47 protein-coding genes and 1 other annotated feature (2 of these 48 running past the window's edge) are annotated in these 49604 nt (G+C 37.5%); of the genes, 16 read left to right on the plus strand and 31 right to left on the minus strand.

Translation table 11 applies throughout. The features are described from left to right. From EHQ47_RS13350 to EHQ47_RS13385, 8 genes are all read right to left on the minus strand, one after another. On the minus strand, positions 1-74 hold the start of the coding sequence (locus EHQ47_RS13350; protein ID WP_135777340.1) for a hypothetical protein. 1123 nt of this gene lie to the left of the window's left edge; 74 of the gene's 1197 nt are visible here — the first part of the coding sequence; its start codon is at positions 72-74; its stop codon lies off the left edge, out of view. Positions 75-300: 226 nt separating this feature from the next. After that, positions 301-1476, minus strand: coding sequence for a thiolase family protein (locus EHQ47_RS13355; RefSeq protein ID WP_135777341.1), 1176 nt, complete (start codon positions 1474-1476; stop codon positions 301-303). A 65-nt stretch (positions 1477-1541) separates the two neighbouring features. Next, complete coding sequence (locus EHQ47_RS13360) at positions 1542-2012, minus strand: MarR family winged helix-turn-helix transcriptional regulator (RefSeq protein WP_135748437.1); 471 nt, start codon at positions 2010-2012, stop codon at positions 1542-1544. Between the two features lie 118 nt (positions 2013-2130). Beyond that, on the minus strand, positions 2131-2760 hold the full coding sequence (locus EHQ47_RS13365; RefSeq protein ID WP_135748438.1) for a DUF2306 domain-containing protein: 630 nt from the start codon (positions 2758-2760) through the stop codon (positions 2131-2133). Positions 2761-2895: 135 nt separating this feature from the next. Continuing rightward, positions 2896-3090 (minus strand): hypothetical protein, encoded by a 195-nt coding sequence (locus EHQ47_RS13370; RefSeq protein WP_135748439.1) that lies wholly within the window; start codon positions 3088-3090, stop codon positions 2896-2898. Between the two features lie 12 nt (positions 3091-3102). Continuing rightward, positions 3103-4560 (minus strand): NAD(P)/FAD-dependent oxidoreductase, encoded by a 1458-nt coding sequence (locus EHQ47_RS13375; protein WP_135748440.1) that lies wholly within the window; start codon positions 4558-4560, stop codon positions 3103-3105. Between the two features lie 164 nt (positions 4561-4724). Continuing rightward, entirely contained in the window at positions 4725-5036 is a 312-nt protein-coding gene (locus tag EHQ47_RS13380; protein ID WP_135748441.1) for a hypothetical protein, read from the minus strand. 8 nt (positions 5037-5044) lie between these two features. After that, positions 5045-5284, minus strand: a complete 240-nt coding sequence (locus EHQ47_RS13385; RefSeq protein ID WP_135748442.1) for a hypothetical protein — start codon at positions 5282-5284, stop codon at positions 5045-5047. Between the two features lie 271 nt (positions 5285-5555). Here EHQ47_RS13385 and EHQ47_RS13390 point away from each other — a divergent pair, with 271 nt between their 5' ends. From EHQ47_RS13390 to EHQ47_RS13410, 5 genes are all read left to right on the plus strand, one after another. Further along, positions 5556-5948 carry an STAS/SEC14 domain-containing protein gene (locus EHQ47_RS13390; RefSeq protein WP_135748443.1) on the plus strand — a complete coding sequence of 131 codons (393 nt, stop codon included), beginning with the start codon at positions 5556-5558 and terminating at the stop codon, positions 5946-5948. Between the two features lie 9 nt (positions 5949-5957). Next, on the plus strand, positions 5958-7223 hold the full coding sequence (locus tag EHQ47_RS13395) for a methyl-accepting chemotaxis protein (protein WP_135748444.1): 1266 nt from the start codon (positions 5958-5960) through the stop codon (positions 7221-7223). 257 nt (positions 7224-7480) lie between these two features. Then, positions 7481-9991, plus strand: a complete 2511-nt coding sequence (locus EHQ47_RS13400; protein ID WP_135777342.1) for an ATP-binding protein — start codon at positions 7481-7483, stop codon at positions 9989-9991. A 28-nt stretch (positions 9992-10019) separates the two neighbouring features. After that, complete coding sequence (locus EHQ47_RS13405) at positions 10020-11222, plus strand: EAL domain-containing response regulator (RefSeq protein WP_135777343.1); 1203 nt, start codon at positions 10020-10022, stop codon at positions 11220-11222. 115 nt (positions 11223-11337) lie between these two features. Continuing rightward, on the plus strand, positions 11338-12399 hold the full coding sequence (locus EHQ47_RS13410; protein ID WP_135777344.1) for a methyltransferase domain-containing protein: 1062 nt from the start codon (positions 11338-11340) through the stop codon (positions 12397-12399). Positions 12400-12468: 69 nt separating this feature from the next. Here the strand turns inward: EHQ47_RS13410 and EHQ47_RS13415 are convergent, their stop codons facing one another. Both EHQ47_RS13415 and EHQ47_RS13420 read right to left on the minus strand, forming a co-directional pair. Further along, the gene (locus EHQ47_RS13415) at positions 12469-12801 is read right to left on the minus strand and encodes a hypothetical protein (RefSeq protein WP_135777345.1); all 333 of its coding nucleotides are present in this window, start codon (positions 12799-12801) and stop codon (positions 12469-12471) included. A 22-nt stretch (positions 12802-12823) separates the two neighbouring features. Beyond that, positions 12824-13093 (minus strand): hypothetical protein, encoded by a 270-nt coding sequence (locus EHQ47_RS13420; RefSeq protein ID WP_135748448.1) that lies wholly within the window; start codon positions 13091-13093, stop codon positions 12824-12826. 366 nt (positions 13094-13459) lie between these two features. On the opposite strand from EHQ47_RS13420, the gene EHQ47_RS13425 reads away from it, so the two are divergent. Beyond that, positions 13460-14416 (plus strand): hypothetical protein, encoded by a 957-nt coding sequence (locus EHQ47_RS13425; protein WP_135777346.1) that lies wholly within the window; start codon positions 13460-13462, stop codon positions 14414-14416. A 59-nt stretch (positions 14417-14475) separates the two neighbouring features. On the opposite strand, the gene EHQ47_RS13430 is transcribed toward EHQ47_RS13425, so the two are convergent. The 3 genes from EHQ47_RS13430 to EHQ47_RS13440 all read right to left on the minus strand — a co-directional run bounded on the left by EHQ47_RS13430 (position 14476) and on the right by EHQ47_RS13440 (position 17281). Further along, entirely contained in the window at positions 14476-15042 is a 567-nt protein-coding gene (locus EHQ47_RS13430) for a hypothetical protein (protein WP_167483291.1), read from the minus strand. Further along, entirely contained in the window at positions 15032-16423 is a 1392-nt protein-coding gene (locus EHQ47_RS13435; RefSeq protein ID WP_135777348.1) for a hypothetical protein, read from the minus strand. The genes EHQ47_RS13430 and EHQ47_RS13435 overlap by 11 nt, the downstream gene beginning before the upstream one ends. 189 nt (positions 16424-16612) lie before the next feature. Beyond that, positions 16613-17281: a DUF2461 domain-containing protein gene (locus tag EHQ47_RS13440; RefSeq protein WP_135748452.1), complete on the minus strand. Its 669-nt coding sequence runs from the start codon at positions 17279-17281 to the stop codon at positions 16613-16615. Positions 17282-17536: 255 nt separating this feature from the next. On the opposite strand from EHQ47_RS13440, the gene EHQ47_RS13445 reads away from it, so the two are divergent. Then, the gene (locus tag EHQ47_RS13445) at positions 17537-17923 is read left to right on the plus strand and encodes a hypothetical protein (protein WP_135777349.1); all 387 of its coding nucleotides are present in this window, start codon (positions 17537-17539) and stop codon (positions 17921-17923) included. Between the two features lie 455 nt (positions 17924-18378). Then, positions 18379-18954: a hypothetical protein gene (locus EHQ47_RS13450; protein ID WP_167483292.1), complete on the plus strand. Its 576-nt coding sequence runs from the start codon at positions 18379-18381 to the stop codon at positions 18952-18954. A 141-nt stretch (positions 18955-19095) separates the two neighbouring features. On the opposite strand, the gene EHQ47_RS13455 is transcribed toward EHQ47_RS13450, so the two are convergent. Next, positions 19096-20394, minus strand: a complete 1299-nt coding sequence (locus tag EHQ47_RS13455) for a glycoside hydrolase family 1 protein (protein ID WP_135777351.1) — start codon at positions 20392-20394, stop codon at positions 19096-19098. A gap of 44 nt (positions 20395-20438) precedes the next feature. Continuing rightward, a complete protein-coding gene (locus tag EHQ47_RS13460; RefSeq protein WP_135777352.1) occupies positions 20439-21251 on the minus strand; it encodes a hypothetical protein in 813 nt (270 codons plus the stop codon). A 154-nt stretch (positions 21252-21405) separates the two neighbouring features. Here EHQ47_RS13460 and EHQ47_RS13465 point away from each other — a divergent pair, with 154 nt between their 5' ends. The 5 genes from EHQ47_RS13465 (at position 21406) to EHQ47_RS13485 (ending at position 27253) form a co-directional block, all read left to right on the plus strand. Beyond that, complete coding sequence (locus EHQ47_RS13465) at positions 21406-22080, plus strand: TMEM175 family protein (protein WP_135747717.1); 675 nt, start codon at positions 21406-21408, stop codon at positions 22078-22080. Positions 22081-22355: 275 nt separating this feature from the next. Next, positions 22356-22619: an RNA recognition motif domain-containing protein gene (locus EHQ47_RS13470; protein ID WP_135747718.1), complete on the plus strand. Its 264-nt coding sequence runs from the start codon at positions 22356-22358 to the stop codon at positions 22617-22619. Positions 22620-22944: 325 nt separating this feature from the next. Further along, a complete protein-coding gene (locus EHQ47_RS13475; RefSeq protein ID WP_135777353.1) occupies positions 22945-23670 on the plus strand; it encodes a siderophore-interacting protein in 726 nt (241 codons plus the stop codon). Between the two features lie 141 nt (positions 23671-23811). After that, the gene (locus EHQ47_RS13480) at positions 23812-24516 is read left to right on the plus strand and encodes a hypothetical protein (RefSeq protein WP_135777354.1); all 705 of its coding nucleotides are present in this window, start codon (positions 23812-23814) and stop codon (positions 24514-24516) included. 187 nt (positions 24517-24703) lie between these two features. Beyond that, positions 24704-27253: an ATP-binding protein gene (locus EHQ47_RS13485; protein WP_135777355.1), complete on the plus strand. Its 2550-nt coding sequence runs from the start codon at positions 24704-24706 to the stop codon at positions 27251-27253. Positions 27254-27384: 131 nt separating this feature from the next. Here EHQ47_RS13485 and EHQ47_RS13490 read toward each other — a convergent pair whose 3' ends face one another. The 5 genes from EHQ47_RS13490 to EHQ47_RS13510 all read right to left on the minus strand — a co-directional run bounded on the left by EHQ47_RS13490 (position 27385) and on the right by EHQ47_RS13510 (position 32632). Beyond that, positions 27385-28029, minus strand: a complete 645-nt coding sequence (locus tag EHQ47_RS13490; protein WP_244290350.1) for an ATPase — start codon at positions 28027-28029, stop codon at positions 27385-27387. 108 nt (positions 28030-28137) lie between these two features. Next, positions 28138-28437 carry a hypothetical protein gene (locus EHQ47_RS13495; protein WP_135747723.1) on the minus strand — a complete coding sequence of 100 codons (300 nt, stop codon included), beginning with the start codon at positions 28435-28437 and terminating at the stop codon, positions 28138-28140. 80 nt (positions 28438-28517) lie between these two features. Continuing rightward, complete coding sequence (locus EHQ47_RS13500; RefSeq protein WP_135777357.1) at positions 28518-31892, minus strand: hypothetical protein; 3375 nt, start codon at positions 31890-31892, stop codon at positions 28518-28520. A gap of 6 nt (positions 31893-31898) precedes the next feature. Next, a complete protein-coding gene (locus EHQ47_RS13505) occupies positions 31899-32315 on the minus strand; it encodes a hypothetical protein (RefSeq protein ID WP_135747725.1) in 417 nt (138 codons plus the stop codon). A 20-nt stretch (positions 32316-32335) separates the two neighbouring features. Next, positions 32336-32632, minus strand: coding sequence for an HNH endonuclease signature motif containing protein (locus EHQ47_RS13510; RefSeq protein ID WP_208727444.1), 297 nt, complete (start codon positions 32630-32632; stop codon positions 32336-32338). 154 nt (positions 32633-32786) lie between these two features. On the opposite strand from EHQ47_RS13510, the gene EHQ47_RS13515 reads away from it, so the two are divergent. Both EHQ47_RS13515 and EHQ47_RS13520 read left to right on the plus strand, forming a co-directional pair. After that, positions 32787-33140, plus strand: a complete 354-nt coding sequence (locus tag EHQ47_RS13515; protein ID WP_167483293.1) for a helix-turn-helix domain-containing protein — start codon at positions 32787-32789, stop codon at positions 33138-33140. Further along, positions 33118-33666 (plus strand): ImmA/IrrE family metallo-endopeptidase, encoded by a 549-nt coding sequence (locus EHQ47_RS13520; RefSeq protein WP_135749715.1) that lies wholly within the window; start codon positions 33118-33120, stop codon positions 33664-33666. The genes EHQ47_RS13515 and EHQ47_RS13520 overlap by 23 nt, the downstream gene beginning before the upstream one ends. Positions 33667-33668: 2 nt before the next feature. Here the strand turns inward: EHQ47_RS13520 and EHQ47_RS13525 are convergent, their stop codons facing one another. From EHQ47_RS13525 to EHQ47_RS13555, 7 genes are all read right to left on the minus strand, one after another. Further along, the gene (locus tag EHQ47_RS13525) at positions 33669-35372 is read right to left on the minus strand and encodes a restriction endonuclease subunit S (RefSeq protein WP_135777359.1); all 1704 of its coding nucleotides are present in this window, start codon (positions 35370-35372) and stop codon (positions 33669-33671) included. Positions 35373-35563: 191 nt separating this feature from the next. After that, a complete protein-coding gene (locus tag EHQ47_RS13530) occupies positions 35564-36907 on the minus strand; it encodes an RNA-binding domain-containing protein (protein ID WP_135777360.1) in 1344 nt (447 codons plus the stop codon). Positions 36908-36913: 6 nt separating this feature from the next. Further along, on the minus strand, positions 36914-38359 hold the full coding sequence (locus tag EHQ47_RS13535) for a type I restriction-modification system subunit M (protein WP_135777361.1): 1446 nt from the start codon (positions 38357-38359) through the stop codon (positions 36914-36916). Positions 38360-38380: 21 nt separating this feature from the next. Then, positions 38381-40789 carry an EcoAI/FtnUII family type I restriction enzme subunit R gene (gene hsdR / locus EHQ47_RS13540; protein ID WP_135777362.1) on the minus strand — a complete coding sequence of 803 codons (2409 nt, stop codon included), beginning with the start codon at positions 40787-40789 and terminating at the stop codon, positions 38381-38383. Between the two features lie 420 nt (positions 40790-41209). Continuing rightward, positions 41210-41454 (minus strand) — a sequence feature (23S ribosomal RNA rRNA prediction is too short). Between the two features lie 192 nt (positions 41455-41646). Then, positions 41647-41997 carry a type II toxin-antitoxin system PemK/MazF family toxin gene (locus EHQ47_RS13545; RefSeq protein ID WP_135777363.1) on the minus strand — a complete coding sequence of 117 codons (351 nt, stop codon included), beginning with the start codon at positions 41995-41997 and terminating at the stop codon, positions 41647-41649. Next, positions 41981-42199: a hypothetical protein gene (locus EHQ47_RS13550; RefSeq protein ID WP_135777364.1), complete on the minus strand. Its 219-nt coding sequence runs from the start codon at positions 42197-42199 to the stop codon at positions 41981-41983. The genes EHQ47_RS13545 and EHQ47_RS13550 overlap by 17 nt, the downstream gene beginning before the upstream one ends. Then, complete coding sequence (locus EHQ47_RS13555) at positions 42196-42582, minus strand: hypothetical protein (protein WP_167483294.1); 387 nt, start codon at positions 42580-42582, stop codon at positions 42196-42198. The genes EHQ47_RS13550 and EHQ47_RS13555 overlap by 4 nt, the downstream gene beginning before the upstream one ends. A 400-nt stretch (positions 42583-42982) precedes the next feature. Here EHQ47_RS13555 and EHQ47_RS13560 point away from each other — a divergent pair, with 400 nt between their 5' ends. Further along, entirely contained in the window at positions 42983-43282 is a 300-nt protein-coding gene (locus tag EHQ47_RS13560; RefSeq protein ID WP_135777366.1) for a DUF3892 domain-containing protein, read from the plus strand. A gap of 93 nt (positions 43283-43375) precedes the next feature. Here the strand turns inward: EHQ47_RS13560 and EHQ47_RS13565 are convergent, their stop codons facing one another. The 4 genes in view from EHQ47_RS13565 to EHQ47_RS13580 are tightly spaced (at most 2 nt apart) and all read right to left on the minus strand, a layout consistent with a single transcriptional unit that may run on beyond the window. After that, positions 43376-45754: an AAA family ATPase gene (locus tag EHQ47_RS13565; protein ID WP_135777367.1), complete on the minus strand. Its 2379-nt coding sequence runs from the start codon at positions 45752-45754 to the stop codon at positions 43376-43378. Continuing rightward, the gene (locus EHQ47_RS13570) at positions 45751-46923 is read right to left on the minus strand and encodes a restriction endonuclease subunit S (RefSeq protein WP_167483295.1); all 1173 of its coding nucleotides are present in this window, start codon (positions 46921-46923) and stop codon (positions 45751-45753) included. Before EHQ47_RS13570 ends, EHQ47_RS13565 begins: the two co-directional genes overlap by 4 nt. Positions 46924-46925: 2 nt before the next feature. Beyond that, a complete protein-coding gene (locus EHQ47_RS13575; protein ID WP_135777369.1) occupies positions 46926-48503 on the minus strand; it encodes a type I restriction-modification system subunit M in 1578 nt (525 codons plus the stop codon). Then, positions 48503-49604, minus strand: partial view of a type I restriction endonuclease subunit R gene (locus tag EHQ47_RS13580; protein ID WP_135777370.1) — the final stretch only. The gene runs 1712 nt beyond the window's last position; only the last 1102 of its 2814 coding nucleotides appear in the window; the start codon falls outside the window, past its right edge — the gene reads right to left on this strand; it ends in the stop codon at positions 48503-48505. The genes EHQ47_RS13575 and EHQ47_RS13580 overlap by 1 nt, the downstream gene beginning before the upstream one ends.

Here is a 49604-nt window from a genome sequence, read left to right on the forward strand (position 1 = left end):
GTGAGATCATTTTTTTTGGAAGGACCACAAAACAATGTACTCAGCAGTAAAAAGAATATCAAAAAAACTTTCATAAGGATTTCCCCAATTTTTAGCATAGTGTTGATTTAACAGTTGCAATGTGTCCTTTCAAAAGCTAAAAACAATGATTTTCTGAACCGGCCATTCAATTTATTTCAAAAATACCGTTAAAAACGTTTTAAAATTGCTCCAAAAACAGAATGAACGTTCTAAGAAAAAATGGCCAAGAATTTCCCTGTAAACAAAGGCAAAAATTGGCCCTGGAGGATACAACCGATTTCAAATATCAGAATTCTCTAATACGATTGCAATCCCTTGCCCTCCACCGATACAAAGAGAAGCCACACCAAAACGCAAATTTTTTCTTCGCAACTCATAGGCAAGAGTGAGTATGACACGTGTTCCGCTAGCACCGAGCGGATGTCCAATGGCAATGGCTCCTCCATTCAAATTCGTTTTTTCTGGGTTTAATTTTAACGCCCGCATCACAGCCAAAGTTTGGGCGGCATATGCTTCATTGATTTCAAACAAATCTACTTCATCCATTTGAACTCCAGCATTTGCCAATGCTTTTGGAATAGCAAAAACAGGACCAAGGCCCATCATTTTAGGGTCACAACCTACATTCGCATATCCTAATATTTTTGCTAATGGTTTTAGACTTTTCTTTTGAGTCCATTTCTCCGAAGCAATGAGAAGAGATGCTGCACCATCATTGATCCCTGACGAATTCCCTGCAGTGACACTCCCTTCTTTTAAAAAAGCACTAGGTAGTTTCTTGAGTTGTTCAACACAGGACACTCCTCGGATCTGTTCATCCTTTTGGATGACAATTGCATTTTTCCCTTTACTAATCACGGGTATTATTTCTTCAGATAATATTCCTGACTCTGTTGCCTTTTCTGCGCGGACTTGAGATATACCCGCCCAATCATCCTGATCCAATCTAGAAATTTGAAACTGTTTTGCAATGTTCTCAGCAGTCTCTCCCATTGTTAAATCAACAAAACAATCAGTTAAACTTTGCGCTAAACGATCTTCGAGTATTGTATCTCCATACTTATTTCCCCACCTAACATTTTTTACAACAAAAGGAGCATTACTCATGGACTCGGTTCCACCAACAAGTAATAGATCGTTTTCGCGAGAAAGAATTTTACGAGCACCAATGATAATAGTTTCCATTCCAGATCCGCAAAGACGATTAACAGTAAGTGCACTCGAGTTTTCTTTTAACCCTGACCTAAGTCCAATATGCCTTGCCAAATAGGCAGAATCCCTATCATCTTGGATTACGTTCCCATAAATAGATTCTTCAATTTCTTCAGGATCCAATCCTGTTTTACGAATTGTTTCTTTTGCCGAAATGACCCCGAGCTCTGAAGAACTATAATCTTTTAATCCACCACCAAATTTTCCAAACGGAGTTCTGACTCCATCTAATATCACTACCATTGTTTTCTCCTAACATAGTGCATATACACTATTTATTAATCAGTTTTTGCTAAACACAAACCCTTCTATTTATCCGTTTCAAAACCAACCTGCAGAACAGGAAGATCTCTTAGTTCGGTTAGACTATTTAAGGTTTGTTTGAACGCAGATTTCCCCAACTCATCAATCATTGTTTTTTGCGCCAACCTCCAAAGTTCAATCGCTTGTGTCAATTTGGTCTCCCCCTTTTTTGTTAGAGTGAGACTCCTTACATTACCAATTTCTTTTTTTTCTACATTGATTAGACCGTCTCGATTCAAAATTTCTAAACTTCTCTGCAGCGTAGTTCGATCGATGTCAGTAAGACGAGAAAGATCGGTAATGCTGAGATCTTTTCCATATTCAATCCCGGCAAGTACGGTGAATTGTGTGATCCGAAGTCCAGATGGTTTTAACATTGAATCATAATAACTCGTAACGAGCCGAGTTGTCCTTCGGAGGCTTAAATTCAAACAAGACAATCCAATTTGTTTTAAATCTTCATGAGAGTATTTCATTTCAAACCACCTAAGTAGCAAGTATAGTGTATATACACTATTTTGTCAACAAAATGGCAAAACTCTTTTTTTTAAACTCACTCCTGCAAAATAGAGTCAAAAGTTTCCTTTCCGGGCTTTAGAGTTTCTTTTTTCGTATCACCCATTCAGCAAAAATAAAATTAATGAACCAACCGGCACCCATCATTAAATCTCGAGGAATTCCGGAAGGTTCTCCACTCACAAAGACAAACCATGGTAAGTGAGTGAACACTTGGGTTCCGGCTCCCATACCAATCGCATAACCACGAATCATCCAATGACTATGTTTCAAAATATTTCTTTTTAAAATAAAAAGGAATCCAACGGATATACAAGCGGTCATCCAAATGCCTACTACCAGACGAATTCCATACAACCAGTCACCATCCGTCGGAACACGAGGGTATGTTAGTGTTAACCATAAACCGGACAATGCAGAAATAAGTCCCACGAAAACCAAAAATCTTCCCGACATTCGATGCCATTGGATATTTTGTTTCCGAAACCCAGGTGAAAACTGGAAGGCACCAAGAACACCAAAAAAAATAACGCCAACTATATGAACAAAAACAGGGATTGGGTCATTGAAGAATCTTTGGTTATCGGCCGTTATATTTCCACCAGTGGTTAATTGTAGTAACCGAAAGATTCCAGCGAGTGTAGGAACCAAACTCAAGATCAAAAGAGAACCGATGATGAAATAATCTTTCTTAGAATATGATGCCATAATGTCCGTAAACTTATTTCCTAGACAAAACAAGAGCAGGCAACCAAAAAAGAATTAATAAATTTCCTTTTTGTTTGGAACAACTACATATGATTTTACGAAAAAAGACTCCGGCAAATAGACACAAACGTCCCGCTAATGATGAGATTTAACAATCATCACCATCATACGCAGATTAATCCAAAAAAAACGAAACATCTGCCAAGGTAAAAACGTTCGAAAGAATTTTGTTTTTCCATTGGGAACGGCAGTGAAATCACCTTGTTCATATGATGAGTGTAATTCTTGTTTTTCTAATAAAACCAATTCTACCATTTCATTTGTTTTCATAAATACCTCCAATCATTCAGGGATCAACCACCAACCCGGTTTACATTTTGCCTTGTACATAAACATATAATGCAAAATCATTTTGATCCAATGACCCGCAAGACCAATCTCACCTGTTGTGTATGTGAGCGACCTACCCCACTTAGGATATTCTTTATAATCAGGTACGATAGGATACACTGTCATTGAAACTGCTGTCCCTGAAAAAATACCATTCCCGGCAGAAGCAATACAAGCAGCTCCCATCTGAGCCATGGAAGCTCGGTGTTTCAATTCTTTTGTTTTGGTTTTGATTTGATGGCTGATGTTTTGTGCCACCACTTTACCCATAATGGCCGAAGGCATTCCCGTTCTTGGAGGAGTTGGCGAAATTTGAATTCCTTCTTCATTTTTCATTACTTTTGAAATAGGATGTGGCGGTGCAAAAGCAATTCCCACTCCAAAAAGATTCGAATACAAAGGAGACTGGTAGGTACTTGGCCAATCTTTTGCATCCCATTTCTCATATGGTTTTGGATCGTAGTTTGCATCTACCTTCATCATTCCATTAGCAGCAAACAATTTTGAAGTTATATCTTCTCCCGAATTTCCAAAAGCCTTTAATCCAACCCCACTAAAAGGTGGAATCAACATCGAAAAATCAAAATGTACAAAAGCATTTTCTCCGTCTAAAGTAGTATAATATATTTTATTAGATTCAATTTTTGTAACATGAGCTCTTGTTTTCCATTGGATTCCTCTTTCGGTAAACAATGATTCTGCGAATATTTTACTACTTGTCACGTATCCACCTTGTTCTAAGTGCATACCACCCATTCCAAAATCACCTAACTCATATTCATTGGAAATCCACAAGATCTTCGCATTTTCCCGTACACCCTCCTTCCTAAGTTCATGGTCTACATTAAATAGATATTCAAATGCGGCACCTTGGCAGGTACACATTCCATGCCCTGTCCCAAACACAAAATTAAACTTTTCTCCTTTCTTCATTCTTTGGATGAGAGTTTGAAGTTTCTGATTTGCTTCTTCTGCATGTGAATAAGTACAAACTGAAACAGTATTTCCTTCCTCTGGACCAAGACCTGGTGTTGCAGAAAAATTAAGTTTCGGACCGGTGGCATTGATACAATAATCATAAGAAATACGACCTATTTGCCCCTTTGTTTCCGGTGCCGTTGATTCGTATTCAATAAACGCTTCTTTAGAATCAGAAGAACCTTCTGGAAAAAGATGAAGTGCTTTGGCTTGGACGAACTGAATCTTCATCTTATCATAAATTGGTTTTAATCCAAATGTTACTTCCTTGGGAACCATGGCGCCCACACCTACCCAAATATTGGAAGGAATCCAGTTCCAATTGGCGTTAGGCGAAATCACCACAACCTCATGTTTTTTGCCCAAACTCTTCTTGAGTAAAGTTGCCGCTGTATGACCAGAAATCCCGGCGCCTAAAATCACTATTCTCATATTTATATACCAATACCCCTATATGTATATTAGGAATTTAAAAAAGCAACCTTATCTTTGTTTTTTAGTTCGTTTCGATTTTTTTTTGCTGAACACAGTTTAGAAAATTGGATTAGAAGATCAAAGGCAGGATGGAATAGAAGGTCCAAAAAAATAGAATGATTCTATTTCACAAAAGAAATCAAAACAAACAGAGCATAGGTGCAACCAGCCAGGTGGTACATTAGTTTTGCATACCCCGGCACAGCGAGTTTGCCTGTCCGAACTAAATTGATCCAAACCATTGACGTTGCGATAGAAATTAAAAACCAAACAAATGAATGACCATACCTAACGAGAAAAAAAAGAAAACCTAACCTTTTATTTCCCAAACCTTCTGGCCAAACATAGAACCAAAGAACGGCGAAGAAAATACTAAATGAAAGACAGATAAAAAAGAAAAAATGGATCCAATGTTTTTTTAAATGCAATGTCATCACAAGATTTATTTTTTTCCCAACCTCAACTTTACTTCATACAAAATTTCTTGATACGCAGTTGTTCCCAATTGGTATTCAATCTCTGATTTACCTTTTCCGGTGATGAACTCTTCAAAACTCCAGTCATAACGATTTGGATCTTTTCCTGAATCAAACCAATCCTTAAAGATGACTCCATCATTCTCTAGTATAACTTCTACTAGGTGGTAAGGTTCGGTGTTTTGCCAATAACGTTTTTCAGTCATGAATTTTGATTTCCTAAAATTTGAATGAGATAAATGACAAATGATTTATACTTGATTCTCTAGTAAGATAGAACAATCAAAACAAATTCAATCTAATGTAGTTCAATATAGATTGCACTGCAAAAAGAAAAAAAAATCTGAGTGATGAATGATCTATTTGATCTCATAATTCAGCTACAAAATCAAAAAAAAGCAACCATATAGAATAGAATTACCTTGCAATTTTCGTCTCTAAAAATATCAATCACCACAACAAGAAGGACAAAACCGGATGATTATATTTCAATGCCCCACTGCAGTCACAGAATACCTCGAAGATAAAAAGATCGTTGTTCTTACACAAACTGGGAAAAACACTGGGGCCAATTTAAAAGAAAGTTTAGACAAAGGTGTTGAGGCTCTCATCCAAAATAAAGCTGTCAAATGGCTATCAGACAATCGCAACATGGGAACACATACGGCAGAAGACGTAGAATGGTTAAACAACGATTGGACTCCGCGTGCTATCAAAGCTGGTTGGAAAAAATGGGCGCTTGTACAACCGCAGTCAGCTTTATCTGCAATGTCAGAAAAAAACCTAGTCGATTTTTTTGCTTCTAATGGAATTGAAGTTAAGATCTTTGAAACTCCAGAAGAAGGATTCAAATGGTTGGAGTCAGTTTAGATTCCAAGAATGAAATTTAATAAAACCACTCAATACACTGTTTTATCAATTGTTTTGGTAACCATCCAGCTTTTGTCCGTTTTGTATGCCCTATTTGGCCAGAAGGATTTTAGCTGGACTTTGGTGATCCTGCAATCGGTTGGATTTGTTTTTTCAGTCATTATGTTATCTTTTGTACTGAGGCAATTAAACCAGTATAAACAACAATTTTCCGCTATCAAACGCATTTTGATCAATGCGATTAAGGGCAGTTTATACATTGATCCTACTGTTAAGTCAAAATTAAAAAAGACAAACGAAGTTGATTCAATTTTACTTTCTTTATTTGAATTATTACATATTTTCCAGGATATCATCACCCTCCTAAAAGATGCAACCGGAGGACTCTCTGCATCGGTAGACAATGCGAAGTTAGCAGATGATTCATTTCATTCTAGTTTGATTCGGCAAAAAGATTATTCGCAAAACTTAGATTTAACAGTCCGTAAAATGACAGACAATATGACAAACATTGAAAATGCTTCCACAAACAACTATGCAACTCTAATCAGAGTTTCAGAAAGTATCCGTGTACTTTCTGAACATATCAATGAGTCAGAAAAAAACAGTAACCTGTCAAAAAATTTAACCTTTGGCATTTCGGAAAAAATCAAACAAGGAAACAAAGCAATGGAAGAAATGGCGAAGGTCATTGAGAACATTGCCGTCAGTTCTGGAAAAATTGAGGGGATGGTCATCGTCATCAAGGAAATTTCCGAACGAGTGAATCTTTTGGCATTAAATGCATCGATTGAAGCTGCAAGAGCTGGTGAATACGGCAGTGGTTTCGCAGTTGTCGCTCAGGAAGTTTCAAAACTAGCAACACAAACTTCCAATAGTATCAAAGAAATTGACAATAACGTCAAACGAAACAAAGAAGAAGTGACACTCAATCGTCAAAAAATTAACGAAACAAATCAGCTATACAAAGAGATCATTGGTGAGGTTAAACAGATTTTTGAAAAGATTGATTTCATCTCCGAATCAGCAAACAATCAAATGCAGATCAAAGAAAAATTGATTTTTGAATCCGAACAACTTTCAAGGATGTTAGCAGAGATAAAAGAAAACATTGCTGACCAAAACAACTCACAGAAACTCATTTCCGATGTTGCCCAAGCAATGGATTCAAGTGTGAAAGCTACATTTTCCGAAGGCGAGAATCTATCCAAACTTTTAGAAAAAATCAGATCTACAACCAATGATATTGGTGGTGTGATTCTTTTATTTAAGTAAAAGCAGTTCATCACCGAACTTCGTTCTCAAAACTTCATTTGGATTTATTGCATTACTTTCTAAAATATTCTATATTTTAAAAAATAATTTATCCTCTTTCGAAAACTTCTGGTACCGAAAGCTCTATTGTAATAAAAATTATCATAAATTTTATTACAATTACCACTTCACTGAAGTTATATTTTCTGATTGCTTATATTCTAATTTTGTGTTGCTCTTCTCTTTTGCATTTTTTGTCGCCATAACAGGAAAGAGAGATGGATTCAGAAGAACAAAAGCCCAATACTCCTTCTCACAATATCGCAAACCATGGATTTGATTTTCACTGCATTTTCCAATCTCTACCTGATCTTTATATGCTCCTCGACTTAGATTTTCATATCATCGATATCAGTGATGCCTATGCGAAAGCAACTCTCATCAAACGAGAAAATGTAATCGGACATAATATTTTTGAAGTTTTCCCGGATAATCCAAATGATGAATTTGCAGATGGGGTTAAACAACTCAAGTTTTCCTTGATGCAGGTACTAAACTATAAAGTCGCAAGTACTATGACATTACAAAAGTATGATATTCGAAAACCTGATGAACATGGTTTTGAAGTCAGGTATTGGAGTCCGAGAAATTTGCCTGTTTTAGATAAAGAAGGAAATTTAATTTGTATTGTTCATAGAGTAGAAGATGTGACCGAATTTGTTCATCTAAAAGAACAAAAACTAGAAAAGTCAGATATTACAGAAGAAATGCAAGAAAAGATTGTTAAAATGGAAGCGGAGGTTTATACACGGGCCAAAGAAGTTATCGAAAAAAATGAAGCTCTCTTGAATAGCGAACAAAACTTATCAATCACCTTAAGTTCGATAGGTGATGCAGTGATTACAACAGATGAACATGGGATTGTAAATCGTTTGAATCCAGTTGCAGAAGAACTAACAGGTTGGAAGGAAAAAGAAGCTATAGGTCATCCTGTGTCTGAAATTCTAAAATTGATCCATGCACAATCTAATTTAGAAAAAGTAATCCCTGTCTTAGAAGTTCTAACAACAGGAAAACCGAAAAGAGACAACCAGGATTCCGTCTTAATACATCGTGACGGGCGAAAAATTAATATTTCGAACAACTGTACACCAATACGTAACAGAACCGGCAAAGTAATTGGATCCATTTTAGTTTTTCGCGATATTTCAGAGGAGTTTGCTGCAAAAGCAGTTTTAGAAAAAGCAAAAGAAAATGCTGAGTTAGCAAACAAAGCAAAAGACTCTTTCCTTGCTACCATGAGTCATGAAATCAGAACCCCTCTCAGTGCACTCATTGGAATGTTAGAACTCCTTTCTGAAACCTCTTTGAATCAGGACCAAAAACATATGGTAAAAAATACACTCGACTCAGGGAGCAGTTTGCTTCGCATTTTGAGTGATATCCTAGATTGGTCAAAAATTGAAGATGGAAAATTAGAATTATCGCTCCAACCAACATCGATTAAGCGACTTCTTTCAGAAGTTATAAGAACTTATTCTCATATTGCCAGCTCAAAAGGATTAAAATTGTCTTTTACAATTGATGAGAATATCTCCAATGCTCACTTAGTAGATCCTTTACGATTGTCACAAATCCTAAATAATTTTGTAAGCAATGGAATAAAATTCACTCCCAAAGGAAACATCTTAGTTTCAGCAGTATTATTGAAAAACCTATCCCATGCACAACAAATCAGGTTCTCTGTCACAGATACAGGAATTGGTCTCAGCAAAAAAGACCAATCTAGATTATTCCAAACATACACACAAGCAACAGCAGATACAGCTAGATTATATGGAGGCACAGGACTCGGTCTTGCGATTTGCCGAAGATTAGCAGATTTATTAGATGGAGAAATCACAATTGAAAGTACGCCAAATGTCGGATCTACATTTAGCTTCATCTTATCTCTTCCTTCGCTCAAAATAGATTTGGATGACCTAGAATCGTTTAATGCAGAAGAAAATAGTTCATTGCCAATTTTAGGAAGTGAATCCCATATTCCAAGAATTCTTGCAGTCGATGATCACTCTGTAAATTTAGAACTTCTGATTCGCCAGTTAGAATCATTCGGACTCCAAGCTGATGGAGCAGAAGACGGAGAAAAAGCGATCAAACTATGGTTAAAAAATAAATATGATTTGATTATTACCGATTGTCACATGCCGGTAAAAGACGGTTATACCTTAACGAAAGAAATCAGAAATTTTGAAAGTTCGAACTATCAAAAGAAAATTCCGATCATCGCTTACACTGCCAATGTACTAAGTGAAGAAAACGAACATTGTCTTTCTGTTGGTATGGATGATGTGTTGATCAAACCAGCTCGATTAAACAACCTAAAACAAACTCTTCTAAAATGGATACCGTCAATTACAAACCCGATCAAAATGAACTCATCGGATACACTCATTGGCGCTGAGACTCCTATCGACCTCACCGAACTCTCTAACATTGTTTCAGACAAACATGCACAAATTGCTGTTCTTAAAAAATTCAAAAATCATCACCGAAAGGATTTTAAAAAATTGATTGATCAATTACAAAATACAAACTTTGAAGAAGCAATTCAGTTGGCCCACCGCCTAAAAGGTTCAAGTCAAGTTGCAGGTGCGAAGGATCTGGTAAAAAGTTATTTAAGAATTGAGTCTTTAATTAAAGAAAACGAAATAGATAAAGCATTAAAAGAGATAGAAATAATGAAAGAAGATGTTTTAAGCATCGAATCTTTCATCGACATGCTATGAATTCATATAACTTTACCAAGGTGATATTATGGCTACAAATGATTTAAATTTCTTAGTAATTGAAGATGATGATTTCCAAAGGGAAGTTATAGTCGACATCTTAGCACGTTTGGGAGCAATGCACGTTACAGAAGCACGAACAGGGAACGAAGCACTTAAAATTTTAAACGAAACAGTCCCTAGTCCAATCGATATCATCCTTTGTGATTTAAATATGCCGGAAATGGATGGAATGGAATTTCTTCGCCACATTGGAACCTCTCATTCTTCCGTTGCAACAATCATCATGAGTGCACTCGACGGAGCTTTGATTGAATCAGTTCGAAAAATGGCAAGTGCGTATGGTATAAATTTACTAGGAGCGATTGAAAAACCGATCACTCCGGCTCATTTGGAACCCCTATTTTCTTTATACAATGCTCGCGACTTCAAACAAGGTAAGACACCAAATCAAGGATCACGTTTTACGTTAGGGGAAATTTTAGAAGGTTTGACAAATGGAGATTTTGAACCTTTTTTCCAACCAAAGATACAACTAGCAACAGGTAAGCTAATTGGTGCGGAAGCACTAGCAAGATGGGTACATCCCCTACATGGTGTCATTGCACCTTATGCTTTCATTGATTTATTAGAAAAAACGGGTAATATAGATATACTTACATTCGTTATGTTAGAAAAATCAGCCAAAGCTTGTCAGTTCCTTCATTCTCAAGGATTTAAGATTTCTATTTCCATCAATTTATCACTCACCTCTTTGACTGATACGAAACTTGCCGATAAAATCACTCGTATTGTCTTAGAAGCAGGAATAGATCCTAAATATATAATTCTTGAAATCACAGAAACAGCGGCAATGACAGAGATGGCTCCGGCCCTTGAAAATTTAGCACGCCTTCGAATGAAAGGATTTGGATTGTCTATCGATGATTATGGCACAGGTTATTCCAGTATGCAACAAATCGCAAGAATTGCATTTACGGAACTAAAGATTGACCAGTCGTTTGTCCGTGAAATGACAACAAGTAATGTCTCCAAAGTGCTCATCAACTCAAGTATTGACATGGCAACAAAATTACAAATGAAATCAACAGCAGAAGGTATTGAAACGAAAACAGATTGGGAACAACTGCAAAGTATGAATTGTGATTTAGGACAAGGTTATTACATTGCGAAACCAATGAATTTCAATGATTTTCTAAATTTCTGTAATCAAAGTATTGGAGTGAGATAAGATTTTGTTATTTTGTATCATCTATTCATTCGTTTGAAGATGAATCTATTTACAACGTTTTGACATAAAAAAAGATAAGTTTATATACAGTTATCTTTTGGATTGGAGTCAAATCATGCCTACAAACATTGAATTAGAAACGTTGGAAGCCGTAAAAAACTATTATGGAAAAATTCTCCAAACAAATAAAGATTTAAAAACTTCGGCTTGCTGTAGTATTGAATCCATTCCATCCAACTACTTGCCTCTCATTGGAAAAATACATCCGATAGTGAAAGAAAAATTCTATGGATGTGGATCTCCTTTTCCACAAGCACTAACAGGTAGAAAGATATTGGATTTAGGATGCGGAACAGGCAGGGATGTTTATTTATTATCACAACTAGTAGGTGAGACCGGTTCTGTCGTTGGAATTGATATGACAAAAGAACAACTGGATGTTGCCAGTTCCTACTTGGAATACCATAGAGAACAATTTGGTTACAATAAATCAAATGTCTCTTTTGTTTCAGGTTATATCGAAAACCTAAAAGCATGTGGTATCGAAGACAACTCGATCGATTTAATCGTTTCAAACTGCGTAACCAATTTATCGCCTAACAAAAAAATGGTTTTTTCTGAAATATTCCGAGTTTTAAAGCCGGGAGGGGAATTGTATTTTTCCGATGTATTTTCTGACCAGAGGATCCCGGAGAATCTAAAACAAGATCCAATATTACTTGGTGAATGTTTGGCGGGAGCACTTTATACCGAAGATTTTAGAAGACTACTTTCCACACTGGGAATTCATGATTTCCGTATCGTCTCACAATCCAAAATTAATTTAATCAATCCTGATATTGAGAAAAAAATAGGGAATATCAACTTCTATTCAATCACATTTAGGGCATTCAAAATTCCTCTGGAAGATCGTTGTGAAGATTATGGACAAGTGGCATATTACCAAGGTACGATCGATGGAAATCCACATAATTTTTTGTTAGATGATCATCATAATTTTATTACGGGAAAACCAATGTTAGTTTGTGGAAATACGGCTGATATGATTTCGACAACCCATTATAAGGATCACTTTCGTATCATTGGAGATAAATCAAAACATTATGGTCTATTTGATTGTGGCCCTAGTGCAGTCATTACTTCTCAAGGCGAAAGTGGGATAGGAGCCTGTTGTTAACTGATAGGGAGAGATTACTTCTTGTATGATAAACTGCATAGGGTGCAAACCCTATGCAAAAAAGTGAATTTACTTTTTCTTTCCAGCTGCTTTTTCAATAACAGGAGTTCCTTCCACGTAAACACAGTTTAGAACTATCCAAACACCGTGTTTTCCTTTGATGGTTACGTCTTTTAATCCCGTAGCACCAGGAGCTTTGCTCAAAGCATCACGAGTAGCAGCTGCGATACTTTGGTCATACCAAGTATTTAAAATAGTGAAACCACACTCGCTTCCTTCAACGGTTCCAGTACCAACAACTTCTAAATTAGTAGGAGCTTCTAAAGAAACTTCTTTAAAATTGCCAACTTTATAGGAGCAACTTACAGCAAATGCAATTGCGAAAAATGCCAACCATTTCATATTCATATCTTTTCCTAACCTATTATTTCAGCTTTCTCATTTGAGCACAAGAGGAACCAAACTTTGTATCCCATTTTAAACCAACATTTTGGTTTTTGACATTCCCTCTCGCTTTTGCATCCGCCAATACATCATCATAAATCCCTACGATGATCGTAGCACATTTTTCACCTAAAACAGTTTCCGATAATTCTGCTGAATCATTTTCTGCCGGAACTAAGTATCCTACTTTTCCCGCAGTGACACAATTTGACAGAAAAACGATAATTCCAAAAAGGAATATTTTTTTCATTTTTGTTCTCCTTAATTCGGTTATATGGGGTAAAGATCAGGATTGTGTAAAGAAAATAAAAAAGCGATTTTGCTTTTAATGTTCGAAAACTTCGATCGCAAAACAATAGGATGGGCGAGAAAAAGTAAATAAATGTTAAGCTGTTGGTATTCAATTCGAATACTCACAAATTGTTTTTTTTTCTTAACCTCACCAAAGATCGACTATTGACTGTGAGACGATGTTTCATTTCCCTAAAAAGACAGGCGATGCTTATAAAAATTACATTTTGCTCATTTTATGTTTTTTATAATACATTTATAATATTAAGAAATCGCAATTTTCCTATTTACTTTTTTTTAAATACAATATAACCTCGCATATACTATGAAACCAGTATTTTTAATAACGATCTTCCTTTGCCTATCCACATGCAAAAAGAAAGACTCTTCAAATACAGATGAGATTCTCCTCGGGTTATTCCTACTTCAACCCACAGATCTTATTTTAGAACTTGGTTATCCTGGATCACAGAACCAAATTAAAAACTCGGACCTCGTAGGAAAAACATCTGGAATCACAGTAAAGGTGGGAGGTGTGACGGCTACCAATGTTTCGGCAGCATCTTCTGATACAATTCAGTTCACTATGCCCACCATTCCAGGAGTATCTGAAAATGCAGCAGTGGATTTTATTGTTGAAAAAGATGGTGCTACCGTTTATACCACCAAGGTTCGCTACAGACCTCTACTTAGTTGGACTATCAACGAGCCACATGCAATCTATCGACCCATTGATGGAAGAGACAACAAAAGTTTTTTCCAAATCACTGCAACAACGGCAACTCATGTATTTAATACGTTCGGCCACAACCTATCTGATTTGGATATTTATTATTTCACAAGCTTAAACGGAACACCAATTCCATTCGCAAATAAAAGAAGGGATGGAGCTGAGTTTAATAGAGTGGCACTAAATGCTGGAACAGTCTATGTCATGGTTCAACATATTAGTGGCTTCGGTGGATCATATAATTTACAAATTGCAAATAGTGGAGTGGCTGCAACTTCTTCAGCAAAATTAACTTATAGCGGGTGGACGTTTAATCTTTGTTATGATACAATGGGAACAGGCCCAATCACAGCGAACAACTGTGATACACAGATGTCAGTATATAACCCAACCAGAACTGGACGTTGTACTTATCCTGGAGACCAAGGTTTAACAACCAGAAACTATTATGCTGAGGGTGGATTTGCGAACCAAACAACAAACCAAACCGGATGTCTCAATCCCGGTGGCGGATCCTCAAACGAAGCAGAAGCTATTTTTATTGCAGATTAGATCTGATGGCCTTCTGGGAACCAAAGAAAATAGGTTCCCAGTTTTGATTCTATTTTGACTTACTTAGGTATTTTTCGCAAATTTCTTTGTTCTTCGGAGATTTGCTCTTTTTTGACTCCGTCCTTAAATTTTCCATCGGGGGAAATTTTTCCTTTTGAAGACTCCATTGTTTTTTCTGCAAAGTCAAGAAACTCTCGTTCTTTTACCAGGGTTCTCACTTTAGCTGAAGTCGCATTTGGATCGACTCCGTAGTATTTATTAACATAAGACTTGATTACTGACTGTCTTACCAATCGATGTTGAGTCGAACTAGACAATTGGTTCTCTAAACTCACCTTTGCTTCTGATGACTCAAATTCGGCAAGAGCATTCACTGCATTTACTTTCACATAAACTCGAACAGGACTATTTTCAATGATCTCTTTTAAATAAGGAACCGGGTTTGGGTCAACGGCAGTAGCCAATTTTTTTAAATCCACATCACCAGGGTGTCGACTCAAAGACAAACTAACAATAAGTTGATCCAGTTTTTCTTGGTCTAAAGGCTCAGAAAATACTGGTAAAACAAAAATAGAAACTGAAACAAAAACTAATAAAAATACTCGATTCATAAATTTAATACGCAAGTGGGTTTCTTCTAATAATCCAACCCTGCTCTCCTGTAAGTTGATTTTGATTTGTCACTCCATCGCTGGCCCAAAACATCATGTTATACCCGCTGGCATCTATGATTCCAGTTCCTAAACACTCCTGTGGGGCAATGATACCATCGTTGACTAGGAAACTTGCTCGGGCAGTGCCACAATACGGAGTTTCAATCAGCGGATCCCGAGTATAGTTTAACCCAGATGTGCTCGTAGAACCAGCACTTTCAGAAGTGTGAAAAAGTCCAAGAAAGTGACCCGCTTCATGCGCCATTGTATTCCCAACAAATGTTAGATCCGAATTTGAAAGCGAACTCCCTGCACTTCCAGATGTCCGGTGTGGTTCGATAAAAACTGTCATGGCCGATGCCTTGGTACCAGTAAAACCGGGAAGCCCAGGAATTCCTCCAGCTATTCCAAGAAGACCACCTTGCCCTGTTGCTTCACTAGCAATATAAATATTCAAGGCCTTGGGATCCTGTAAAGAAGCAGTAGTTGTATACAGGCGAAGAAGCCCACCAGTTAAAGATGTGTCCTCTGAAGAAACATCTGAAATCTCATTAAATTCTGGATCCGATGAGGTCTTTAACGAAAAAACAAGTGTAACATTGACAGTGTTTTGCGCATAGAGCATTTTGAAACGGTCAAGTGCTGGCTTAATTGCTTCTAAAGTTTTCGTTTGATACGAATTATTCAGAAAGATAACATTTACATTTATTTTTTTTGTCGTGGACCAAGTTTTAGAAAGTCCATTGGTAGAGCTGGAGAGATTCTCTGTTGAAAAAAATCTTTCATCATCTGTAGCTGGTTTACAACCGATTGTTTGTTTAAACTGAAAACTTGTGCCAACTGGACCATTCAAATCTAAAAACCAATTACTTGCTGTTGCAATACTAACATAAGGTGCACCACCAGCAAGGTAGTGAAATGAATTTGATCCATAGCCAATCATTGATGTCGCATGTTGACCTGCTAAAATTCCCTCTCTATTACTGAAATTAGTCCCCGAAAAATTATAAAAGTAATAATGCACAGGTCGAAAATCTGCACCAGTAAAACTATGACTTTGTTCTATATAGAAGATGGCACTAGGATTAGAGGGGCCGGCAGAAAATGACTGTGGACTCGAATAATAGAGTGATTTTCCCGCTCCATAATAATCTGCAACGGGACCATTGTTAGCTGCGATTGTTTTTTGCGTAGTGAGCATACAAGGCCCGGAAGCTGAATCTGCTGATCCGGCTGCTATACCAGCAGCACCAAGAAGCATCAATAGTGCTGACGAATCGCCACCACCACCACCTCCGCAAGAGATTAGAAAACTTAAAAACATAGAAACAAAAGAAAGTTTCAAGTTCGACATTGGAATTCCCATAAATTTACTTCTTAACACGATTCTGGTATAGTCACCATAGGTTATGGTGGATAATTAAAAAGACTGTATTATTGGCTTTTCATTCAATCGATATTCTGTCTTGTGAATCAAAAAAGACAGAAATACCGTTAAAAACGTTGTAAAACATGCAAAAAAACGTTTTGAACGTTTTCAGGACTATTTTCGGTCCATCGCCTTTTCTAAAAATTGGTTTAATGGATAAATGTTACGATAGGATTTTAAAGTTTCGCTTAAAAATTGATCGGAAGTTAATTCAGAATTTTTTATTTTTTTAGCAACAGCAAAGCCTTTGTATTTTAAGAGCTCAATCAGAGGATGATCTTTTGCAAATCCTTTGGGAGCTGTCTTTAATTTTTCTGCATAAAACTCCGTTCCAAAATCTTTAACAAATTTGCGATCATCTAAAATAGATTTTAACGTTTTTGTATCACTGATCATTCGTTCTCTTATTTTATGTAACGATTTTGGATCAGGTCCATAACAGCCACCACCAACTAACGAATGATCAGGTTCTATGTGCAGGTAATAACCGGTGCCATCAATTTTCTGATTCCCACCTCTCAAAAATATCCCAATATGAGTTTTATAAGGACTTTTGTCTTTTGAAAAACGAACATCTTTGTAGATACGAAAGATACATGATTTTGGATCCACTCCTTGGACACTTTTGTCAAACTTTTCGATTCCAGCCAAAAGATATCCCGCCATTAATACCAATTCATTCTGAATGGCAACATAACGATCTTTGTTTTCAAGAAACCAATTTCTGTTGTTATTCAATTTTAACTCAGACAAAAAACTTAAAATACTTTTACTAATCTTCACGCCAGATCAATTCCCTTATGATTGTTATAACATTGATTCTAGTCATTGCTCTAAAATTTCAAATAAAAGAACAATCAGATAAAAACAATAGTTTATCCCATTGAATTCAGAGGCCCCCGCTTCAACGAAAAAAGAATGGATGGCAGGTACATTCGCATTTGTAAAATGAAAAATGACAACCTATTTCGATAAATTCAAATAAAACTCTGGATTTTCTATCAAACTCTGTTCCTTTATATTTCCGAGGTTATCAAAATGAATTTTATTTTTTCCAATATCAAATGGATTATGATTGGTTCTGGTATCATTACCTGTTCCATGATTCTTTCCGCATTACACCCGACACTCGGGCTCACGTTGACATTTGGTGACACATTGAATGGAGATTTAGCAAATATCATTGTTCGTAACTGGGGAGCCCTCATTGCACTGACCGGTGGTATGTTGGTTTATGGTGCCTACAATGAACCAAACCGAAATTTAATTCTTGTGGTTTCCTCCATTAGCAAAAGTACATTTGTTTTGCTCAATTTGATTTATGGACAATCTTACTTTGCGAAGTCTGGTATTGCCCTTGTGTTTGATTCGGTCCTAGTGATTATTTTTGTTTCTTATCTTTGGGTTCAAAATTCGAAAAAGTAAAATAGAAACCTATTGATTTCCCTATCAGACTAAAAAAAACTTCGAATAGACGAATATTCTTACTAAAGAAATATCCGTTAGTCGTTCGTTAAAAACGAATAACGGTTTTCTAATATTTATTATTTTCAATAAATTAATGTTTTCATTCCTTCGACTAACATTCAAATAAGGACCAAATTTAAATATTATCCGCTATATGATAAAACAGTATGTAATTTGGCTCTGCATAATATTAAAAAATAAGGCTAAAGGAAATTTGGTAAATAATTGAGCAACTGGATTCGCTACCCTCTAAAATTGTCGTAGCAAATCAAATTACAAACGTTAGTTTTTTCAGAAAAAATTAATTTATTTCCAAAAAAATGCCATCTCTGAATGGGACGATTGTTATAAAAAGCACCATAAGGAAAATTAATTAAATCTGGGAGAAGCAACGCTTCCAGAAGGAGAACCAATTGTTAAAACGATCAACCAACAAAATTAAGGTCAGTAAACTGTGTATATACACCATAATCCCAATGATGTTACTCGCATTGTTCCATTGCGGTGCAAATGACAAAAAAGAGAACTCGTCCGAGGATTTTAATGCAATTCTATTGGGCTTTGCTATGGCAACAGATGAAAATTTACCAGAGCCAGCAATCAATACAGTAAATATTATCGTAGGAGAAACAAAGTATACAAAGTCGCTTGGTGTTTGCCGTGGAAATTTGAACGTTAATGGGCAAGATGACATATCAATTGCTCCGAGTGATTTGTCCTTACCAAGTTTCTATTTACATAAAGTAGATTTTACAACAAAGACAAATGTGACCCTAACGGCAATTGGATCTTCCTTTAATTTGAATATTGATATGCCAAGCGGTGGCGGTTATGATCCAGCCACTACCTGCGAAGCAAAAATAATTGAAAACAGCGCGACAACCTATGACATTCAGGCTAAAAAATGTTCTGTAGATAAAATCGCTGTGGCAGTAGACCCTCCAACGAATACTATTTCTTTTCGAGCTCGCTGTACAAAAGGACTCTAGGAAGATAAACATACCAAACATCACGATACACTTGTGGTGTTTGGTCTTTAAAATAAAACCAAATGTATTTCTGACTTAAGTCAGTAGCCTAGATCATTAAACAAAGCCAACTTAAGTCAGAAATATTTAGATCAAAAATTTTTATGGATTCATAGATACTTTTTTAGTTTTACAGATCTCCGCATAACGAAGACTACTTTTACGGATTTTCCGATTCATATTGTTATAATCCACTTCGACAAGGCCAAACTTTGGTCCATACCCATCGTTCCATTCAAGATTGTCCAAAAATGACCAGTAATAATACCGTTCGACAGACACACCTTCATCTAACAACCGACGAATCTCTGCTAAATGGTCATAAATATACTTTTCTCTTTTTTCATCTTTCTCGTCGGGAATCCCATTCTCCGTAATATAGATGGGGAGTTTGTACTCATCCCAAATCCGATGGCAAACTTTAGAAAGTCCTTCTGGATAAATCTCCCAACCCAAATCATTTTTACGAGAATCAGGACACTGAGGATCCACCAATGGTACTGCAAATAAATTTCCTGGGTTGTAACTCGCTTTAAAAAGATGGCGTGAATAATAATTGATCCCAATAAAATCGCAAAATATACCTTTACCTTCTGGATGACCAAATCCAATGGGGAAAGATAACTTTCCTTCCACAAAACCCTTTGTTTGGATTTCGTGAAAAAGATAATCGCTTAGGAAACAACCAAGACGTGCCAAAGGATGAGAAGTTAAAGGTGAAAAAACAGCCAGGTGATGCGCAAAACCAACCTTAGTTGGATTAGCAAAACCAGATTCCTTTCGAATTTTATGAATGAGTTGGTAAGACTTCAGGTGAGCAAGGATAAGCCGACGGGTTACTTTTAAATATGCGGGGATATCTCCGTAACTTCCTGGAGGATATTTTCCATCCACATAACTATCATTAGCAAAAACATTTGGTTCGTTGATTGTACACCACTCCGAAACAAGATCACCAAACTGCTTAACAGAAAATTCAACAAAGTTTAGGAATTCCTTCACCGCATCTTTTCCCAACCATCCTCCCTTTTTCTGAAACCATTCCGGGCAAGAAAAATGATGAAGAGTGACAAGAGGTTTGATACCCGCTTCCAAAAGGAGTCGAAACTCATCACGATAATGGGCCACTGCCTCCATCGACCATTCCCCTTCGGAGGATTCGATCCGACTCCATTCAATACTCATTCGATAACATTCTTGATTGAGATTTGATAAAAGTTTTACATCTTCCACATAACGGGCGTAATGATCTGCACCAGTAAAACTTGACTCTCCTTTCCCTACTTTGCCAGCCAATGACCAATGATACCAATTGTTATGAATATCCCCACCTTCAATCTGTGTCGCTGCCGTTGCAGAACCCAATAAAAAATTTTCTGGAAGTTCAAAACTTTTAGACATTCCCTTCTCCTTCCCAACGTTTAGTTTCAAATCCATCATTCATTCTATATGTTTTTTACCATAGTCTCTTCCATTTTTGCCTGGAACAAAAGGAAACCTAAAGTAGCAATGACTCCTCCAAAAAATATAAATAACTCTGGCCCAAATCCTTTTGTTTCCCAATTGGTTCCGGCAATGAACAAATAGATGACAGGAGCAATGTATTGGTTGATAAACAAACCTGCAAAGGTCAATTGGTTGGCAAGCCCACCCTTTAAAAATTTCCAAAGAAACAAGTTTGGATTCGATAAAACCGTAGATACAGTTAGAGTTGCCATAAATACCATTTCGAGTGGCGAAATCCCTACTCGTGGATCCATCGACATACTTAGGTAAGTTGGATTTTGAAAGATATGACCGATCAAACTAATGCCACCAGGAACAAGTGCTAGGTGAATCAAAATATCATCCAAAATCCAAATACTTTTTGGAGTTTTACGCAAATACAAAAGAATTTCATAAAAACTAAAGAACACAAGACCAATGGAAGTAAAAATAGAAGTCATCACCAAACTTGACTTAGGATTGATATGGACCGCCGGGGCCGATACCAACATCAAAATAGAAGAAATATTCCCACCACCAACAATCATTAAAAAAGCAAGATTGGCTGTGAAAGGCCAAAGATGAAAATGTCTCGTGGAAAGCCGCAATCCGACAATCACAAGTAGCGAAATGGCTGTAAAAATTGACAATACAGGTCCATCGGTTCGGTAAAACAAAGGAAAACTTAAAATCCAAGCACCTAACACAACCAATGTCCCTATTAAAATCGTTATATCAAGAATCTCGGCCCAGGCTGCAAAACGTTTTTCCATACAGTTCTCCTACTCTTCTAAACTGCATAGATTGGTCTTGGTTTTTCTAGTTTTGCAATTCAAATTTTTATTAAAGAATCTTTTGCACAAAAGAAGGGAAAGATTTGTATTTCTTTCCTAACAATTCCATCGTTGAAAAACGTTTAGGTGGTCTATGACAGCAAAGAAAAAGGTTCCGAAAACTCCTTCAAAAAAAACAATCCCTGCTCCCGTTCTCACTGAATCCGGAAGGATGGTAGCTTATAGCGATGCTATTTTTTCTATCGCTCTCACTCTCATGGCTTTAGAAATCAAAATCCCCCATCCTGAAGAAATTGGTGGGAGCAGTTTACTCTTTGCTCTTTTGGAAAGATGGCCAAGTTTTTTAAGTTTTTTTATTAGCTTTATGATCATCACTGTGGTCTGGACAAACCATCATACTATCTTTCGTCATGTAAAATATGTTGATCATAACTTAATGATCTTAAATAACCTGCTTTTGTTAAACGTAATTTTTATCCCGTTTTGTTCTGAAATGCTCGGCGAATACATGTTACAAGATGATACAAACGCAAAATTTGCTGTCTTTCTTTATGGAGCCTGGATTGCCATCGGAGGGATCCCGTTCAACCTCGTTTGGAGGTATGGAGTCAAAAAGAAAGAACTACTAAGTCCCGAATCCGATCCAATCGAAATCCAAAAAATCACTTCGCATTTTATCAAGGGCCCTTATATATACGCCTTCGTCACCATATTATCTTTTTTGAATATATGGCTTAGTATCATTGGATTCGGAATTCTCATTTTATTTTTTCTAGTTCCTACGGCTTGGTTACTTCGAAAGAAATAGAAAGGTTTGTAAGTGGGCGTTCCCCATGGATTGGTGTTCGATATTCTTTAAGTTTCTCTTGCCAAGAAAGGCGATATAGTAAATACTGGTAATTGATTCATAACATTATCGCTGATTTAACCACTAGAGTAGTCCCCCACTTTCTTGCATTCTGATCTCTTTCTTAAGTTTTCCCCTGCATTTTCGTTGAGTTTTTACCCGATCTCCCACAAGGGTTAGTTGTATTTAAATTTTCAATTTTGATGAATCAAAAATAAAATTTTTGAGGACATCACATGTCAGTAAACATATACGTAGGTAACCTTTCTTATGAAATGACGGAAGGAAAGTTAAATGAACTTTTTTCCGCACACGGCGCAGTCACTTCTGCTAAAATCATTATGGACCAGTATTCTGGAAATTCTAAAGGTTTCGGTTTTATCGAAATGAAAGAACGTAACGATGCTGATAAAGCAATTAGCGATTTGAATGGAAAAAACATTCTAAACCGTGAGATGAAAGTAAACATCGCAAAACCTAAAACAAACAACTGGAACTAAGTTCCAAATAACTTTTTGATTTCAGTTTTTATGAAACAATTTCATAATGCTGAAATCAAATCATAAACTTCCAATATCACAAACCTTTCGTATCACCGAATTTTCATCGGCTTTCCCATAAACACCAAAGTTTGTATCGCAAGCCAGAATCTTCAAATTTAAATGAAGGTAAATTTTCAAAAAACCATTTGATTAGGTCAAAACGAAAAGAAGAACCACTCTCATTCTTAAAATTGCTATTGTGCTAGTAAATACCAGTAAAACACTCTGATTATATCGGATCATTTTGCAACAATGCATAGCCAGCTCCGAACGGAGAATCACCATGTCGGAATCAAATTCATTTTTCAAACGTAGTATCAAGTCAGTCTTTAGTATTTTTCTCACACAGACCAAAGTTTCCAAAATGGAACGGTTCTCAGAAGATTTCGTTCTCATCGAAATGACGGGAACAAAGTTAAAAGAAGCAAAATGGATCCCAGGAAGTAAGGTGCAAGTCGATGTGGGAAATCTTACCTACCGCACTTACACTCCCATCAGCGTGGACAAAAATGAAGGCAAACTCTCATTCCTCGCTTACCAGCGAAATGATGGCCCTGCCTCCACTTGGATCCAATCCTTAAAAGTAGGTGATCCTTGCGAAGTATTCGGTCCCCGTGAGTCTTTGGATTTTTCGAATCTTACAGAAGACGCAATCCTCTTCGGCGATGAGACTTCCTTTGGTATCGCAAAGGTTCTACAAAACAAAGTAGGAAAAAAATCTCATTTGTTCCTCGAATTGACTTCACCAGAAGTAGAAAAGAAAGCTCTTGATCCATTAGGAGTAACAGGGCAGCGATTGGTGGAACGATCCCTTGATGGATCCCATCTCCAAACAATAGCCAAGGAAATGTTTGATCTGATTTCAAAAATTCCCGACGCAAAAATCTTTCTAACTGGAAGGGCCAGTTCCATCCAACAAGTCAGAGCCTATTTGAAGAACTCAGGAATTCCCACTAACAGACTAAAGGTCCGTGCCTACTGGGCGGATGGGAAAAAGGGTTTGGATTGAGGGGGGGATTTATTTTCCGCGCATAAAAATAAACAACTGATCTAGCACCTGTGAACCTTAGCCCATCGTTTTTCCGTCAAATTTTCCTCTTGCGAATCAAAGAGATTCGATCTAAATTGTTCATTGTAGATACGAAAGAAAATGACTCCAATTAGAACTTACTTACTCACAGTTTTTCTTTTGATTGGTTTTGGAATTCCGCTAAATTCAGAACCATTATCGGAGACTAACCAAAAAGCCATTGATGCCTTTTACCCAAAAAACTGGTCTCAGGCTGAAATGTGGTTCAAAGAAAGTTTAAAGAAAAATCCAAATGACCCATACGCAAACTATAACTTGGCCTGTGTTTACACCATACTACTCAGTCAATGCGAGAATTTGACAGAAGAACAAGACGTTTTTCAGTTATTGCAAAATGCAGCCACATATAAAAAAACTTACAAACGTTTGATGCTAAAAGACAAAGATCTTTCCTTACTTCGAAATACTTACCGATTGAATGAAATTGCAGGTTTAAGTCCTAAAGAGATCTTTACGAATATGATTTGGTTTGGTCCAAGTCCAGGTGCTTATGGGTCAATATCGGAAATCAGGTTTGATGCAAATGGTTCTTTTGAACTCTCTTTGGTTGCATTTCGGGAAAGTGACGGTACACTGGAAAAACCAAAGTATAGTGGAAAGTATCAATGGATTTCTGAAAAAGTAATTCAATTAGAATTTCAAAAACTCCCTTCCTCGTTTCCTAACCAAACAAAAAAGAGGCAAGCCCGTTGGAACAAAGATAGACTCGAAATCGATGGCTTTGAATATCAATTTCAGGATACACCTGACCGTTGCTCCGCATAGAATGGCTGTGCTTTTGAAACAAACAAAATTAATTTCAATTTGCGGTTGGAGTTTGTCAGTTTCGTATGCTTTTTAGAGTATAGAATAAATAGATTGCTCTCGGAATCAGATATACGAGGCTTCAATTCAAGCGAATTTTCTCATTAGAGTCAAATGTTCTATTTCTTTCTCGCCTATGGGTAGTTTTATGGCAATTTCGCTTTCTTTTTTTAAAAAAAAATTTTTTTTACCTCTACTTGTAGTTTCTATATCTTTTTCTTTTTGTAAAGTCGCAACCTCTCCCCTCCCCGATATAAATTCCGGATTTATGGATCTTTCTGCATGGGAACCTAATCAAACGGTGATAAATTTGAAAGGAGATTGGGAATTTTGTTGGGATGAATTGATTCCTCCTGAATCGGATGAGTCCGTATGGAAAAAAAAATGCCAAGGTTATTTTCCGGTTCCCTCTTTTTGGAAATTCTACCAAATAAACGGAAAGAACCTACCGATTTTCGGAAAGGGAACCTACAGACTCAGACTCAAACTCAAACTTCCAAAACGGGAAATAAACTACGGATTGTTTTGGACTGAAATCATGTCCGCTTTCGAAATTTTCGTTAACTCCCGTTCTGTGGTAAAAGTAGGACAAACGGGAGAAAGTTTTGAAACAATGAAGCCTGACCTGAAACCAGGCACGTCCTATCTGGGTAATCTTTCCGATGAAGTGACAATCGTCGTTTGGGTATCCAACTTCAATCATGAAAATCACGGTTTTTGGGAACCTCTTTATTTCGGAGAATGGAAATCCATAGAAAGACAGCACCTCAATCTTGTTATACGAGACATTGCGAGTTCTTCTGCAATCATCATCATCGGCTTGTACCATCTGATTATCTTTCTGTCAAGATTCCGTTCCAAAGAATATCTGATGTTCGGTTTTTTCTGTATGATAATGGGAATTCGCCAATTGAATTTTGAAACGCATACGTTTTATTATCTATTTCCCAATCTGGATTTTGATTCATATATCCGGCTACTGTTCGGAGTGATTTATATGATCGGGGTTTCCATGGTAACACTCTACGATCTTTTATTTCCGAAGGACATCCCCAAAATAATCACAAAAGTTCTCAGGTTGATTTTCTTTAGTTTTTTACTAACTTTGTTTTTGCCGGTTTCCATTTTCACACATTACGCATTGTATCTCTTCGGTTTTGCAATGATTGCAATCATACTGTATGTACCTTTGTTCATCAGAGCTTATTTTAGAAAAAGGGAAGGTGCGGGACTTATGCTCATTGCCTACTCCATTACAGCGGTGACTCTACTTAATGATATATTATTCAATTTCGGATTGATTCATACAGGTTATCTCTCCCATTTAGGGGTTTTGTTATTTATCTTCATCCAAGCGATTCTATTATCAAAAAAAATAACAAAGGCATTGCAAGAGGAAGAAAAATTAGTTCAAAAACTCGGTGAAACTCTGGAAGAAAAAAACAGAACCCATACGGAACTTTTGAATCTAAAAGAAACCCAAAAATACGAATTGGAATTGCAGGTAAAACTCCGCACGGAAGAATACGAGATCGCCAAACAACTAGCAGAAACCGCGAACAAGGCAAAGTCTCAATTTTTAGCAACAATGAGTCACGAAATCAGAACTCCCATGAATGGAATTTTGGGAATCACGGAACTTTTGAAAATGACAACTGTTTCGGAGGATCAAACACAATATCTTAAAATGATTCAAGACAGCGGACAATCTCTTTTGACTATATTGAACGACATTTTGGATTATTCCAAACTCGAAGCGGGGAAAATAGAATTATTAGAATCCGATTTTTCCTGGAAAATTCTGCTCGAACTTGCGGAAGGGATTTTTAAGCACCAAGCAGAACAGAAACAAGTTCGATTTGAAGTCAGCTTTGATCCAGATTTTATATTTTTAGCACATGGCGACGAAAACAGAATCAAACAAGTGTTATTTAATCTAATCTCCAATGCGGTCAAATTTACGGAATCTGGAGAAATCAAAATCCTTCTCTCTTCCAAAAAGGAAGAAATAGGAAACTGGATTCAATACAAAGTATCAATAACGGATACAGGAATAGGAATCCCGGAAGAGAAAATGGGTTCCTTGTTTCAAAGATTCACACAGTTGGATTCAAGCATTTCCCGTAAGTATGGAGGAACGGGACTCGGTCTCGCCATCTCTAAAAAACTAATGGATGTGATGGGAGGAGAAATAAAAGTTAAAAGGAATTTTCCCAACGGTTCCTGTTTTGAAATTGAACTCAGACTTCTTCCCAACCAAATGTCCAGAGTCATACGATCCGAAGATTCGGTGGATCTCTCTAAACTACCGTCTAACACAAATGTGTTGATTGCGGAAGATGATCCTACCAACCTGTTTCTACTTTCCAGTTTTTTGAAAAAATTAAAAGTCCGCCATGATGTTGCGAAAGACGGCAGGGAAGCGGTAACAAAGGCACAAACAAACGAATTCCATCTGATTTTTATGGACATCAATATGCCCAATCTGGATGGTATCGGGGCATCAGAAGAGATTTTGAAAGACGAACGGATTTTTCCCAAACCAATCATCATTGCAGTTACTGCGGACGCCTTCCAGGATGATCAAGACAAATGCATTCGCGCAGGAATGTCTTCGTTTTTGCCGAAACCGTTCCAAAAAAGAGAAATAGAACAAGCATTATATGAATGGCTGATTGAGAGAAAAACAGGGCTTTAAAGGTTACAGTTTTGGGCGTTCCCGATTTGATCGGAGTTTTGCAAATGGAATGTGTAAGGGTCGGGCTACTTCGGGGTGCGCTTACGCTTCCGTCCTTCGGACCAAGCCCTCCAGATCCCTAACGCAGGGGATTATTGTTTATCCACAACATATTTAATAAACCAGGTTGGAACATCGTCTCGAGTAAATACTTCGACTTCGTCGCCATTTGTTACTCCTGCAAATAATAATTTATCATAAGTAATACTTGAAGTATCAAAAAGAAAAGCTCGATTTGATAATCGGATTGCTTCTTTTAAATTATCTAAACTGCGATAATATCTTTCTTCAATTTTTTCAGCTGGAACGCTATGACCTTTTTCTTCCACTCTGCGATCTACTCTGTTCTTATTGATTTCCGGATCGACAGTGCAAAAAAAATAAAGATAGATCGAATAACCAACATCTTTAGCTTTTTTTAAAAAGCTAAGCTTCCTCTCATCACTCATGACTGTTTCGAACGAAAAGGAGATATTTGATTCCAACAATTTTTGTCTTAGAAATTCTGCCAAGTCTGCAGAGATGTATGAATTTATCTCCAAACTTTTATCTACTATCAATTCGTTATCTATGATCTTGAAATACTTCCATAGATCAGATAATCCTGTTTTCTTCGGAGAGAACTCTGACTTTTGGAAAAAGGATTGAATTTCTTCCGTTGTAAAATGGATTTTATACTGGCTGGGATTTAGAACATTTTCTTCTTTTAATTTCTTTTCAATCTCATCTGCATTCACATAAACACCAAGTTTATGTCTAGGATCAGTATTTTCAAATTCTTTGATAAAGGAAGATTTTCCCGATCCATTTGGTCCAGCAAAAATACGAAGTCGTTTTTTGCTCATTTAAGATAGTTTAAATTTAGGAGGCAAGTGGTTTGAATCGGTTGGTAATTTTTTAAAGAATTCTTTGTGACCATCGGGATGTTTCCAATAAAGGGAATCTCCCTCTTGCACTAAAATAGGAATCTTTGTTTCTTTCGCTCTTTCCGATGCCTTAATTGAAGCCAGAATTGCTGCACCGAGAAGGGCTCCCACTGCGATATCTTCGCCGTCAGCCTCTTGTTTTAAGAGCGCCGTCAAACCGGCCCCTAAGAGTCCACCTTTGATTAAATTGTTTAAGGTTTCCTCATCTGCCTGGTTCATAGATATATCGTAAGGAGAATTGATTGTTTTGTCAACCAAAGAGAGGGGAAGCGAACTGGATGAAAACTTTGAAAATTTCCTTAAATACCCAATAATTCCCTATATTGAAAATATTCATAAGAACCTAGGCGGTGGATGATATCTTTCGCCATTTCCCGAACACTTGCTTCACTACTCGTAATTCCCAACACCAAAATTTCCCAAACATCATCCCCTGGTTTTGCATTCCAAAGATATGAATTCTCCTCAGTAACTAGATTAATAAATTCTATGGATATCTTCGGGCCTTTCGAAAAATTATCTTTTACAAATCGAAGGTAACTTTCAATTCCAAAACTTAGCCTACTATCAAGTCTAACCTTTCTTAAAGTTTCAAAAATAAGTTCTTCTGAATATACTTCTCTATCGATCCAGAGAGAAAATACTTCAAATTCTTCGAACGAGGGGTCATTTTCCAATCTCCAACGCCAAAGAGCTTCAGCTTTTTTTACAACCGAAGGCTCATTCTCAGGTGCATTTTCTCCGAGAAATCGAATGGCGTTTGCTTTCAAAAATCCTTCCGGAAGGGAAAAGAATTTTTCTAACAAAGTATCATCACAAGATTCTATGATTCCATTTCCATATAAATTCACAAGAAAATTGCCAATCCGGAAGGGCCGAATTCCTTTTTCTTCCTGCGCGTTTTCACCTAAATCACCTAAATATTCAATACTATCCGAAAACCATTCTTTAAACTTTAGATAAATTGCCGGTGAATAACCGCCGTATTGAACGTAACTGAAAAAGAATATTCGAGAAAGTTCCTTGTTTTCATTTAGAATCAGTTTTCGATTTTCATGAAACCAATTTGGATTTAGCCAATACAAAAAAGCAAAGTGCTGTCCCAATACACATAGATCCGTCTTTCGTATTGAATACTCACCCGTAAAGTGATCCGTTAATATAGAATAAATCCTTTGCACTCTCGGATCATCGGATGCCTTGGATGCATCATCATTCAGAAATTTTCGAAAATAATCGATTGAAAAGTAGGCAAGACTATGGAGAGCATTGCCACGAACAGAATTGATTCCTTTTGAAACAAAATCTTCGCCTTTCTCTTCATAACTTTCATCAGGTGATGACGAGCGAAGTAAAACAGAAATCCAATCCAAAAAATCGAATCTATCGAAGGCTTCTTTGGGTATGATCTTCTTTTCGAAAATAGTACGAAAGAAACTAGCAAGAGCATGTTGAAGGTGTAAAGTTTGGTCTATTGGTTTGGATTTGATCAAATCAGATAAAAATTGCAAATACTTACACAAAGCTTCCGATTCCAATTTCGTCCGATTGTCAATGGCACCCCGAAAGCCCCAAAGTAATGCCCCAAAATATCGCTCAGGAATTTGGACATTGAAAAAATCACTAATAGAATTAAGATATTTAGAAGAATTGATCTCGACATCCCTGGAGATTTGTCTCGCCAAACCTTCTGGACTGGGTTCATTCCAACCATCTTCTTCCTTTTGAAACTCTATCATTTTTTGGATCAGTTCTCTTACGGAAAGAACTGAAATGTCCAGGTTTTCTAAAGGACTAATCGGACCTACAAACGATTCATGATAATGCGGGAACTCAGGTTTCACAAAACTTTTACTAAATTTATCTTTCAATTCAACTAAATATTTTTCTTTATCGGGTGGCATATTTCCTTGGAGGGCCGGAAGTTTACGATAGAAAAACAAATCGATACGATGTTTAGGATTATACATATCGCTCAATACACGATTCTCTTGAACTTCATTAGATTGGTATTCCAGTTTATACTTTTCCTCTAGTTCGTTTGCCCATGTATCTAACCAATCTATATATTTCACCTGCTCTTCTTTTGATAAATATGCATAGTTTTGTGAAAGTAATGAATGGTATTCATTCCCAAAACAGTCATCTTCTGCATAAATTTGATTGTATAAAACTTCATCAAACAAATTTGGATTTCGATTTCTTCCTTCTTTTCCTATCACGAAAACATAGAATCTTTGGAACAACAAACATCGTTTTTGTTTTACCAATTGTATAATAACATCAAAAGTTTCTTGATCTTTGATATAATTCAAAATAGCATCTCGAAAAATAGGCACCAGCTTATCTGATAGTTTGTGATTATAGTTTTGTGGATGATCCCAAATAGAAGGCCTTGTGATATAAGAATGATCATCAATATATTTGTCTTCCGTTTTCTCCCAACTATGTAAACCGTACATCAACATGTTTTCCAATAGGTTTGATATAAACTGGATCGACTTAAGAGGAAGTTTCTCTTTAATGATACCGACAAAATGAGTTAGAACCTTTAAATAACTATCCCCGGATAGTTTCCTTGAGGGTTTTGGGCTCTGCCAAAGATTATCGACATTCGACTTGTTTGACTTCCCATTCTCATAATCCCAATCTGGATCAGGAAGAATAGTAAGGAGCGAAGACATTAACTCAAAACAAAGTTTTTCGTTTTGTAAACTCCAAACCTTTTCTATCGCTTCTAAATAGAGATCAATATTAATCGGATTTAGTTGTCTTGATCGCTGAAACCATTCATATTCCTTTTCCATCCAATTTAGGAAATAGCTTTCAGGCATCTGTAAATAAAGTTTGGTGATTTCTTGATGAAGGCCAAAATTATCAAATTGAGGTAACGCCTGGATCACAGATGAGACTTTTTCGAATTCATTAAGTTCAATTAGTTTGTTGAGATATACCAAAGGAGACCAGTAATAATAATGTGTTTCTTGGATAAGGTATTTTTCGTTTCCCGAAAATTGGAAATAGTTCATTCTCCTGAGAGAATCAAACCAAGCTATCGAAGTGAGTTTCCCGATGAATACGCGAAACAATGGACTACCAGGAGCGATCGTATTACGAAACGTTGATTCATCTGACGCAGACACGACTACAAGAGATGAAAATCTCTCAGCTTCCTTTATAAAATATAAATACTTTCGTGTAAAACGATCCAGAACTTCATCTAGAATTATCTCAAAGTTTTGCCACTCTCGGTAGAATTCATCATCGAAAGATCTGTATGTTAAATCCTTCCTATGGGCAAATTTATGGAGTTGAATCTCGCTTTTAGCATTTCCATATTTGAGCCATAACGTTCCTACATCAGATTGATGATCTATCCCCAAGAAGAGAAGGGTATCTTTTATACTTGCTTCATGCCCATCGCACTTGCTACTTTTCTTTGTTTCTGAATTTGAATTTAATAGTGGTTTTACAATTGAACGGATTGCACTATCAATTTCACGCATCAAATGGCCAATCAAGTGCTGTTTTGATTCCAATGAAGAATCATTAATTAAAGCAATCGCATCCTGAAAGAAAATCCTTGGACCTTCTCCAATATAATGGAGATTGCCAAGGATTCGAATCTGTTTAGCGCTTAGCTTCTTTACTTGAGGTTGCAAAGGATCAAACATTATTTTCTAATCCCGGCTCAGTAACAAAACTGCACCAAAAAATAATGCCATTGCTCCAAACGAATTGACTTGTTTACTTGTTTTTCTTCCCTCCGCAATGAATCGAGCAAAGTGTTCGCAATTATTACCCAAAAGATCATAGGACGGATCATTTAATGCTTGTGCTAGCCGTAACGCTGCAGCAAAAATATGATGATCTTTAACCTTACCTAAAATAATCCATTCACCTGACATATAACTATAAACATTTCCTTTACCCTCAATTTTTTCGATGAGGATTGGCCCTTGACCGAAGCTTGAAAATAAACCAGATGTATTTCCTGCATCAATCACCGCATAATGATCGACTAATCCCCAATATTTTTGGGCTGGTCTTTTTACTAGATAAAGCCCATTTGTTAACTCATACTTATTGATATACATATCTAACATCTCTCTTATTTTCACTTTTTGTTTTTATTAACATTATTTGTACCACTCGACACAATGTTGCACTTCAAGCGGCCATCACTCTTGTCATTATTGTTATCCCATTGGAGAGGGCGGAGGTTACTTAAAGAATCAGATCCACCGGGACTGATATGATCGATTTCCCAACCGAAATCAGATTTGCGATTTCCATACTCTTTACGACTCATCCAAGCATTACATTCATCTTTTCTCCAAAGATTAGGATCATTGTCCGTAACCTTTTGTCCTTTTTCCCAAACCTTTTGTATTTCTTCATCTGTCCAACTCATAGGAACCTTCCATTTCTAAATTTATAACAGCTACGCTGCTATAAATATTATAACACTTAAAAGATTATTATTATCATATATTTTTGGTTATTCATAAAAATTTCATTGTAAAATTGATATATTATGTCTCATTAGTGCAAAAATGCAGAAAAATTTGGGAAATAAACTAGATCAATTGATTGGGAAGGCAATTCGGGAGAATCGAAAAAAATCAAATATATCAGTCGAAACCTTATCAATTGCCACAACTCTATCAAAATCTTCTATTGTCCAAATAGAAAGGGGTGATCAATCTACCCCTATTCATAATATTTACAAAATTGCCGAAGTGCTTTCTGTGGAAATCTCAGAGCTTTTACCGAGTATGGTAGAATATAGAAAGCTGAAGTCTGCACCAGTTGACAATGTTTCTCTCAATAGAGTCAGCTCGGAAGAATTGACGACTGTGATGGATTTCTTGTCTACTTACAAAAAGGAACCTAAAAGTGCGCGGAAGAAAAAATCCTGAACTCATAGCAGAAAATCTGTTAAATGAATTTCCTTCACTCCAAAAACTGCCAATTGCAATCGAGAAGATCATTGGAAAGAAGGGGATTGATCTACACGTAACGGAGTTGCCTAGTGATATTTCCGGAATTCTTAATGTTGAGAATAAGGAATACTCTATTTTTGTACAAGAGTCTCACCATGAACATCGACAACGGTTTACGATGGCACATGAATTAGGACACTTTCTAATTCATCATCCAGAAACCACTCATATAGATAGAAAGTCATACTTTAGAAGCCCGCTCTCATCTACTGCTTTGGATCGTGAAGAAATTGAAGCAAATCGTTTTGCAGCAGCTATACTAATGCCCAAAGAAATGGTTATGCAAGAAGTCAAAAGATTTATCGAAACTTATGGCGAAGACATCATTGATACTGAGGAAGAGAACAATCCTTTGATCACATCTCTTGCTACAAAGTTCAAAGTAAGTCCTGCTGCGATGATGTTAAGATTGCAAAACTTAGAAATCTTGGATGGGTTCTAACCTCACCCCCTCACCATTCCCTCCAAAATCTCTCCCTTCTTCTCCTCCGCCTTCCCGATCCTTTCTTCCAACTCATCGCATAACGCCAAAAGTTGGTCCACCTTTTCCACAATCCGTTTTTGTTCGGCAAGAGGTGGAAGGGGGAGAGGAAATTTAGATACTACTGGTTGATTAATTTTAGGCATAGTTCCAGATGTTCCACTAGCTTGAGATTGAAAATAGTTTCTTGCGTATAAACTAACCATGAATTTATGAAACATTCTTAAATTCAATTTTTCAAATAGTCTAAATTTCATTATTAAATCAGGATATAGCACATCCTCTTTACAATTTTCAACCAAGGCAACAATTCCCACATAATCGATTGAGTTTCCTCTTTGAATTAAGAAATCTCCATCTTTAACAAAGAATTCATTATCTAAATTCTGATAATCTGCATATTTAAAAAAACTTGGATCAAAAGTTGCCTTTGTTGTTGAAGATAAAGTTAATACTTTCATAGTATTTACTGAGGACTTTGTTTCTTTGGGACTATATCCATTCTTTAAGCCACTTGTCATCAGCTCCCCCAAGCGCACCCACTCCCATCCCTTTGGAATGACAAAAGGCTTCTCCTCTTCTTTCACCGCCGGCAACGCCTCACTCTTCTTCACCTTCCCTTCCGCCACCAAACGCGCCTTCTCCGCTTGGATCTCTTTCAAAAGTTCACTCGCTTGTTGGTCTTTTGGATCCTGAGGAACAAGTTTTCCCATCACCGCCAATTGCAAAACCGCCTTCCGCAGTTCTTTGACATTCTCTTTGACAGAATAGAGTTCGTGGAAATGAGTTGTGAGAAATTGGAAATGTTTCTGAAAACTTTCCTGCGAATCGGCTTCTAACATCTGTGTGATGACGGATTGGTGGAGGTCTTTTCGTTTGGAATCTTTGGATTTTTTAAGAATTTCAAGTTCATCGCATAACAGAAAAAGTTCATCGATCTTTTCTACGATTCGTTTTTGTTCGGCGAGGGGGGGTAATCCTAAAACAAGAAATTCCAAAGTCCCCTTCGTAATATGTTTTAAGCCAACAGCACCTTGAGCCATCGAAATTAAATGATCCAAGCGGCTATTGATCGTATTAATCAGATATTTATCTCTGAATATTTCACAATATTGACGGCATTTAAAAATATGTTGATTTAAGGCTGCTTTTCCTCTTTTCCATATAAATGCGCCAAAGGAGGTACCGGGAGTTCCAGACCAACTTATTAGAATCGTATCATCTGATATAATATGACGCTCATCGACCAATTCTTCTTTGCAATAATTAAAACCTGCTGATAAGTTATTGAGGTTCTGAATACGAACAATAGGAATTCCATTGGCTGTCCAATCTGTCGGTTTAAATGCACGGCCATTAATCATTTCCAATACATCTCCTAACCTAATCCACACCCAACCATTCGGAATCGTAAACGGCTTTTCCTCTTCCTTCACCGCCGGTAGTGCTTCGCTCTTCTTAATCTTTCCTTCCGCCACCAAACGCGCCTTCTCCTCTTGGATCTCTTTCAGTAACTCACTCGCTGGCTGGTCGTTGGGGTTTTGTTCTACAAGTTTTCCTTGCATCGCAAGGGTTAGGATGAGTTCACGAAGTTTTTTGATTCCATTCGGGTGATCGAGGGCAGTGTCAAAATGGGTTTGGAGGAGTGGGTTTAGGGAGTTTGGCATAGAAGTTTCAGGTTGACGGAAAGTTGATGACAGTTAAAATAAAAGATGCGACCGGGCTCCTTCCAAAAGGAAGTTCTGGCCGCGGCAAAGTCGCCCGCTTGTAGCGGGTGCAAGATAGTGAGCCTGTCTTTGCATGAACTCCGACTCCATGTCGTCGAAGGGTATCCTTCTCAGTGCTTAGCCGGGCTTTTTTATTTTCCATCCATTACCTCCCAGTGTCCGCCTTTGGCGGGTCCGATTCGTTTGATTTTACCTTCGGCTTGGAGAACTTTTAGATTCCTTTCGATCGTGCGAGTCGTAGTTTGCATACTTTCTGCCAAAGATGCGATCGTCATGTGAGGACTTTCTTCCAGAGTTTTTAGGATTTTCTCCGACATTTTCTCCGACATTTTCTCCGACATTTTCTCCGACATTTTCTCCGAACTTTTCTCCGAACTTTTCTCCGACATTTTCTCCGAACTTTTCTGTGACATCGGAAAGGTGATTCGCAAAAAATTGGCACTAAAATGGAAATGTTTCTTTGGGTACGTCTTTAAAATCCTTGGGAGCCCAGATCCTAAAAATTCAACGATGCCGATGTCTTTAAAGACTCGCATCAGGACTTTGTTGCGAGGTTTGGAGAATCCTTGAAAAAACTCATCCTGGTCACGACCTGGGGAAACGGAAACGGCGGAGGTGATCTCCAATCTATCTGCAAAGATTTCAAATTTTGGAACAAGATCTGTCGCATAATCGTTGTGGACGATGGCATTGATGATTGCCTCACGCATTGGGACGATTTCCCAAAGTGGAGTATCAATTCTTTCTTTCCCTGTGATTTGTGTTTGGATTCGATTTTCCAATTCTAATTTATCTAAGACCATCTTACAAGTTTTCACCAAACAAACTCTACCATATTCTTTGGATTCGATGAGATCCACTCGGTCTTTGCCCGCATACTTAGCAACTTGAACAGAATTTCCATTTTCATCGGACAAAAGATACGCCGCATAATTGAACTTCCCATCCTCATCCAGTAATTCTAGGTTCGTAAGAAATTGCTCACCTAGCGACAATTTGTTTTCTTGGTAATAAATTTTTAGTTGTTCAAATCGTAGATCTTGTCTTGGCGATCGAATTTTCGTAATAGAAGGATGAATTCGTTTTCTAAGATGTTCCTCGATCATACTTGTGGGCATTGATTCCGTCGCATTGCCAACTCGGATAAAACAACCAGCTTCCGACAATCCCGCCTTTTTTATGTAATACGGTTTTTCAGGCCCGGAAGCCACATTGATTTTTAGAACATCCAACCCATCTCGTGACTCATGAATCAAGTCAAACAATCCAAGAATGGAAGGCAAAATATTATTTTTAAGTCGATCTTTTACCTTTAACTGAAGTTCATCGAATGAAGTAAGACCGATTGCTATGTGAGTTTTGTCATCAATTCCTAAATAGAGAACTCCACCCTCTTTTGAGTTAAGAAAGCTAACAATCACTCGTTCGAGACTTTCATTCAGTTCTCGTTTGTATTCGACTCGATTTGATTCCATCTTTTCCTAACGAGTCAAAGCTTTCATCAATTCTTGTTTGAGTTTGTCTCTTACCTGGTTTAGTTCCTTAGAAACCTCTTCGTATTCCTTTGTTAGTTCCTCTGGATTCCGATGCACCACATCGACGACATGCGGATTTTTAAAATCCAAATTGTAATTGCGAGCGGCAATATCCTTAGCACTTACCTTCCAGGCAAATTCGGTTTCCTTTCGTTTGTTCCACCATTTCTTTTCGAGGTCAAATTCTCCAATGGTCAAAGGTTTGGAACGTGAGTACGATTTGTAACCTGGTGGATACGGATGTTCAAAAAACCAAACTTGTTTGGTAGGCCCTCCCTTTTCTATAAAAAGAAGATTGGTATTGATCCCTGTATAAGGGCTAAACACTCCTTTCGGGAGGCGAACTATTGTATGTAAGTTAAACTCTTCGAGAAGCTCTCGTTTGAGATTAGTTTTGGTTCCCTCTCCAAACAAAAATCCATCAGGAAGCACCACTGCGGCACGACCCGTATCATGTTTGAGTAAATGCATGATAAGAGCCATGAACAAATCGGCAGTTTCCCGAGTTTGGTATTTTTTGGGAAAATTATTTTCAATACCGTCCTCCTCCATTCCACCAAACGGAGGATTGGTGATGATAATATCTACTCTGTCTTTCGGACCATAATCTTTCAAAGGACGACTGAGAGTATTGTCATGGCGAATATTGGTAGGAACATCAATCCCATGTAACATCATATTGGTCAGTGCCAACATATGAGGAAGAGGCTTTTTTTCTACACCGTGAATGGTAGTTTGCAAAATCTGTTTGTCTTTTGCAGTTTTGGTCTGAAATTTTAAATGTTCGATGGAGGTCGTAAGAAATCCACCGGTCCCACAAGCGGGATCCAAAATGGTTTCTCCCAGTTTCGGATCAATGATATCCACCATAAACTGAGTCACAGCCCGAGGTGTATAGTATTCCCCTGCATTTCCTGCTGATTGTAAATCAGCCAGAATCTTTTCATAAATGTCATTAAACAAATGTCTGTCGGTGGAACTATTAAAATCCAAATCTTCTTCGATGGTGTTGATCACCTGCCGAAGTAAGGTGCCAGACTTCATGTAGTTATAAGCATCTTCAAAAACACTTCCAACCACTCTTCCTTGTGCACTCACACCAGCCTGGGTTGCCAGTTTCTTTAACGCAGGAAAAAGATTATTATTCACAAAATCTATGAGTTCTTCACCCGTCATCCCTTCGGCATTGGAGGCCCAACTACTCCATTGAAACCGAGAGGCAAGTGGGGATTTATAATCTTTGAGGGTCAGTTTCCATTCTTTTTCTTTATCATCGAAAATCTTTAAAAAGAGAAGCCATACCATCTGGCTGATTCGTTGGGCATCACCATCAACACCCACGTCTTTCCGCATAATATCTTGAATCGACTTAATTAAAGTTCCAATTGCCATACTGTCTAAATCAACCTTAGTTTATGCAGTCTCAAGGTACAGTGCATTTTCCAAACTTGTAATGGCTTCGTTGTATTTTTCAATCCCACCAAAATTTTGGATGATCTCCATAGGTGTTCCAAATTCAGGAAAAGGATTGATGGTAAGGATTTGTGTTTCTTCAATTTGAACCACACCTGAGTCAGCATATTTCTCAAGAAGAGCATCCAAAACCTTCCGTGCTGCTTCCCCATACTTCTCAAAGTAATTTGTTTTTTTAACTCTGTCGGCCCGTTCTCGTCTTGTAAAAGGACGTTTGTCCCAGACAACGTGACAGATCAAATCAAATGGATCCACATCCTTTCCAACATCTTCCGCAAGAGCTTCTAAAAACACTCCTTGGTTTGCTAGTTCTTCTAAGATTGCTTGTTTTCTTTCTGTTGCATTCCAATGCTTTCGGAACTCATCAAGAGTGGAAAATTCTTTGGTTACAGTCTTTCTCGTATAATCTTTTAAAGACTCAGTCACCAGTTTTCCATTGGCATCAAAATATTGCACCCGCTCCGAGGCAACACGGACTTCTACACTATCCACATAGTATTTCAATACTCGATTTCGAGGCAAATCGCCTTCCTGAAATTCACTGCCATTGGGATGTAAAGAAGGATCAAATTCAGATTCATTTTCGCCGAATCCAGTAGCCCCATTGGATGAACCAACATCTGTATCCATTTCCACATCCAAAGATTCGGGAGGCGTCACGGGCTCCCCCTCTTTTGGTTCATAAATCTGCACGGGGTCTCCATCAAAATCGGGATCTGCAAATAACTCCGTTGCACGTTTAAAATCCATAATTGTGAAATAGTACTTATCAAAATCTTCGTTAATGCGTGTTCCACGACCAATGATTTGTTTGAATTCCGTCATCGATTGGATGGTTTGATCTAGAACTATCAACTTACAGGTCTGAGCATCCACACCGGTAGTCATGAGTTTAGATGTGGTTGCAATCACTGGGTATTTCGATTCCGGGAAAATAAAATTATCCAGCTCTTCTTTGCCTTCTTCGCTATCTCCAGTAATCCTCATCACATACTTACTATTTTGACTAGCCAAATCACTGTTTTCATTAACCAGCGCTTGTCTCATCCTTTCCGCATGATCTATATTTTCACAGAATACAATTGTCTTTTGAAAACGATCGTTCTGCTTTAAGAATTCACTCACTTTCGAAGCAACAAGCTCAGTTCTTTTATCTAAGATAACTTTTTTATCAAAATCACCTTGTTTATAAACTTTATCTTCAATTTCATTTCCATACTTATCTCGCATTCCCTTTTCAGGTCTCCAGCCAGACAAATCCTTATCTAAGTCAATGCGAATCACTTTGTAAGGAGCAAGAAACCCATCTTCTATCCCTTGTCGTAGCGAATACGTATACACAGGTTCCCCAAAATAATGGATATTAGAAACATCTTTAGTTTCTTTAGGTGTTGCGGTTAAACCAATCTGTGTTGCCGAAGAAAAGTATTCCAAAATAGCACGCCAATTGGAATCTTCCGCTGCACTTCCTCTATGGCATTCATCTACCACGATCAAATCAAAAAAATCTGGCGAAAATTGTTTATAAATATTTTGTTCTTCTTCTGTACCCGTAACTGCTTGATACAAAGAAAGATAAATTTCGTACGATTTGTTCGCTTGCCTCTTCTGGATTTTAGTCATTGCAGATCCAAATGGCTTAAAATCGTTGGTCATTGTTTGATCAACTAAAATGTTTCGATCAGCCAAAAACAAGATTCGTTTTTTTGCCTTGGATTTCCATAACCTCCAAATGATTTGGAATGCTGTGTATGTTTTCCCAGTACCTGTTGCCATAACAAGGAGAAGGCGCCTTTTTCCCTTAGCAATTGCTTCAATCGTTTTATTAATCGCTAATATTTGGTAATATCTTGGCGATTTATTCGATCCATCACTATGATAATCTTGTATGACAAGTTCTTCCTGTGTTAAGTCAAGACCTTGCGCCTCTTTCCACATTTTCCAAAGTGATTCTGGACTTGGAAACTCATTCAATCCTAATTCAGTTTCAAGGTTTCCCTCACTCGCAAGTTTGTTATGAAATAAAAAAGAATCTCCGTTAGAACTAAAAACAAATGGAACTTGTAACAAATCTGCATACTGAAGCGCCTGTTGCATTCCATCAGCAACGGAATGTTTATTGTCTTTTGCTTCAATCACTGCAATCGGAATATTGGATTTATAAAATAAAACATAGTCTGCACGTTTATTCTTTGCTCTCGTATGCAGCTTCCCACGAACAATGATACGTCCGTTTGTAATGGGGAATTCCTCTCTCACTTGCCAATGCAAATCCCAACCAGATGCTTCTAATGCAGGATTGATAAATTTAGAGCATATATCACGCTCCGAGAGGCTTTTTTTATTCATTTAAGGCATTCCAATCAGGATTTGAAAATCCAATTCCTGCTTTATCTACTGAAATCAAAATCTAACAAACATTACTTTGTAAGATTCATAGCTCAATTACTTTTTAGGGTATACCCTCCCCCAGACAAAACAGCGATGCGTAATAACCTCCAGACATAAAAAAAGCCCCGAATCTAACGACTCAGAGCTTTTCCCAACAAATGTATACGACAAGAGTTCTATCTCTCCCGATGAGGGAAAGCCTGCGGAGCACCAAGCGGCACTGCCGCGACTGCGAGCACCCGACTTGATGCGTGAGCTTCGAGCTCTAGCATCAAAGTCGTTCGGCGCAGACCGCCAAACAGAACAAAGTAAAACAAACAACGCTATAATCTAGATTTGCATGTTAATCACATGCAAATTGTAATATGGTCAAGCCGATCGAGCGATTAGTATCACTTGGCTGAATCCATTACTGAACTTACACCTGTGACCTATCAACCAGGTCGTCTGCCTGGACTCTTCAGGGAGATCTTATCTTCAGGTGGGCTTCCCACTTATATGCTTTCAGCGGTTATCCCGACCGAACGTAGCTACTCTGCCATGCCACTGGTGTGACAACAGATGCACAGTGTCCCTTCGGCCCAGACGAGTTTTGGCTAGGCTTTCGCTCCGCCAAACTCGCATTCTCGCTCCCTATGGGTCGCTGCGAATGGTTCGACCCACCCGGTCCTCTGAATTAATTTAAAAGATTTGGGCGTTCCCAATAGGATTTGTATATTATTGATTGAAAGTATAAAGGGTCGGGCTCTCCCTCGACGAGGGCGCTCGGTCGATCCCTAACGTGGGGGGATTAATTCAATATAAGTAATTATTAGCTATCTATTCAAATTATTGGAAAGATGATCCAAAAATCTTTTCATTAACAAATCGTATACTTCTTTTGGCAACTCTCCCATGATCCCTTCGATTCTAGCTTCTTCTAAGTAAGAGACAAACCCCAATTTGATGGATGAAGATGTCTTTAATCCTGTCCTATCAAAGAACTCCATCTCAGAACTTATAATTTCATCAAAGCCAAAAACCAAATCATAAGTTTTCCGAGATACACCGCATACAAACCAATGGTCTCGGCTTGGTAATTTAGATAAAATTAAAATAGGCCTTTTTTTCTTCCTTCCATCCACTTGTGGAAGTTCCGCCAAACAAATTTTACCGGGTTGGATCATACTTTGGATTTTTCCAAATTAAATCTTGAGAATTATATTCTGGTTCCTCTTCAGAATACGCATCGTTTAGCATAATGGGTGTAAACGGAATCTCGCCTTTTTCAAGATAAGGAAACTGAATTTTGCTAAAGAACAAATCATTGAATGTATGAAAATCATCGATGATTTCATTCGATTTTTGTTCTAATGAAGTTGGGATCATTTTTGAACCTCCTCGAGTTGTTTTTTAAGAGTTTCAATTTCTAGGGTCAACGATTTCTGAATTGATTCTTTTTCCTTTTCCAATGATTCAATTCTTAACTTTTGATTTTCAATCTCCATCGATTGTATTTTGGTTTGCGAAAATAATTCACGGTTGATATTTTCTAAATTAGTTGTTTTGACTCTAAAACTCTCAATTGCCTTTTGGAAGCTATTTAGACTTCGGATCAGCTGTTCTCTATCTTGTAAGAGTGCTTCGATATCCTTCTTGGACTGTTTTAATTCAGATTCAGTTTGCTGCTGTTTGGAAGATTGGATAAGATTTCCGATAAGGCTCCCAAACGTAACAAGACCATTCCAATCTATTTCTTCTTCTTTCGGCATCGAAGGTAATCCCATTCCATTATAGGTAGGAAAATGTTAAAATTGCATCTAAAAATTAAAAGCAGCTCACTTCAATTAGTAAGTTTGCGTTTCAAAATTTAAAGATGCAATATTATGTCTCTTTAAAAATGCCAAATTTCAAAACCCCTATTCCCAATGGTACATAATTTTCTTATTGTTCCAAAAAAAGTTTGCGGGTTAGCAACTGTGAGCTTATACTGCCAGTATGGATTGAAGTTGAAAAAAGGTACCTCACCCTTGCGCCAACAAGGATGAGGGCATCAGACGGAGATCCTGAGGGACAACCTTGACGCGTCGTTTGATTAATGAGACATATACTTCGTATTTGTGCAAGTGTCAAGGTTTATCCCTCCAAATTTTAAAACCGGAGGGCATAATAATGCCAGATAAAGTACACTATTGGATATCAGCCGTAAGAAAGGATTCTTACGGTAGGATACAATTTCTTAAGGTTCATGAAAACAGTGAACAAACATTTAACAATCCAACTTCGTGGCCAAGAAATGAAGTGATTAGATATATAGAAAGCAGATATACTTTCTATACGATGACAAAATCTTCAGGGAAATGGGAGAGCGGAGCAAAGGTAAATGTAATCCTTGTTAACGGAACAAAGTATCTTAGAACAGATAGTAATTCCATTGAAAAGGACAACTTGGATAATCTTCCCGATTTCTAAGTGGAATAAGTCCCTCTTCTTGTTATTTTGCAAGGAGAGGGATTAACTAGCATCCTTATTCCTTTTAAACCGTGAATACTTACAGAAATCCTATTAGTTAATTCCTATACTCGATAACAATGACTCATATTGACCTGAATCCACCTCTTCAATTCTCTTAAGTATTAATTTTGCGGCGGCATTCATCTCGGGAACATCAATAGGAAGTGCTCCTCTTTCCAACACACCTGATAAATGTGAATATTCATTATTGATTCGATTAATTAGAACTGCAGGAATAGTCGAATCACCGAAAAATAATTTATATTTTTCTAATTCTCCTTCCTTACCTGGGAACCTATAAAACAAATAAATTTCTAAAAACTTCCTAGCATTATTTCCAAAATTATAAAAATATCCGAAATTCGAGTCATCAACCTTTGAAGTTATTGAACAGTGGTAGATCTGTTCAAATAAAAAATTGAACTCTGTAACGTATTGATATAAATAATTTGGCATACATAGAATACTTGAATATTTTGCAGATCTTTCGATCAGATAAAAGTTGAATTTCTTTTCCTTTTTATCTCTCTTTTCTGCTCCTTTCAGTCGCTTCAAGTATTTTAAAAATTCCAAATTGTGCGTTGAAATAAAAAGCTGCTCATATTTTTTTTGAACTACTAACTCTTCATTGATCATAGAAAATATAAAGAATATATGATTTCCATCTAAACTTGAAATTGGATCATCAATCCAAATGATTGGCATTGAATCTTCCGTTTCCGTATCATGCAACTTTGCCATAAAATAACAAAAAGAAATTAAACTACATTCACCCTCGCTGAGATGGTGTGCTCTATCTCCTTCCCTAATTACTTCGAAACGAAAATGTTTTCCACTTTCTTCATTTTCAATAGCACGAAGTGATAGAAAATTATGACCAAAATAGTTTTTCAAGTATTCATTAACTTGGTCTGCACCTTTTTCCTCATCATTGAGTAGGCGCTTTTTCTCTTCGATTTCACGGAGATATTGATTAACTTCATCGGATTTTTCCTGCAATAACTTCGATTTTTCACTTTTGCTTCTATCCAGATCTGAAATTAACTTCACATTTTTCGCATATTCAATAGTAATTAAATAATTATTTATCTCATTCAATCGAAGAGCGTCTTGAGCCTTTTTCTTTTCGCCATTTAGCTCAACAGAATAATCATTTGATTGCATACGAAGAATTTCGATTTTTTCAAAAACCTTTTCAAGTTCGTTTGTGTTATCCGAAACTTCTTGATACACTTTTTCATTTAAAAGATCATTTTTACGTTCTTCTAGTTGTTTTGATAAGTTACGAAGGGAGTCTTTGTATTTCTTAATTTCAGCTTTATAATCTTTTTGATATCTTACAAATTCTTCCTGAAATTTCACATAAAATAGATTTTGATCGATCCCAAGTACTTCTGTTTTTTCCGCAATTTCAACTTCAATATCATTCAATATTTCATTCAGTTGGTTTTCAATGAGATCAGAAGCCTCGTCAAAGTGTTGGTTTAAAGCTATCCATCTTTCACTTGAAATGCTATTTTCACAAAACCTACATGTATGATGGTTATCTTTATGAAGTGCATGCCCTTCCTTTGCCCATCGATTCAAAGCAGCATTTTTTAAAAGGGATTCAATTTTTCCTGATTCTAGAATTTTCTTTTCTAACAGAAGTTTTGCTCTCTGAATCAATTCAGAAAGTCGAAAATCAATCTTTGAGAACAGAGAAATCGTCTCAAGAGAATCTTGATTGATTGTTTTTTTTAATTCTTTTACTTTCTCTTCATCGAAGGATTGATAATCTTCCTTTGATACAAATTCAATTTCTGTTTTTAATTTGGCAATATTATAGTTTTGATCACCAAACAATAGTGGGTGATTTCTGATTCCAATGGTTTTATCAGTAGCTTTTAAACTTAGCTTCTTTTCCAAAGCATCTTTATCGGCCAAATACTTTTTGTTAGCATCTTCAGCTTCAACTTGGCATTGTCTTAGCTCTTTAAAAAGTCCTGTCTCTTCTCCTGGAATATTGGTTCCTAAAATTGCCTGTAGTTGGCGAATTTCTTCTTCAATTTTATTGTTATCATCTCCTAGTATCGCAAATGATTGTATTTGCTCCGCTGGATTGGTAATAAATTTTAAATTTTCCCTTATGAAGTCTTCGTTAAAAACGCGTATTTTTTTTCCATGCGATAGTAAGTTGTTTTGATGAACTGAATTTCCATCACTCCAAGTGGTTTCAAATTCAGGCGATTGATACTTATCAGAAAGCAAACCCGTTTCCATTGCCCGAAACATTCGAGAAAGCGTCGTTTTGCCTGAGTAATTTCGTCCATAGAAGATATTATTTAAATTAAATTCTGTAATGTTTCCTTCTTTGTCTAAAACGGCTTTGTCCCAAATAAAATCATGGAACACGGCGAGATTCCGAATGGATTTAATTTTCTTAATCACCCCCCCAACTCCCCCCGAAACGCCCTCTGGCTTAAGGCTCCATATAACGCTTCCAATTCCCGCAAACTCTCTTGGTATCTTTCCTTCAACGCCTCCACCTTTTCCACCACCGCCGCAAATTGGTTTTGGAGAGGAACAGGAGGGAACGGAATTTTTAAATCTTCTAATATTTTTTGATTAATATTTGAAATGTTTGCACCTCTGCCATTCTGCAACATAATAGTTTTAAATGATGTAACTCGAAATAGGTGTGCTAAGTATGTCGAGTTTATTGAATTTGTTGTAGGTCTATATCTTATACAGAATCCACTAAAAGTAACTTCTTCGTTATTAGGATAAATTACGAGACATCTTCCAACTAATTCCCTATTTCCATTCGAACGAACAAAAATTAAATCACCGTCTTTTAATAAATAATCTTCTGGAGGCTTAGTTGATAAATTCAAAAAAGATAATGTTCTAATATCAGTTAGTTTTGATGCACTCTTGAAATCTCCAACTCCTAAGGTCCTAACCCTAAAACCAGATTCACTACTATTATAATTCAAACCATTCTTAAAGGAACCAAAGTTTATTAGTGAAGTCACCTCCCATCCCTTTTCATTCCGCACCGGATCTCCAAACAGTTCCAAAAACGTACTCTTCAAATACGCATCTAACAACGCCAGACTCTCTTTGCGTTTGGTGATCATTGCCTCAGCTCTAGACAAAACGTTCGCTATATGGATTTGTTCTGGCAGGGGAGGGATATCTATCTCTAAATTTTTTACAATATTCTGATTAATATTCGGTTGAGCTCCTCCAACACGCTTTGACAAAAGGGTGTTCATTTGAGAACGAAGAAAGTATTGAAGAAATAGATTATTACACCTCTTAGAATCAGGAACTAAATGACAAATTGCTTGATTAGTTGTCGCATCAATTCCGAGTATAGAAGTTTTACCGACAGTTGCTCCATACATGGCGATTAAAACTGAACCTTTCGGAACAATATTTGCTGCACTTTCTTTTAATGCCGTCTCTGTTATTTTTTCTTCTGATTCAAATAAATATGATTCGTTTAACTCGCCTGATTTGAACCAAGGAATAGAACCATTTTCATAGTATTCTATTTTACTTCTTGAAGGTGTGCCTCCACTTCCGGTATGGCAGAAATCACTAATTTTCAATTTCAACGCATCATACCCGTTAGCTCTTCCAGCCCCTTCCCAATTTCTTGTTCCAGTCCTTTTAGTTTTTCTAAAATCACCTTCGGGTGTTCATAGCTCACTTCTTCAAAGACATCCTCTTTGAATTTGCTCATGGAAAGGTCATAACCCTCATTGACAATTTCCGCTTTAGGGACAAAGAAACACTTCGCTTTGCGGTCGTTTGGTTTTTTGGGGTCTCGGGTCTTGAATTGGGTGAAGATGTCGATGAGATCAGAGTTTTCGATCTTGGTTCGTTTGTCATCCAGGGTATAACCATCGGCGACCATATCATAGAACCATACGTTTTCCGTTTCGCCTCCCTTGGTAAAAACAAGGATGGCAGTGCTCACCCCAGCGTATGGTTTGAAGACCCCGCTTGGCATGGTGATGACAGCTTTGAGTTCTGACTTGTCGACTAGGATCTTCCTTGCTTCTACAAATGCCTTGCCACTGCCAAAAAGAACCCCTTGTGGCACAATCACAGCGGCAGTCCCACCGATCTTGAGCATCCTGTAGATTCGTTCCACAAACAAAAGTTCGGTTTTTGTGGTAGGAAGGGTAAATCCTTCGTTGATATCCCCTTTGTCGATATTGCCGGTAAACGGTGGATTGGCGAGCACCACATCAAACTGACTGTCCTCATTATAGGATTTACTGAGTGTGTCTTTGTAATCAATATGCGGTTGGTCAATGCCGTGCATCATCAGGTTCATGAGGCCGAGACGCACCATGGTTGTATCAATATCAAATCCGTAAAAACTTGATTCTAAAATCGCCTTTGTTTTTTCATTTAGCCCCGAGCTAATCGCCGCTCTTTCAAACCCGTCTTCGTCCACGAGAGTCGTGTCCGCTGCTTTTCCGCTTTTGGATTTTTTGGCAAGGTCGGTCAAAATGTATTGGTAGGCTCCGAGTAAAAACCCGCCCGTCCCACAAGCCGGGTCGGCAATTCGTTGGCCCAGTTTCGGTTGCACGAGTTCCGCCATCAGTTTGATGATATGCCTTGGGGTGCGAAATTGACCATTTTTGCCAGCAGAGGCAATTTCACTGAGAAGCATCTCATACACATCCCCCTGGATGTCTTGGAAGGCATGTCCGCCGACACTCGCATCCCGTTCGATCTCGTCAAAGATCTGTTCGATGATGTGAATTGCCTCGACGAGTAGCGATGGTTTCGGCATAATAAAAACAGCATTCGCCATGGATTTGGTAAAGGGAGACCCACCATCCAGTTCTTTCAAAAAAGGAAACACTTTCGTTTGGACATGGAGTAACATCTCTTCGGCGGGTTTGTGTTTGAAGTTACTCCAACGAAGTTCGGATTTGTTTATCGATTCACTACTTCCAGGAACTTTATACTTCCCATGAAACCGGGACAAATAGGATTCTCCCGTAAATTCAGCATCTCGCACGCGTTTGGCGTCAAGATCATCGATCCGTTTCATAAAGATCAGATAGGTAATTTGTTCAATGGCGGTGAGTGGATTGGAAATCCCCCCACTCCAAAAATTGTTCCATAGTTTGTCGATGAGTGATTTGAGAGTGTTATTAAAAGATACCATTAAGCGGCTAAAACCTTTTCAGTTAAAATTAAAATTTCATCGATTTCTTTCAGAGAAAACACACCACGAATTCCTTCGGGATGGATCTGTGTAAAAGGAGATTCGATGAGATCCCTTTTGGTTAAGTTTTCCTTTTCCAGTAAAAATCCTTTCAGAAGTTCCATAAACTGTAATTGCCTTGCACTCAAGTAACTATGTTCCCGAATGAAACTTTCAAAAGCCTGGCTCACGATTTCAGGAAAACTGGAAAGCCTCTCGATGCCAAGGATATGTTTTAAAAATTGGACAAGTTGTGCCTTGCGATTTTGATACACCCTTCGCAGTAAATCAATCGTGATATTGGGATGTTCTTCATGAAGCTCCGTCGCAAGCAGATTGACTTCGGTTTCACTGAGTGCCATGCCCGATTTTAGTTTTTGCAAGAGTGGATTGGAGGCTGTGAGTTCATTGATCTTTTCTTCGACTAGTTCTTTGTAGCGACTGATACTCACCGATTCATGTTGTGGTCCAAATTCCACATATTCTTTTTCCACAACCAGATCCGCAAAATCAAATTTGGCAAAGGGAAGCGGTTTTACAAAGTCTTCTATGGTATATAAAAGTGGAGAGAGTTTCTCAACAAGCCTGTCCAAATCTTCTTCGGTTGCCGTCGCCCAGTAGTGGATGGTCTGTGCTTTGCGAATGAGTTCTTCTTCTTTGGCCACTGTATTCACAGACAAAGGAAGTTCGCCAATGGTTTCTATCACACCCATTTTGAGTGTTTCCATTTTTGATTCTTCTTTGTTTAACTTAGCAAGTGTTACCTCGAGCACATCCCGTTCAAATCGCATGGCCTTGAAGTCTACATTCGATACCGTGCGAAAGAGTGGTTTGACCACTTCTTTTAAAAAAGTAAGAGCCTCATGTCCTGCAGAAGTAGAAAGAGCATTCCAAAAATTCGCATCTTCTGTGCGTTCGAGTGCTGACTTGGCATCTTTAATCACAATGGAGTTTTCGGGAAGTGAATCCATCTGCTTTTTTAATTTCTGAATTTCCCGAGTCACGATCTCAGACTCACCTGCCTCCCTTGCCTTCTCAATCTTTTCGAGTCGTAGGCCAAAG

This window comes from Leptospira bourretii, assembly GCF_004770145.1.
Classification (GTDB): domain Bacteria; phylum Spirochaetota; class Leptospiria; order Leptospirales; family Leptospiraceae; genus Leptospira_A; species Leptospira_A bourretii.

What these genes read in the sequence shown, in the direction of transcription:
- EHQ47_RS13355 (WP_135777341.1), bottom strand. Translation starts at nt 1,476, where the DNA reads ATGGTAGTGATATTAGATGGAGTCAGAACTCCGTTTGGAAAATTTGGT.
- EHQ47_RS13360 (WP_135748437.1), bottom strand. Translation starts at nt 2,012, where the DNA reads ATGAAATACTCTCATGAAGATTTAAAACAAATTGGATTGTCTTGTTTG.
- EHQ47_RS13365 (WP_135748438.1), bottom strand. Translation starts at nt 2,760, where the DNA reads ATGGCATCATATTCTAAGAAAGATTATTTCATCATCGGTTCTCTTTTG.
- EHQ47_RS13370 (WP_135748439.1), bottom strand. Translation starts at nt 3,090, where the DNA reads ATGAAAACAAATGAAATGGTAGAATTGGTTTTATTAGAAAAACAAGAA.
- EHQ47_RS13375 (WP_135748440.1), bottom strand. Translation starts at nt 4,560, where the DNA reads ATGAGAATAGTGATTTTAGGCGCCGGGATTTCTGGTCATACAGCGGCA.
- EHQ47_RS13380 (WP_135748441.1), bottom strand. Translation starts at nt 5,036, where the DNA reads ATGACATTGCATTTAAAAAAACATTGGATCCATTTTTTCTTTTTTATC.
- EHQ47_RS13385 (WP_135748442.1), bottom strand. Translation starts at nt 5,284, where the DNA reads ATGACTGAAAAACGTTATTGGCAAAACACCGAACCTTACCACCTAGTA.
- EHQ47_RS13390 (WP_135748443.1), top strand. Translation starts at nt 5,556, where the DNA reads ATGATTATATTTCAATGCCCCACTGCAGTCACAGAATACCTCGAAGAT.
- EHQ47_RS13395 (WP_135748444.1), top strand. Translation starts at nt 5,958, where the DNA reads ATGAAATTTAATAAAACCACTCAATACACTGTTTTATCAATTGTTTTG.
- EHQ47_RS13400 (WP_135777342.1), top strand. Translation starts at nt 7,481, where the DNA reads ATGGATTCAGAAGAACAAAAGCCCAATACTCCTTCTCACAATATCGCA.
- EHQ47_RS13405 (WP_135777343.1), top strand. Translation starts at nt 10,020, where the DNA reads ATGGCTACAAATGATTTAAATTTCTTAGTAATTGAAGATGATGATTTC.
- EHQ47_RS13410 (WP_135777344.1), top strand. Translation starts at nt 11,338, where the DNA reads ATGCCTACAAACATTGAATTAGAAACGTTGGAAGCCGTAAAAAACTAT.
- EHQ47_RS13415 (WP_135777345.1), bottom strand. Translation starts at nt 12,801, where the DNA reads ATGAAATGGTTGGCATTTTTCGCAATTGCATTTGCTGTAAGTTGCTCC.
- EHQ47_RS13420 (WP_135748448.1), bottom strand. Translation starts at nt 13,093, where the DNA reads ATGAAAAAAATATTCCTTTTTGGAATTATCGTTTTTCTGTCAAATTGT.
- EHQ47_RS13425 (WP_135777346.1), top strand. Translation starts at nt 13,460, where the DNA reads ATGAAACCAGTATTTTTAATAACGATCTTCCTTTGCCTATCCACATGC.
- EHQ47_RS13435 (WP_135777348.1), bottom strand. Translation starts at nt 16,423, where the DNA reads ATGTCGAACTTGAAACTTTCTTTTGTTTCTATGTTTTTAAGTTTTCTA.
- EHQ47_RS13445 (WP_135777349.1), top strand. Translation starts at nt 17,537, where the DNA reads ATGAATTTTATTTTTTCCAATATCAAATGGATTATGATTGGTTCTGGT.
- EHQ47_RS13455 (WP_135777351.1), bottom strand. Translation starts at nt 20,394, where the DNA reads ATGTCTAAAAGTTTTGAACTTCCAGAAAATTTTTTATTGGGTTCTGCA.
- EHQ47_RS13460 (WP_135777352.1), bottom strand. Translation starts at nt 21,251, where the DNA reads ATGGAAAAACGTTTTGCAGCCTGGGCCGAGATTCTTGATATAACGATT.
- EHQ47_RS13465 (WP_135747717.1), top strand. Translation starts at nt 21,406, where the DNA reads ATGACAGCAAAGAAAAAGGTTCCGAAAACTCCTTCAAAAAAAACAATC.
- EHQ47_RS13470 (WP_135747718.1), top strand. Translation starts at nt 22,356, where the DNA reads ATGTCAGTAAACATATACGTAGGTAACCTTTCTTATGAAATGACGGAA.
- EHQ47_RS13475 (WP_135777353.1), top strand. Translation starts at nt 22,945, where the DNA reads ATGTCGGAATCAAATTCATTTTTCAAACGTAGTATCAAGTCAGTCTTT.
- EHQ47_RS13480 (WP_135777354.1), top strand. Translation starts at nt 23,812, where the DNA reads ATGACTCCAATTAGAACTTACTTACTCACAGTTTTTCTTTTGATTGGT.
- EHQ47_RS13485 (WP_135777355.1), top strand. Translation starts at nt 24,704, where the DNA reads ATGGCAATTTCGCTTTCTTTTTTTAAAAAAAAATTTTTTTTACCTCTA.
- EHQ47_RS13495 (WP_135747723.1), bottom strand. Translation starts at nt 28,437, where the DNA reads ATGAACCAGGCAGATGAGGAAACCTTAAACAATTTAATCAAAGGTGGA.
- EHQ47_RS13500 (WP_135777357.1), bottom strand. Translation starts at nt 31,892, where the DNA reads ATGTTTGATCCTTTGCAACCTCAAGTAAAGAAGCTAAGCGCTAAACAG.
- EHQ47_RS13505 (WP_135747725.1), bottom strand. Translation starts at nt 32,315, where the DNA reads ATGTATATCAATAAGTATGAGTTAACAAATGGGCTTTATCTAGTAAAA.
- EHQ47_RS13510 (WP_208727444.1), bottom strand. Translation starts at nt 32,632, where the DNA reads ATGAGTTGGACAGATGAAGAAATACAAAAGGTTTGGGAAAAAGGACAA.
- EHQ47_RS13525 (WP_135777359.1), bottom strand. Translation starts at nt 35,372, where the DNA reads ATGCCAAACTCCCTAAACCCACTCCTCCAAACCCATTTTGACACTGCC.
- EHQ47_RS13530 (WP_135777360.1), bottom strand. Translation starts at nt 36,907, where the DNA reads ATGGAATCAAATCGAGTCGAATACAAACGAGAACTGAATGAAAGTCTC.
- EHQ47_RS13535 (WP_135777361.1), bottom strand. Translation starts at nt 38,359, where the DNA reads ATGGCAATTGGAACTTTAATTAAGTCGATTCAAGATATTATGCGGAAA.
- hsdR (WP_135777362.1), bottom strand. Translation starts at nt 40,789, where the DNA reads ATGAATAAAAAAAGCCTCTCGGAGCGTGATATATGCTCTAAATTTATC.
- EHQ47_RS13545 (WP_135777363.1), bottom strand. Translation starts at nt 41,997, where the DNA reads ATGATCCAACCCGGTAAAATTTGTTTGGCGGAACTTCCACAAGTGGAT.
- EHQ47_RS13550 (WP_135777364.1), bottom strand. Translation starts at nt 42,199, where the DNA reads ATGATCCCAACTTCATTAGAACAAAAATCGAATGAAATCATCGATGAT.
- EHQ47_RS13555 (WP_167483294.1), bottom strand. Translation starts at nt 42,582, where the DNA reads ATGCCGAAAGAAGAAGAAATAGATTGGAATGGTCTTGTTACGTTTGGG.
- EHQ47_RS13560 (WP_135777366.1), top strand. Translation starts at nt 42,983, where the DNA reads ATGCCAGATAAAGTACACTATTGGATATCAGCCGTAAGAAAGGATTCT.
- EHQ47_RS13575 (WP_135777369.1), bottom strand. Translation starts at nt 48,503, where the DNA reads ATGGTATCTTTTAATAACACTCTCAAATCACTCATCGACAAACTATGG.